At 57.6% G+C, this 55,705-nt stretch carries 58 protein-coding genes and 1 tRNA gene (2 of these 59 running past the window's edge); 31 read left to right on the forward strand and 28 right to left on the reverse strand.

Features of this window, described 5'->3' with window-relative positions:
* The 4 genes from LCM21_RS11730 to LCM21_RS11745 form a co-directional block, all read left to right on the forward strand.
* Nucleotides 1-436, forward strand: partial view of an ABC transporter permease gene (locus LCM21_RS11730; RefSeq protein ID WP_068335986.1) — the end only. The gene continues 521 nt to the left of window position 1, outside the view; the window shows 436 of its 957 coding nt (coding positions 522-957); its start codon lies beyond the left edge, outside the window; its stop codon occupies nt 434-436.
* The gene (locus LCM21_RS11735; RefSeq protein ID WP_068335989.1) at nt 433-1,248 is read left to right on the forward strand and encodes an ABC transporter permease; all 816 of its coding nucleotides are present in this window, start codon (nt 433-435) and stop codon (nt 1,246-1,248) included. Before LCM21_RS11730 ends, LCM21_RS11735 begins: the two co-directional genes overlap by 4 nt.
* The gene (locus LCM21_RS11740; protein ID WP_224890770.1) at nt 1,245-2,882 is read left to right on the forward strand and encodes an ABC transporter ATP-binding protein; all 1,638 of its coding nucleotides are present in this window, start codon (nt 1,245-1,247) and stop codon (nt 2,880-2,882) included. The genes LCM21_RS11735 and LCM21_RS11740 overlap by 4 nt, the downstream gene beginning before the upstream one ends.
* Nucleotides 2,883-3,037: 155 nt before the next feature.
* Complete coding sequence (locus LCM21_RS11745; protein ID WP_224890771.1) at nt 3,038-3,874, forward strand: alkaline phosphatase family protein; 837 nt, start codon at nt 3,038-3,040, stop codon at nt 3,872-3,874.
* Between the two features lie 4 nt (nt 3,875-3,878).
* Here LCM21_RS11745 and LCM21_RS11750 read toward each other — a convergent pair whose 3' ends face one another.
* From LCM21_RS11750 to LCM21_RS11785, 8 genes are all read right to left on the reverse strand, one after another.
* Complete coding sequence (locus LCM21_RS11750; protein WP_224890772.1) at nt 3,879-4,802, reverse strand: alpha/beta hydrolase; 924 nt, start codon at nt 4,800-4,802, stop codon at nt 3,879-3,881.
* A gap of 12 nt (nt 4,803-4,814) precedes the next feature.
* On the reverse strand, nt 4,815-6,704 hold the full coding sequence (locus tag LCM21_RS11755; protein ID WP_224890773.1) for an acyl-CoA synthetase: 1,890 nt from the start codon (nt 6,702-6,704) through the stop codon (nt 4,815-4,817).
* A gap of 157 nt (nt 6,705-6,861) precedes the next feature.
* A complete protein-coding gene (locus LCM21_RS11760; protein ID WP_224890774.1) occupies nt 6,862-8,682 on the reverse strand; it encodes an ABC transporter transmembrane domain-containing protein in 1,821 nt (606 codons plus the stop codon).
* Nucleotides 8,683-8,810: 128 nt separating this feature from the next.
* A tRNA-Gly gene (locus LCM21_RS11765) sits at nt 8,811-8,885 on the reverse strand.
* Nucleotides 8,886-9,000: 115 nt separating this feature from the next.
* Nucleotides 9,001-10,137: an N-acetylglucosamine-6-phosphate deacetylase gene (gene nagA, locus LCM21_RS11770; RefSeq protein WP_224890775.1), complete on the reverse strand. Its 1,137-nt coding sequence runs from the start codon at nt 10,135-10,137 to the stop codon at nt 9,001-9,003.
* Nucleotides 10,134-11,162 carry an SIS domain-containing protein gene (locus LCM21_RS11775; protein WP_224890776.1) on the reverse strand — a complete coding sequence of 343 codons (1,029 nt, stop codon included), beginning with the start codon at nt 11,160-11,162 and terminating at the stop codon, nt 10,134-10,136. Before LCM21_RS11775 ends, nagA begins: the two co-directional genes overlap by 4 nt.
* 19 nt (nt 11,163-11,181) lie before the next feature.
* Entirely contained in the window at nt 11,182-11,931 is a 750-nt protein-coding gene (locus LCM21_RS11780; protein WP_224890777.1) for a GntR family transcriptional regulator, read from the reverse strand.
* Entirely contained in the window at nt 11,918-12,793 is an 876-nt protein-coding gene (locus LCM21_RS11785) for a glucosamine kinase nucleotide-binding domain-containing protein (RefSeq protein ID WP_224890778.1), read from the reverse strand. The genes LCM21_RS11780 and LCM21_RS11785 overlap by 14 nt, the downstream gene beginning before the upstream one ends.
* Nucleotides 12,794-12,960: 167 nt before the next feature.
* Between LCM21_RS11785 and LCM21_RS11790 the strand changes: the two genes are divergently transcribed.
* The 7 genes from LCM21_RS11790 (at nt 12,961) to LCM21_RS11820 (ending at nt 21,084) form a co-directional block, all read left to right on the forward strand.
* Complete coding sequence (locus LCM21_RS11790) at nt 12,961-13,845, forward strand: N-acetylmuramic acid 6-phosphate etherase (RefSeq protein WP_224890779.1); 885 nt, start codon at nt 12,961-12,963, stop codon at nt 13,843-13,845.
* Nucleotides 13,846-13,873: 28 nt separating this feature from the next.
* Nucleotides 13,874-15,127 carry an ABC transporter substrate-binding protein gene (locus LCM21_RS11795; RefSeq protein ID WP_224890780.1) on the forward strand — a complete coding sequence of 418 codons (1,254 nt, stop codon included), beginning with the start codon at nt 13,874-13,876 and terminating at the stop codon, nt 15,125-15,127.
* A 70-nt stretch (nt 15,128-15,197) separates the two neighbouring features.
* Nucleotides 15,198-16,112, forward strand: a complete 915-nt coding sequence (locus LCM21_RS11800; RefSeq protein WP_224890781.1) for a carbohydrate ABC transporter permease — start codon at nt 15,198-15,200, stop codon at nt 16,110-16,112.
* Between the two features lie 10 nt (nt 16,113-16,122).
* On the forward strand, nt 16,123-16,962 hold the full coding sequence (locus tag LCM21_RS11805) for a carbohydrate ABC transporter permease (protein WP_224890782.1): 840 nt from the start codon (nt 16,123-16,125) through the stop codon (nt 16,960-16,962).
* On the forward strand, nt 16,959-17,993 hold the full coding sequence (locus LCM21_RS11810; protein WP_224890783.1) for a Gfo/Idh/MocA family protein: 1,035 nt from the start codon (nt 16,959-16,961) through the stop codon (nt 17,991-17,993). Before LCM21_RS11805 ends, LCM21_RS11810 begins: the two co-directional genes overlap by 4 nt.
* On the forward strand, nt 17,990-18,985 hold the full coding sequence (locus LCM21_RS11815; protein WP_224890784.1) for an ABC transporter ATP-binding protein: 996 nt from the start codon (nt 17,990-17,992) through the stop codon (nt 18,983-18,985). Before LCM21_RS11810 ends, LCM21_RS11815 begins: the two co-directional genes overlap by 4 nt.
* A gap of 209 nt (nt 18,986-19,194) precedes the next feature.
* Entirely contained in the window at nt 19,195-21,084 is a 1,890-nt protein-coding gene (locus tag LCM21_RS11820; protein ID WP_224890785.1) for a PhoX family protein, read from the forward strand.
* Nucleotides 21,085-21,134: 50 nt separating this feature from the next.
* Here the strand turns inward: LCM21_RS11820 and LCM21_RS11825 are convergent, their stop codons facing one another.
* Both LCM21_RS11825 and LCM21_RS11830 read right to left on the reverse strand, forming a co-directional pair.
* Entirely contained in the window at nt 21,135-21,698 is a 564-nt protein-coding gene (locus tag LCM21_RS11825; RefSeq protein ID WP_224890786.1) for a tetratricopeptide repeat protein, read from the reverse strand.
* A 30-nt stretch (nt 21,699-21,728) separates the two neighbouring features.
* Nucleotides 21,729-22,217 (reverse strand): Lrp/AsnC family transcriptional regulator, encoded by a 489-nt coding sequence (locus LCM21_RS11830; protein WP_224890787.1) that lies wholly within the window; start codon nt 22,215-22,217, stop codon nt 21,729-21,731.
* Between the two features lie 102 nt (nt 22,218-22,319).
* Between LCM21_RS11830 and putA the strand changes: the two genes are divergently transcribed.
* Together putA and LCM21_RS11840 are read left to right on the forward strand one after the other, a co-directional pair.
* Complete coding sequence (gene putA, locus LCM21_RS11835; protein WP_224890788.1) at nt 22,320-25,721, forward strand: bifunctional proline dehydrogenase/L-glutamate gamma-semialdehyde dehydrogenase PutA; 3,402 nt, start codon at nt 22,320-22,322, stop codon at nt 25,719-25,721.
* A gap of 42 nt (nt 25,722-25,763) precedes the next feature.
* Nucleotides 25,764-26,507: a rhomboid family intramembrane serine protease gene (locus LCM21_RS11840; protein WP_224890789.1), complete on the forward strand. Its 744-nt coding sequence runs from the start codon at nt 25,764-25,766 to the stop codon at nt 26,505-26,507.
* Between the two features lie 3 nt (nt 26,508-26,510).
* Here the strand turns inward: LCM21_RS11840 and LCM21_RS11845 are convergent, their stop codons facing one another.
* Nucleotides 26,511-27,338: an IclR family transcriptional regulator gene (locus LCM21_RS11845; protein WP_224890790.1), complete on the reverse strand. Its 828-nt coding sequence runs from the start codon at nt 27,336-27,338 to the stop codon at nt 26,511-26,513.
* 188 nt (nt 27,339-27,526) lie between these two features.
* Here LCM21_RS11845 and bhcA point away from each other — a divergent pair, with 188 nt between their 5' ends.
* From bhcA to bhcD, 4 genes are read left to right on the forward strand one after another with little or no spacing between them, the layout of a single operon-like run.
* Nucleotides 27,527-28,717 (forward strand): L-aspartate--glyoxylate aminotransferase BhcA, encoded by a 1,191-nt coding sequence (gene bhcA, locus LCM21_RS11850; RefSeq protein ID WP_224890791.1) that lies wholly within the window; start codon nt 27,527-27,529, stop codon nt 28,715-28,717.
* An 11-nt stretch (nt 28,718-28,728) separates the two neighbouring features.
* Nucleotides 28,729-29,703, forward strand: coding sequence for a beta-hydroxyaspartate dehydratase BhcB (bhcB, locus tag LCM21_RS11855; protein ID WP_224890792.1), 975 nt, complete (start codon nt 28,729-28,731; stop codon nt 29,701-29,703).
* 10 nt (nt 29,704-29,713) lie between these two features.
* Nucleotides 29,714-30,877: a 3-hydroxy-D-aspartate aldolase BhcC gene (gene bhcC / locus LCM21_RS11860; RefSeq protein ID WP_224890793.1), complete on the forward strand. Its 1,164-nt coding sequence runs from the start codon at nt 29,714-29,716 to the stop codon at nt 30,875-30,877.
* Nucleotides 30,878-30,891: 14 nt separating this feature from the next.
* Nucleotides 30,892-31,881, forward strand: coding sequence for an iminosuccinate reductase BhcD (gene bhcD, locus LCM21_RS11865; protein WP_224890794.1), 990 nt, complete (start codon nt 30,892-30,894; stop codon nt 31,879-31,881).
* A 66-nt stretch (nt 31,882-31,947) separates the two neighbouring features.
* Here bhcD and LCM21_RS11870 read toward each other — a convergent pair whose 3' ends face one another.
* Complete coding sequence (locus tag LCM21_RS11870) at nt 31,948-32,733, reverse strand: inositol monophosphatase family protein (RefSeq protein ID WP_224890795.1); 786 nt, start codon at nt 32,731-32,733, stop codon at nt 31,948-31,950.
* Nucleotides 32,734-32,829: 96 nt separating this feature from the next.
* Nucleotides 32,830-33,735, reverse strand: coding sequence for a LysR family transcriptional regulator (locus tag LCM21_RS11875; RefSeq protein ID WP_068336058.1), 906 nt, complete (start codon nt 33,733-33,735; stop codon nt 32,830-32,832).
* A gap of 94 nt (nt 33,736-33,829) precedes the next feature.
* Here LCM21_RS11875 and metF point away from each other — a divergent pair, with 94 nt between their 5' ends.
* Nucleotides 33,830-34,696, forward strand: a complete 867-nt coding sequence (metF, locus tag LCM21_RS11880) for a methylenetetrahydrofolate reductase [NAD(P)H] (RefSeq protein WP_224890796.1) — start codon at nt 33,830-33,832, stop codon at nt 34,694-34,696.
* 216 nt (nt 34,697-34,912) lie between these two features.
* Nucleotides 34,913-35,566 carry a DnaJ domain-containing protein gene (locus tag LCM21_RS11885; RefSeq protein ID WP_224890797.1) on the forward strand — a complete coding sequence of 218 codons (654 nt, stop codon included), beginning with the start codon at nt 34,913-34,915 and terminating at the stop codon, nt 35,564-35,566.
* A 52-nt stretch (nt 35,567-35,618) separates the two neighbouring features.
* On the opposite strand, the gene LCM21_RS11890 is transcribed toward LCM21_RS11885, so the two are convergent.
* Nucleotides 35,619-36,137 carry a YHS domain-containing (seleno)protein gene (locus tag LCM21_RS11890; RefSeq protein WP_224890798.1) on the reverse strand — a complete coding sequence of 173 codons (519 nt, stop codon included), beginning with the start codon at nt 36,135-36,137 and terminating at the stop codon, nt 35,619-35,621.
* A 231-nt stretch (nt 36,138-36,368) separates the two neighbouring features.
* On the opposite strand from LCM21_RS11890, the gene yghU reads away from it, so the two are divergent.
* A complete protein-coding gene (yghU, locus tag LCM21_RS11895) occupies nt 36,369-37,247 on the forward strand; it encodes a glutathione-dependent disulfide-bond oxidoreductase (RefSeq protein WP_224890799.1) in 879 nt (292 codons plus the stop codon).
* Between the two features lie 38 nt (nt 37,248-37,285).
* Here the strand turns inward: yghU and LCM21_RS11900 are convergent, their stop codons facing one another.
* Entirely contained in the window at nt 37,286-38,074 is a 789-nt protein-coding gene (locus LCM21_RS11900; RefSeq protein WP_224890800.1) for an SseB family protein, read from the reverse strand.
* The gene (locus LCM21_RS11905; protein WP_224890801.1) at nt 38,067-38,654 is read right to left on the reverse strand and encodes a uracil-DNA glycosylase family protein; all 588 of its coding nucleotides are present in this window, start codon (nt 38,652-38,654) and stop codon (nt 38,067-38,069) included. Before LCM21_RS11905 ends, LCM21_RS11900 begins: the two co-directional genes overlap by 8 nt.
* A 233-nt stretch (nt 38,655-38,887) precedes the next feature.
* On the opposite strand from LCM21_RS11905, the gene LCM21_RS11910 reads away from it, so the two are divergent.
* From LCM21_RS11910 to LCM21_RS11925, 4 genes are read left to right on the forward strand one after another with little or no spacing between them, the layout of a single operon-like run.
* Nucleotides 38,888-39,547, forward strand: a complete 660-nt coding sequence (locus LCM21_RS11910) for an ABC transporter ATP-binding protein (RefSeq protein WP_068336081.1) — start codon at nt 38,888-38,890, stop codon at nt 39,545-39,547.
* Entirely contained in the window at nt 39,525-41,099 is a 1,575-nt protein-coding gene (locus tag LCM21_RS11915) for a KpsE/RkpR family capsule polysaccharide export protein (protein WP_224890802.1), read from the forward strand. The genes LCM21_RS11910 and LCM21_RS11915 overlap by 23 nt, the downstream gene beginning before the upstream one ends.
* A gap of 5 nt (nt 41,100-41,104) precedes the next feature.
* Nucleotides 41,105-41,938, forward strand: coding sequence for a 3-deoxy-8-phosphooctulonate synthase (gene kdsA, locus LCM21_RS11920; protein WP_224890803.1), 834 nt, complete (start codon nt 41,105-41,107; stop codon nt 41,936-41,938).
* 13 nt (nt 41,939-41,951) lie between these two features.
* Nucleotides 41,952-43,448: a phosphomannomutase/phosphoglucomutase gene (locus LCM21_RS11925; RefSeq protein WP_224890804.1), complete on the forward strand. Its 1,497-nt coding sequence runs from the start codon at nt 41,952-41,954 to the stop codon at nt 43,446-43,448.
* 36 nt (nt 43,449-43,484) lie between these two features.
* Here the strand turns inward: LCM21_RS11925 and LCM21_RS11930 are convergent, their stop codons facing one another.
* Entirely contained in the window at nt 43,485-45,449 is a 1,965-nt protein-coding gene (locus tag LCM21_RS11930; protein ID WP_224890805.1) for an AsmA family protein, read from the reverse strand.
* A 96-nt stretch (nt 45,450-45,545) separates the two neighbouring features.
* On the opposite strand from LCM21_RS11930, the gene rimO reads away from it, so the two are divergent.
* Nucleotides 45,546-46,934, forward strand: coding sequence for a 30S ribosomal protein S12 methylthiotransferase RimO (gene rimO / locus LCM21_RS11935; protein ID WP_224890806.1), 1,389 nt, complete (start codon nt 45,546-45,548; stop codon nt 46,932-46,934).
* A 99-nt stretch (nt 46,935-47,033) separates the two neighbouring features.
* Complete coding sequence (locus LCM21_RS11940; RefSeq protein WP_224890807.1) at nt 47,034-47,432, forward strand: hypothetical protein; 399 nt, start codon at nt 47,034-47,036, stop codon at nt 47,430-47,432.
* Nucleotides 47,433-47,437: 5 nt separating this feature from the next.
* On the opposite strand, the gene LCM21_RS11945 is transcribed toward LCM21_RS11940, so the two are convergent.
* Both LCM21_RS11945 and LCM21_RS11950 read right to left on the reverse strand, forming a co-directional pair.
* A complete protein-coding gene (locus LCM21_RS11945) occupies nt 47,438-47,794 on the reverse strand; it encodes a diacylglycerol kinase (RefSeq protein ID WP_224890808.1) in 357 nt (118 codons plus the stop codon).
* Between the two features lie 129 nt (nt 47,795-47,923).
* Nucleotides 47,924-48,112: a hypothetical protein gene (locus tag LCM21_RS11950; RefSeq protein WP_068336397.1), complete on the reverse strand. Its 189-nt coding sequence runs from the start codon at nt 48,110-48,112 to the stop codon at nt 47,924-47,926.
* Between the two features lie 229 nt (nt 48,113-48,341).
* Here LCM21_RS11950 and LCM21_RS11955 point away from each other — a divergent pair, with 229 nt between their 5' ends.
* Complete coding sequence (locus tag LCM21_RS11955) at nt 48,342-48,584, forward strand: CDGSH iron-sulfur domain-containing protein (protein WP_224890809.1); 243 nt, start codon at nt 48,342-48,344, stop codon at nt 48,582-48,584.
* Here the strand turns inward: LCM21_RS11955 and LCM21_RS11960 are convergent, their stop codons facing one another.
* The 5 genes from LCM21_RS11960 to LCM21_RS11980 form a co-directional block, all read right to left on the reverse strand.
* On the reverse strand, nt 48,585-48,845 hold the full coding sequence (locus LCM21_RS11960; protein ID WP_224890810.1) for a DUF6455 family protein: 261 nt from the start codon (nt 48,843-48,845) through the stop codon (nt 48,585-48,587).
* Nucleotides 48,845-49,114 (reverse strand): DUF6455 family protein, encoded by a 270-nt coding sequence (locus LCM21_RS11965; protein WP_224890811.1) that lies wholly within the window; start codon nt 49,112-49,114, stop codon nt 48,845-48,847. The genes LCM21_RS11960 and LCM21_RS11965 overlap by 1 nt, the downstream gene beginning before the upstream one ends.
* 15 nt (nt 49,115-49,129) lie before the next feature.
* Nucleotides 49,130-49,381: a DUF6455 family protein gene (locus LCM21_RS11970; protein WP_224890812.1), complete on the reverse strand. Its 252-nt coding sequence runs from the start codon at nt 49,379-49,381 to the stop codon at nt 49,130-49,132.
* Nucleotides 49,382-49,451: 70 nt separating this feature from the next.
* Nucleotides 49,452-49,820, reverse strand: coding sequence for a YigZ family protein (locus LCM21_RS11975; RefSeq protein ID WP_224890813.1), 369 nt, complete (start codon nt 49,818-49,820; stop codon nt 49,452-49,454).
* Nucleotides 49,817-50,524, reverse strand: coding sequence for a M48 family metallopeptidase (locus LCM21_RS11980; protein ID WP_224890814.1), 708 nt, complete (start codon nt 50,522-50,524; stop codon nt 49,817-49,819). The genes LCM21_RS11975 and LCM21_RS11980 overlap by 4 nt, the downstream gene beginning before the upstream one ends.
* 121 nt (nt 50,525-50,645) lie before the next feature.
* Between LCM21_RS11980 and LCM21_RS11985 the strand changes: the two genes are divergently transcribed.
* Entirely contained in the window at nt 50,646-50,894 is a 249-nt protein-coding gene (locus LCM21_RS11985; protein WP_224890901.1) for a hypothetical protein, read from the forward strand.
* Here the strand turns inward: LCM21_RS11985 and LCM21_RS11990 are convergent.
* Nucleotides 50,882-51,157 carry a DUF167 domain-containing protein gene (locus LCM21_RS11990; RefSeq protein ID WP_224890815.1) on the reverse strand — a complete coding sequence of 92 codons (276 nt, stop codon included), beginning with the start codon at nt 51,155-51,157 and terminating at the stop codon, nt 50,882-50,884. The two genes, LCM21_RS11985 and LCM21_RS11990, sit on opposite strands and share 13 nt — an antisense overlap.
* A 137-nt stretch (nt 51,158-51,294) precedes the next feature.
* Between LCM21_RS11990 and LCM21_RS11995 the strand changes: the two genes are divergently transcribed.
* Entirely contained in the window at nt 51,295-51,873 is a 579-nt protein-coding gene (locus LCM21_RS11995; RefSeq protein ID WP_224890816.1) for a nitroreductase family protein, read from the forward strand.
* On the forward strand, nt 51,873-52,568 hold the full coding sequence (locus tag LCM21_RS12000) for an EI24 domain-containing protein (protein ID WP_224890902.1): 696 nt from the start codon (nt 51,873-51,875) through the stop codon (nt 52,566-52,568). The genes LCM21_RS11995 and LCM21_RS12000 overlap by 1 nt, the downstream gene beginning before the upstream one ends.
* 3 nt (nt 52,569-52,571) lie before the next feature.
* Here the strand turns inward: LCM21_RS12000 and LCM21_RS12005 are convergent, their stop codons facing one another.
* Together LCM21_RS12005 and mce are read right to left on the reverse strand one after the other, a co-directional pair.
* Nucleotides 52,572-52,847, reverse strand: a complete 276-nt coding sequence (locus tag LCM21_RS12005) for a DUF1467 family protein (RefSeq protein ID WP_068336130.1) — start codon at nt 52,845-52,847, stop codon at nt 52,572-52,574.
* Between the two features lie 17 nt (nt 52,848-52,864).
* Nucleotides 52,865-53,269 carry a methylmalonyl-CoA epimerase gene (mce, locus tag LCM21_RS12010; protein ID WP_170325901.1) on the reverse strand — a complete coding sequence of 135 codons (405 nt, stop codon included), beginning with the start codon at nt 53,267-53,269 and terminating at the stop codon, nt 52,865-52,867.
* A 134-nt stretch (nt 53,270-53,403) separates the two neighbouring features.
* On the opposite strand from mce, the gene LCM21_RS12015 reads away from it, so the two are divergent.
* The gene (locus LCM21_RS12015; protein WP_224890817.1) at nt 53,404-54,120 is read left to right on the forward strand and encodes a response regulator; all 717 of its coding nucleotides are present in this window, start codon (nt 53,404-53,406) and stop codon (nt 54,118-54,120) included.
* 229 nt (nt 54,121-54,349) lie between these two features.
* Here the strand turns inward: LCM21_RS12015 and aspS are convergent, their stop codons facing one another.
* Nucleotides 54,350-55,705, reverse strand: the 3' portion of a protein-coding gene (gene aspS, locus LCM21_RS12020) for an aspartate--tRNA ligase (RefSeq protein ID WP_224890818.1). The gene runs 420 nt beyond the window's last position; 1,356 of the gene's 1,776 nt are visible here — the last part of the coding sequence; its start codon lies off the right edge, out of view — the gene reads right to left on this strand; its stop codon occupies nt 54,350-54,352.

Below are 55,705 nucleotides of genomic sequence, written 5' to 3' on the forward strand. Positions count from 1 at the left end.
CATGACACTGGGGCAAAAGCTGAACTCGATTGCGTTGCCGGTCATTGTTCTGACACTCGTTGTACTGGCGCACATGATGCGCATGACACGGGCCGCGATCCTGAACGTGATGCAGTCGGCCTATGTGGAAACGGCTGAACTCAAGGGTCTGAGCAATTTTCAAGTCATCTATCGCCACGCCTTCCCCAATGCCGTTGCGCCTATCGTCAACGTGGTGATGTTGAACCTGGCCTATCTGGTCGTCGGCGTTGTCGTGGTTGAGGTGGTGTTCGTCTATCCCGGTATGGGGCAGTACCTTGTGGACCACGTGACCAAGCGCGACGTTCCTGTGGTGCTGGCCTGCGGCGTTATCTTTGCCGCGATCTATATCGGGCTGAACATGGTTGCAGACATCGTTGCCATTCTGGCCAACCCAAGGCTGAGGCATCCGAAATGAAGAACATCCCAATCTCGGCATTAATCGGGCTGGCCTTCACGGCGCTGTACTTCTTTATCGCGATCTTTGCCCCTCTGCTGGCGCCATACGGCATGGCTGAAGTTGTTGGGGACGTGTGGGAACCCTCCAGCGCGCAATTCTGGCTGGGCACGGACAATATCGGACGCGATCTTCTCAGCCGCATGATCTACGGCGGGCGGACGACGATCTTTATCGCGACGGCGGCCACGATCCTCAGCTTTGTAACCGGCTCGATCCTTGGGTTTCTGGCCGCTGTCCTGGGCGGCTGGGCGGATCAGGTCATGTCACGTGCAGTGGACCTGATCATGTCGATCCCTACGCTGATCTTTGCGCTGGTGGTTCTGGCGATGGTGCCTGTAACCGTACCGGTCCTGATCGTCGTCATGGGTTTGCTGGACTCGACGCGCGTCTATCGTCTTGCCCGAGCGGTCGCGGTCGATATCGCTGTCATGGACTATGTTGAAGCCGCAAGGCTACGCGGTGAAGGGCAAAGCTGGATCATCTTCCGTGAAATTCTGCCGAACGCATTGTCCCCGCTGGTTGCTGAACTGGGCCTGCGGTTCATCTTCATGGTTCTGTTTGTCTCGACCCTGTCCTTCCTGGGCCTTGGTGTCCAGCCGCCGCTGGCAGATTGGGGCGGCATCGTGAAAGAGAACAAGGACGGCATCGTCTATGGTATCGGTGCGGCGTTGTACCCCGCAGTCGCGATTGCCACACTGGCGATCTCAGTCAACCTTGTGGCCGATTGGGTTTTAAACCGGACAACATCATTGAAAGGAGGCCGGGGATGAGTGATACACTTCTCAAGGTCCGCGACCTCAAGATCGGCGCGACTGTTTATCCGCCGGGTGAAAAGCCCCATGACATCGAAATCGTGCACGGGGTCAGCTTTGACCTAGAACGCGGCAAGGTGCTGGGGCTGATCGGTGAATCCGGGGCCGGGAAATCCACCATTGGTCTGGCTTCAATGGCCTATGGTCGCGGCGGTGTTGAGATCACCGGCGGCGAGGTCTGGGTTAACGGACGCGACATTCTGAAAACATCTACGGGCGACATCCGCAAGCTGCGCGGGGGTGAGGTGACCTATGTGTCGCAATCCGCCGCGGCCTCCTTCAACCCCGCCAAAAAGATCATGGATCAGGTGGTCGAGGCTGCGGTTGAACAGAAAAAGTTCAGCCGAAAAGAGGCTGAAGCCCGCGCACGTGAGCTGTTTGCAAAGCTGGGTCTGCCCGATCCGGACAATATCGGCGATCGCTACCCGCATCAGGTTTCCGGTGGTCAGTTGCAACGCTGTATGACCGCTTTGGCGCTGTGCCCTGAACCCGATCTGGTGGTTTTCGATGAACCCACCACGGCGTTGGACGTGACCACACAGATCGACGTTCTGATGGCGATCAAAGAGGCCATTGCGGACACCGGTGTCGCTGCGCTCTATATTACGCATGATTTGGCTGTCGTGGCGCAGGTGAGCGATGACATCATGGTTCTGCGCATGGGCAATACGGTCGAATACAGCCACACCGACCAGATCATCAACAACCCGCAAGAGGAGTATACCCAGGCGCTGGTTTCCGTTCGTTCAATCGAACATGAGGAAAAGAAACCGACGCCGGAACCCGTACTCAGCGTCGAAGGTATCACCGCCCGCTACAAAGGGTTGAACTTCGATGTACTGCACAACGTCAATGTTGATCTGCATCCGGGGCAGACACTGGCCGTTGTGGGCGAATCCGGGTCCGGCAAGTCGACACTGGCGCGGGTGATTACCGGCCTGTTGCCGCCGCGCGATGGCGAGATCACCTTTGCCGGGCGCAAGCTCTCAGCTGATTTGAAAGGCCGGACCCGCGAAGACCTGCGCGAGTTGCAAATGATCTACCAGATGGCGGACGTGGCGATGAATCCGCGTCAAACCGTGGGTACGATCATCGGCCGCCCGTTGGAGTTTTACTTCAACATGCGCGGCGCGGAAAAGCGCAAGCGGATCATCGAATTGCTGGATGAGATCGAACTGGGCGAGAGTTTTTTGGATCGCTACCCTGCCGAACTGTCGGGCGGCCAGAAACAGCGAGTGTGCATCGCAAGGTCACTGGCAGCAAAGCCCAAGATGATCATCTGTGATGAAGTGACCTCGGCCCTTGATCCGCTGGTCGCGGACGGCATCCTGAAACTACTGCTGGACCTGCAAAAGATCGAGGATGTCGCATACCTTTTCATCACCCACGATCTGGCGACGGTTCGCGCGATCAGCGACAGTATCGCGGTGATGTATCAAGGACGCGTGGTGCGGTACGGGTCCAAGTCCGAGGTGCTCAGCCCGCCATTCGACGACTATACCGACCTGCTTCTCAGCTCGGTTCCCGAGATGCATCTGGGCTGGCTGGAAGAAGTTGTCGCCCATCGCAAGATGGAAAGCGCAGGGAACTGACGCACTTTTTGCGACATTGCGACTAAGCATGAAATTCCCGACGTTACACCTTTGGATCGGCGTCGGGAATTTGCCGTTTTGGACGCAAATGGATGACCGCAATACATGCGGTTGCGTAAGATTACCCGCAAGGCAACTGACCAAAGGGCCGAAGCATGGACCGTAAAGTTCTTTTGATCATTCTGGACGGCGTGCCATGGCGCAACTTCCGCCGCTTGTTCGGCAATCTCGAAGGCTGGGTGGACAGCGGCGACGCGCGCGTGTGGAAACACTGCTCGGTGCTGCCGTCAATTTCGGCCAGTTGCTATGCCTCGATCCATACGGGCGTTCCCCCGCAGGAACATGGCTGCACCGGGAACGGCAACGTTTTTCGACTAAGCCACAAGGACGTGTTCAGCCAGGTGCGTGAGGCCGGAGGTGTGACCGGGGCCGTCACCCACAGCTTTTGGTCGCAATTCTTCAACCGTCACCCTTTCGACTACGTCCGCGACATTGAATATGACGAGCCCGAAAGCAAGACGATAAACCACGGCCGGTTTCACACGATGACGGGTTATGGTAAGGCCAATCAGATGACACCATCGGATGTTGATCTTTTTGGCACATTAACCAATCTCTGCATGCGTTTCGGATTGGACTACGGCGTACTCCACACCTGCACGCTGGACAGCATGGGCCACCGGTTCTTCCACGATTGCGAAGAAATGGACCACGCCTGTTTCGTCGTCGACGAGATGCTGGCCCCCTTTATCCCCCGTTGGCGCCAAATGGGCTATGAGGTTATTGTGACCGCCGACCACGGTCAGGATGAGCGCGGCCACCATGGCGGGCGCAGTACGTTGCAACAGGAAACCGCGCTGTACTATTTCGGAGACGCTGACGGCCCCGAGGCAGGTGCAACGATCGACCAGCTGCAGCTTGCACCCACGATCTTGCATCGTATGGGCGCGCCGATTGCCGATACGATGAAGGCCACGCCTTTCCTGAACTGAGGGATCAGTCGTAAGGCCAGACCTGCTGGCCCAATGCCTCGATCGCGACCGAGATGCGTTCAAAACTGTCTGCGGCGCGTTTCACTGAACTTCGTGCGCGCAGGTACCCGTGCACAAGGCCGGGTTCGTTGACCCAATAGGCCCTTCCGCCTGCGTTAGTGATATTTTCACAATAGGTCGCGCCATCATCGCGCAGCGGATCGCAATCAGCAGTAAACACGACGGTAGGCGGCAGACCTGAAAAATCACGATCCTGCAACGGCGCGAATGTAGGGTCATTTTTTGGGACGTCGCCGGCGCAACGCACCTTTTCATAGAAATGAATCTCTTCCAGCGTCAAAAGCGGCGCGTGCGCATGTTCCAGATATGAACCAGCGGTCGCATCGCCGCCCAGCCCCGGATAGATCAGAACCTGACCCAGCACGGAGCCAAGCCGCCCTCGCGCATAATGCGCAACGGTAGCAGCCAGGTTGCCGCCAGCGCTATCCCCGGCAAGAATCAAAGGATCGTTGAATTCCTGTTCCACCCATTTCGTTGCCGTCCAACTGTCTTGAAACTGCGCTGGATGAACGTGTTCAGGGCACAGGCGGTAATCGACAGCAACCACCCGATATCCGGTCTGAATGCAAATCTCGGCGCAAACGTCGTCGTGGCTTTCAAGCCCACCAACCACGAAACCGCCACCGTGAAAATAGACGACGGTTCGTGTTGGATCTCCGGCTGTGTAGACCCGAACCGGGACGCCATCAGCGGATTTGTCCAACACATCCACTCCGTCGGGTCGGGGCTGGCGAAAATCCTGACACATGGTGTTGTACAACCGCCGCTGATCTTCAATGGAAAGATCAACCGCATCGTCAGGATAGCTTTCAGCCGTGCGCCTTATGAACGCCCATGTTTCCTCATCAATCAGACGTTCATAATCCATTATCCCTCCCGGTCAGGCGACCCAATCCCATGGCCGGGTATACGATCCCAGCACTTTGCTGACATCGTCCTCTGCCGAGCCGTTCGCGTCAAGCTGCGCGACCAGGCCGCGCTTTTTATCATCAATCACGGCAACGACGCGCGCGGTCAGCCCAGCCTCTTCCAACGCGCCATTGTATACGCGGGTTATGGCCTGTTTACGCAGCTCAGGCTTGAACACCTTTCCAACTGCAGTCTTTGGAAGTTCATCCAGAATGGTCATATGCTTGGGTTGCGCCGCGCGTTCGTGGACTTGCACCTTGCAATACTCTATCAACTCTTTTTCGGTGACGCTGGCTCCGTCGACCAATTCGACAAAGGCGCAAGGCACTTCCCCCGAATGCGCATCAGGCTGGCCGATGGCCCCTGCAAAGGCAACCGCGTCATGGCCCAGCAGGGCCTCTTCAATTTCGGCCGGGTCGATGTTGTGGCCACCACGAATAATCAGGTCCTTTGCGCGACCCGTGATCCAAAGATAGCCGTCTTCGTCAAACCGCCCCAAATCGCCCGTTCGCAGATATTTGTCGAAATGGTAGAGGCTTTGGTTCTTGTCCGCCTCGGTATAGGTGTTGCCGACATAGACACCTGGATTCGACACACAGATTTCACCAATTTCGTCCAGTCCGCATTCCTTCGGCCCGTCTGGTCCGTCTTGCAGGATTTTCACATCCGTGTAGGGGAAGGGAAATCCGATTGAGCCGATCTTCTTTTCTCCGTCAACCGGGTTGCACGAGACCAGACAGGTCGCTTCGGTCAGGCCATAGCCTTCGACGATGGTCACACCGGTTGCTTCTTCGAAACGGCGAAACAGTTCGACAGGCAGCGGGGCCGAACCCGAGAAAGCGGTTTTGACGCTTGAGATGTCAGCGTCCACCGGGCGTTGCATCTTGGCGGAAATCGCTGTTGGAACCGTGATGATGAAGCTGACCTTCCAACGCTCGATCAGTTTCCAGAAATTATCGAAGACGCCATCGCCGCGATACCCGGCTGGGGTCGGGAAGACTACATGCGCACCAGACGAGACTGCAGCCATCATGATCACGTGGACTGCAAAGACGTGGAACATGGGCAACGGGCACATGATGACGTCTTTTTCCGAGAACAAGAGCGTGTGGCCAAGCCAGCCATTATAGATCAGGCCGGAATACGTATGCTGCGCCACCTTGGGCATGCCCGTCGTGCCACCTGTGTGGAAATAACAGGCGACCCGATCCTCTTTGCTGTCTTCAAACGTCAGTGTCGTGGGTTGCTTGGCCAGCTCTTTGTTAAAGTTTTTGTAATCCGCATGGGCCAGTTTTACCTTGTCCCCCATTTTTGGGCGCAACAGCGGCACAAGCCATGATTTCGGCGGCGTGAGATAGCGATTGAGGTCAATCTCCAGAATGGTTTTGACCTTGGGCGCGTGGCGCACCGCTTCTTCGACCTTTTGCGCAACATCGGCCTTCGGGAAGGACTTGAGCGTCACCACCACCTTGGCCCCGGTTTCACGCAGGATCGCGGCGATCTGCTCGGGTTCCAACAACGGGTTGATCGGGTTCACGATACCGGCAACGGCACCGCCCATCAATGCAACCAGCGTCTCGTTGCAATTGGGCAGGACGTAGGCAACAACATCTTTTTCACCGATACCAAGTGAGCGGAACAGGTTCGCCGCCTGGTTGACCTTGCCCAATAACGCGGACCACGTCAGCGTTTCAGCCTTGTCCGTCGGACCAGATAACAGCTGGAAGCTGATCGCATTGCTGTTTGGAAAATTTCCGGCTGTTCGCGACAGCATCTGGTGAAGGGTGACCGGAACATCTCGGTCCTCCCATGGCATTTCCTGCTCCATTCTCACCTTGTCTTCCAAACCCACAAAAGCCATCTGGTTCCTCCCTTATCTCTCCCATGTCCGGCACAGGTTCTGTCTCCACCGCCAAGATGGAAGCAAAACCGCGCAGGTTCAATAAATGCCTTAACTGTGAAGACCCTGAAGGGATAGAATTACGCTGCGGAGCGAATTGTGTTACCCCAGCGTCACGTCATTCGGCAGCCATGCCATCGGTGAATTGCAGACGCGCCAACCTTGCATACAGCCCGCCCTGTGACACCAGATCATCATGTGAGCCCTGGGCCACGATGCGCCCGGCCTCTAACACAACGATCCGATCTGCCTTTTTGACGGTCGCCAGCCGATGCGCCACGATCAGAGTGGTGCGCCCGGCGCGCATCTTGTCCACGGCACCTTGCACCGCACGTTCGCTTTCTGCATCGAGGGCCGAGGTCGCCTCGTCCAACAGCAAAACCGGCGCGTCCCGCAGGATTGCACGGGCAATCGCGATACGTTGCTTTTGACCACCTGACAGCATGACGCCCCGCTCACCTACGTAACTGTCATAGCCATCTGGCAGGGCCACGATGAAATCATGTGCGGCGGCCGCGTGGGCGGCGGCCTCAACCTCGGCATCGGTCGCGTCGAGACGCCCAAAGCGGATGTTTTCACGTGCCGAGGCGGCAAAGATCACCGGGTCCTGCGGCACAAGCGCCATATGACGACGGAAATCCGCCCTGTCGATATCGCGAAGGTCGACACCGTCCAGAGTGACCTTTCCCGAAGCCGGATCATAGAACCGCTGGATCATCTGGATGACGGTTGTTTTACCCGCCCCTGATGGCCCGACAAAGGCAACGGTTTCGCCGGGCTTAATGTGCAAGGTTAAGTGATCAAGCGCCACGACCTCGGGGCGTGAGGGATAGCGAAAAGTCACGTCATCAAAGTGGATTTCACCCTTAACCGGCGAAGGCAGAGCAATGGGCTTTGCAGGATCGCTGACCGTGTCCTGCGCATTCAGCAGCTCGACCAGCCGTTCGGTCGCGCCTGCGGCACGCTGAAGCTCGCTCCAGATTTCTGACAAAGCCGCCACGGAGCCGGCCATGATGATCGAATAGATCACGAATTGAATCAGAACGCCTTCGGTCATCACGCCGTCGCGAACGTCATTGGCCCCCATCCAAAGCACGCCAACAATTCCCGAAAACACCAGAAAGATCACAATCACCGTCAGCACAGCACGTGTTTGAATGCGGCGCAGCGAGACAGTGTATGACGTTTCAGTCATGTCCGAAAACTGCATGCGGCTGGCCTGTTCGTGGGTAAAGGCCTGCACTGTTTGCACGGCGCTCAGCGCCTCGCCCGCGTTGCCGGAGGACGCAGCAATCCAATCCTGGTTTTCCCGGCTGATCACCCGCAGCCGCCGACCCAACAGCAGGATAGGCACCACCACCAACGGGATCAGCAGCAAAACCATGCCGGTCAGCTTAGCCGAGGTCAGCAGCATCAGAGCCAAACCACCAACGAACAGCAGGACGTTGCGCAATGCGATGGAAACAGACGAGCCAAGTACAGACTGAATCAGCGTCGTATCCGTGGTAATCCGGCTCAGGACCTCTCCGGTCATGATACGTTCGTAGAATTCGGGGCTCATGCCGATAACGCGGCTGAACACGGCCTTTCGGATATCGGCCACGACACGCTCGCCCAATCGCGTCACCAGCGCATAGCGCAGACCAGTGCCAACGGCCAGAAAGGCGGCGATGCCAAGGGCGGCCAGAAAGTACCAATCCAGCAGCTCGCCGTCTTCAATGCGGAAATTGTCGACCACACGCCGCACGGCCAGTGGCAGCGTCAGGGTCATACCTGCCGTCAGAACCAACGCCACGATCGCACTGGCCATCAAAAGGCGATACGGACGCATAAACGGCCACAGCGACGCCAGAACGCCAATTTTCTTCGATCCGGCGCGTTCTTCGCTTGCTCCGGGTGCAGATTGCTTTGCCGGACTGGCTGAGGCGGTTTTTGCCATGCGTGGCCTTTAAATCATGTTCGCGTTTGTGTGATCGCTTCTTGGCGGCAGCAAACGGCGGGGTCAAGCCGCGCGTCATTAATAGGCATCCCGTAAGGGCCATTTGACGCAGGATTTTAAGGCTGACTTGGAGCGGGCGGCGGGAATCGAACCCGCTTCATCAGCTTGGAAGGCTGAGGTAATAGCCAGTATACGACGCCCGCTCAGCGAAGGTCGGTTTAAGCGAAGCGCCAAGTGTCGTCAAGCGCAGTTCGCGGCTTGAAAGCAATTTCTGCGCCCTGCCCAATTCGCGCATGAGACAAGGCCATTGCCGACCGGTTAGCCGTTCTCAGACAGCCATGTGCAGGCGGAAAAATCCGACGCTATCCGGATCATCGAACCGAATCGCAACGGTCGCATAATGGGCTGCCCGATCAGGGATGCCGGATATGTCGTCGCAGCAGCCAGCGCATCCTGCAACGAAACACCGACCTGAGTCACCAAGACTCGAATGGCCGTGGTCAGATCCAAATCGGCCCCAGCCAGCGTTCCGTCCTCAAGCGTCAGGCGCCCGTTGGCCCGCGTGATTCGACGGCCCTCCAGATCAAACGAGGCGTGATCCGTGCCCGCAACGGCCATGGCGTCACTTACCAGAAAGATCTGACCGGGTGCGGTTTTGGCGGCCCAGGCTGCACGCATCACCGCGGGGTGGACATGGATGCCATCAGCGATCATTCCCGCCGACACCCCCCCATTGGCAAGGCACGCCCCGACCAGACCGGGTTCGCGGTTTCCCATCTGGCTCATCGCGTTGAACAAATGGGTGACACAGCGCGCCCCCGCCTTGGCATAGCGCTGGCATGTCGCGAAATCCGCGTTGGTATGGCCCAGCGACACCAGAACACCCGCGTCAGACAAGGCTTGAACCTGCTGCTCCGAGACGGATTCGGGTGCCAGCGTCACTTTCAGGCAGGGCAAGTTTTCGGCTGCCTGAACCAACGCTGCCAAATCCGCATCCTCCATGGGCCGAATCAAGGCACCATCATGCGCCCCCTTGCGCGCCACCGACAGGTGCGGCCCTTCAAGGTGTAGCCCAGCCACCCCCGGAACGCCGGTCCGCACCGCCTGTATTGCCGCCGCGATGGCAGCTTCGGTTTTCTCGGGCGTGTCGGTAATCAGAGTTGGTAGCAGTGCCGTAACACCCAACCGTCGATGTGCCTCGGCGATCCGCCGTATGGTTTCGACCGAGGGGTCATCGTTGAACATCACTCCATCGCCGCCATTTACCTGCAGATCAACGAAACCCGGGCAAAGGATATCGCCGTTCAGGTCGATGACCTGCCCTTCCGGACTTCCCGTCTGGTCAGGTACGATCGCTGACAGCGTACCGTCGCGAAAGGTGATCGCATGGTTCAAGTGCACAGATTCGCCATCGAACACAGCACCGTTGCGATATGTCACTGAATTAGGGGTCATACCGTCTCTGTCACTTTTCTGAGATGCCGCGGTGCGTCGGGGTCAATTCCGCGGGCCAACGCAACAGCTTCGACCATGCTGTAAAACGAGGTGATGTTGGCAATGGGGTCGGTAAGCCAGTGACCGGTACGTATCACAGGCAGGCTTTCGGCCTTGGTCACCTTGTCGGTGGCAGCAAACACAGCGGCCCCCTTGCCCGCCAACGCATCGGCGGCCTCGGCCGTTGCCTGCTCTGCGGCGTCGGCTGCTGCGAAAACGATCGTTGGGAATCCTTCCTCCACGATTGAAACGGGACCGTGCAACACTTCGGCGGCCGAATAGCTTTCGGCGTGAATCTGACAGGTTTCCTTGATCTTCAGCGCAGCTTCATTGGACATGGCAAAAGAAGGACCCCGGCCCAAGGTAAACAACGACCGGCCCGTGATCGACGTCGCCGCAGCAGACCAGTCGCACTGCGCGGCCTGCGCCAGATGGGCCGGCAAAGAGCGGATCGCCGCTATCAATTCACCATCGCCCTTGACCTCGGCCAACACCCATAGACCCGCAACCAGTGAGGTGACGAATGTTTTGGTTGCGGCCACGCTCAGCTCTGGACCTGCATGAAGGGGCAAGACCGCATCCGCCACTTCGGCCAAACGCGAGGTCGTGTTGTTGGTTATCGCAACGGTCAGCCCCCCTGAGGACTTCAACGATCGGGTCATTCCCACAATGTCTGGGCTTTGACCCGACTGCGACACCGACAGGCAAACCGCACCATCTGCGCGCAGATCAACACCATAGATCGAATTGACCGATGGCCCGACCGAGGCCACGGGCAGGTTCAACAGCAACTCGCTGGCATATTTCAGATAGGTACAAGCATGATCCGACGACCCCCGCGCCACGGTGATCAAAAACCGGGGGTCGGCTCCTTTCATCAAATCCACTGCGGTATGAATATTGGCGGCCCCCTGGCTTAGCAACCGATCAACCGCGTCGGGGATTTCCAAAATCTCCTGCCGCATTTTCGAGCTGTTTTGTGACATGCTTTTCCGGCCTTTCCGGTTACAACCGCAATTCGGCGACAAAGTCATAGGTGTCGCCCCGATAAAGGGATCGGGTCAGTTCCGCGACCCGCCCGTTTTTCAGGAATGAAATTCGTTCGATGTTCAGCCCCGCGGCCCCCTCGGGAACGTCCAGCAATTCTGCCTCGGGCGCAGCAAGGTTGACGGCAGAGATTTTTTGCACCGCACGCACGGGCCGCCGACCCAAATCGTCCAGAACCTCATAGAGCGAGGTAGTGACCTCGATAGGATTGGGCAGAATGTCTAGCGGCAGCGCGGCGCGCTCCAGCGCCAGCGGACGCCCGTCAGCCTCGCGCAGACGGTAGATGCGCGAAATCTGCTCACCTTCTGCAAGGCTCAATGCCTCGATTTCCTCGGGGGTCGGTGCAAAGACGCCGCGCTCCAGCCATTTGGACGTGGTGCGCATTCCGCGGCTGGCCATGTCCTCGGTGAAGGAAGTTAAATGTGTCAGCGATTGCTCGACCCGCGGAATGCGATCACGAATGAAGGACCCCGACCCCTGACGCTGTTCGATCAACCCTTCCTGCACCAGCTCTTGAATGGCCTTGCGAACTGTGACCCGGGAAAGGTCTGTGATTTCAACCAGTTCCCGTTCCGATGGCAGCGAAGAGTTGGGCGGCAAAACACCACTGTCGATCCCTTCTTGCAGACGATGCCGCAACTGAACATAGCGCGGGCCTTTGTCCGGGCTCAGCCACAAGTCAGACCGCAAAAAGTCAGAGATGCTCATGCCGAACCTCGTTTGCTAAAGCCAAGGCTCCGGTCAGCGGCTCACCCAGCGGCGGGCGAATGGCAGACCTCATGTCATCTGGCAGGTAGTCGGCGTAGTGCCCGGCTATCCCTCCTGTCAGACAGATCGCCTGACATGTCTGCCACCCTAAGCGCCTTGCTGTTCTTTCCAGATAGTCCGCCCCGGCTTGCATGATTTCAACAGCAGCGGTATCGCCGGTTTGCGCTGCGCATGTGACCGCAGGAGCAATCGCCCCGAACTGGGCGGGTGTGGCCGTTCCGGCAAATCGCACAATGCCCGCCGTGCCGCGCAATTCACCCAGCAGCTTTCGCGTTAAACCCGTCTCAAGCCGCGTTCCATCAACGGCGCATAACGTTTCAGCCAATGCTCGACGCCCGACCCATTGGGCCGAGGCTTCATCCCCCAGAACCGCCCCCCACCCCCCGGCGAAACGCATTGCGCCGTGTATTTGGATGGCAAGGAAGGATCCGGTTCCGCAATGTGCGATCAAGCCATCTTGCGCGCCCAATGCCCCGCGCACTGCGGCGGGCCGGTCATCTTCGACCCGCGCGCAGGTTAACCCCAACGCATCCCGCAGCCGCTGCGCAATCTGTTTGTCAGTAACACCAGCCAGACCGACATAGGCCGGAAAACCAAGCATCTTGGCCCCCAGAACACCAATTCGATCCGACACCTGATCTAAACCCGACCGAATCTGCGCAAGCGCGCCGTCAAAATCGGTTGAGACATTGGCCGCTCCGGTCTCGACAGAATGGACCACGCCATCAATCATACAGGCAACACGACATCGCGTTCCCCCACCATCAATAGCCAAAACGGCATTATTCCGAGACTCAGTCATGACAATACCATTATAATACCTTTGAGCTTCGCGAAAGCCCTAATTCGCGAAAATTGGCCCGTAATGACGAAAAAATACCCGAAAAGCGCGCCAAAATTGGAGGAAAATAAAATCTGGACAAGTGGTATTAAATAGGTATTGTATATGCAGAACCGGGGAGGATTCTCTTGACGCTGCCGTCTACAGAACAACTGCATCCTGATGCTGAGCACTTGGCCCAAGGTGACTTGGCCATAGCGGCACGCGCCCTGGCCGAAGGTCAGATCGCTGCAGCCGCGGTCGTTCGCGACGCTTTGGGCTGCATCGCTCAAGGCGCCGCAGCGATGGCGGAAACCATACGAAGCGAAGGTGTGCTGCACTATGTGGCCGCGGGATCATCCGGCCTGATGGCCGCAGCCGATGCGCAGGAATTGGGTGGCACATTCTCGATCCCGCCTGCCCGTCTGCGCATTCACATGGCTGGCGGCCTGCCCACCGGGGTCGAGATGCCCGGCGACTCGGAAGACGCAACCGAAGGCTTGAAACAGGCGCTGAGCGCAATCGAGGCCAAGGACACGGTGATCGCGGTTTCCGCCAGCGGGTCAACGCCCTACACGTTGGCCGCCGTGAATATCGCCCGCGCGCAGGGGGCAACCGTAATTGGGATCGCCAACAACGCGGACAGCCCTTTGCTGTTGGAAGCGGACATTCCAATTCTTCTGGCAACACCGCCCGAACTGATTTCGGGCTCTACGCGCATGGGTGCTGGCACAGCACAAAAGATTGCACTGAACATGCTGTCCTCGCTGATGGCGGTCGAGCTTGGCCACGTGCATCGTGGCATGATGGTCAATCTGCGCGCCGACAATCACAAGCTGAGGGCACGCGCCACCGGTATCGTTGCCCGGATCGCAGAAGTGGATGATGCCACCGCGCAACAGGCGTTGGAAACTGCGCACGGGGACGTAAAACCTGCCATTCTTATTGCCGCCAAAGCCCTGTCACTGGACGAGGCACATGCACGCCTTCGGGCGGCCAACGGACTTTTAAATGCCGCACTGGCACGGGACTGAAATCAAATAAAACGGGAGAGAGAGAGAAATGAAACACAGAAACCTGAAGATAGCCTTACTGGGTACAACCCTGATGGCGACAACCGCTTATGCAGAAGACGTGACGCTGACGATCGAAAGCTGGCGCAATGATGACCTGACCCTGTGGCAGGAACAGATCATTCCGGCGTTCGAAACACAGCACCCCGGAATCAAGGTGGAATTCACGCCATCCGCCCCGGCAGAATACAACGCTGTTCTCAATTCCAAGCTTGATGCGGGCTCGGCCGGCGACCTGATCACCTGCCGCCCGTTCGACGCCTCGCTGGCGCTGTATGAGGCGGGCCACCTGTCTGATCTGTCCTCGGTCGAAGCAATGAGCAATTTCTCGGACGTTGCGAAATCGGCATGGCAGACCGATGACGGCTCGGTCACTTTCTGCGTTCCGATGGCCTCGGTGATCCACGGTTTCATCTACAATAAAGAGGCCTTTGCCGAGCTGGGCATCGAGGTACCCACCACCGAAGACGAATTCTTTGCCGCGCTGGAAAAGATCAAGGAAGACGGCACCTACATCCCACTGGCCATGGGTACCAACGATCAGTGGGAAGCCGCCACGATGGGCTACAACAACATCGGCCCAAACTACTGGAAGGGTGAGGAAGGCAGACAAGCCCTGATCGCCGGTGAGCAAAAGCTGACAGATGAGCCGTGGACAGCGCCTTTCGCAACCCTTGCCCGCTGGGCAGAGTATATGGGTGATGGGTTTGAGGCGCAGACCTACCCTGACAGCCAGAACATTTTCACCCTTGGCCGCGCCGCCATTTATCCAGCCGGATCGTGGGAGATTTCGGGCTTTAACGCGCAGGCAGATTTCGAAATGGGTGCCTTCAAACCGCCAGTTCGCAGTGCAGGAGACACATGCTACATCTCGGATCACACCGATATCGGGATTGGAATGAACGCCGCCACGGAACACCCCGAGGCCGCTGAAACTTTCCTGACCTGGGTTGCCAGCCCCGAATTTGCCGAGATTTTCGGCAATGCACTGCCGGGTTTTTTCCCGCTGTCCAGCACTCCGGTCGAATTGCAGGACCCGCTGGCCAAGGAAATCGCGGGTTGGCGGAACGAGTGTGAGTCTACGATCCGCTCGACCTATCAAATTCTGTCGCGCGGAACACCGAACCTTGAGAATGAGACCTGGGGCGCGTCGGTTGCAGCCATCAAAGGTGCCAAGTCGCCCGAGGAACTGGGTGCTGAGCTGCAGGAAGGCCTGTCCAGCTGGTACGCGCCGCACCAGTAACGCATGACCCAACCTACCCGGGCGATATGGATCGCCCGGGTACTCCTGACACCCCTTTGAAAGCGATCCCATGAACCGCCCACGCTTCCGCTGGCATATCGTCGTGTTTCTTGCACCTGCCGTGCTTGTCTACACCGCAGTGATGATTTTCCCGCTGTTCAACACGCTTCGGCTGGCGTTGTACACCGAGGTCGATCAGAGCCGGGTGTTCGTCGGATTGCAAAACTTTCAGACGTTGTTTTTTGACCCGATCTGGTCCGAGCAGTTCTGGAACGCGCTGGGAAACAACTTCTGGTTTTTCCTGATCCACATGCTTGTACAGAACCCCATCGGCATCGCGTTGGCTGCACTGCTCAGCCACCCGCGTCTGCGGTTTGCGGCGCTGTATCGGTCAGCGATTTTCATCCCCACGATCCTGAGCTTTGTGATCGTAGGGTTTGCATGGAAACTGATCCTGTCCCCGATCTGGGGTATCGCGCCGTCAATGCTGGACGCTATAGGGTTAAAATCTCTATTCGCGCCGTGGCTGGGGAAAGAGGAGTACGCGCTGACCACGCTGGCGCTGATTTCGGTATGGCAGTTCGTCGGGATACCGATGATGCTGATCTATGCCGCGCTGCTGACCATCCCCGAGGAAATCCTTGAGGCCGGTGAGATCGACGGAATCACCGGGGCTTCGGCCTTTTGGAAGATCAAGCTGCCTTTGATCCTTCCATCAATCGGAATCATCTCGATCCTGACTTTCGTGGGGAATTTCAACGCGTTCGACCTGATCTATGCAGCGCAGGGCGCGCTGGCCGGGCCTGATTTCTCGACCGATATTCTGGGTACTTTCATGTACCGCACGTTCTTTGGCTTCCAGTTGCAACTGGGTGATCCGCATATGGGATCAGCTATCGCAGGGGCCATGTTCGCGATCATCCTTGTCGGCGTCTGCATATACCTTTTCGGCATCCAGACCCGGATGCGCCGCTATCAACTGTGAGGGTCCAGTGATGAACAAAGCACGCCACAACCCCCTGAACACCGCCGCGATGCACGGAGCGTTGATCCTGTACACGCTGGTCGCGCTGTTCCCGGTCTTCGTCATCCTTATCAACAGCTTCAAATCCCGCCGTGCTATCTTTCGCGAACCTTTGGCTTTGCCCAGCGCCGACAGCTTCTCACTGGTCGGGTACGAGACGGTGATGAAACAGGGGGATTTCTTCCTGTATTTCCAGAACTCAATGATAGTTACTGTTGCGTCGTTGTTCTTTGTTCTTCTGTTCGGGGCCATGGCGGCCCACGCCTTGTCGGAGTACCGGTTCAAGGGCAACCTTGTGATGGGCCTTTATCTTGCATTGGGGATCATGATTCCGATTCGCATCGGCACTGTCGCGATCCTTGAGATGATGGTGGCAACCGGGTTGGTGAACACGCTCTGGGCATTGATCCTTGTATATACCGCACAAGGGTTGCCGTTGGCTGTGTTCATCCTGTCCGAATTCATGCGGCAGGTCAGTGACGATCTGAAGAATGCAGGCCGCATCGACGGGCTGTCGGAATACACGATCTTTTTCCGGCTGGTTCTGCCTTTGGTCCGACCGGCGATGGCGACGGTTGCCGTGTTCAACATGATCCCGATCTGGAATGACCTGTGGTTCCCGCTGATCCTTGCCCCGGCCGAGGAAACCAAGACGCTCACGTTGGGCAGCCAGGTCTTTATCGGGCAGTTCGTGACCGACTGGAACGCGGTTCTGTCGGCCCTGTCGATGGCAATCCTGCCGGTGCTTGTCCTCTACGTCATCTTCTCGCGTCAACTGATCCGAGGCATCACGTCAGGAGCTGTCAAATGACCAAAGTTCTGATCGCTGGCCTTGGCAATATGGGGCTGAGCCACGCCTTGGCCCATCACAATCACCCGGACGCAGAAATCGTCGGGCTGGTGAACCGATCCGGTCGCGTGGATTACCCCGACCTCGCAGGGTATCGCGCCTTTTCGGACTTCGGCGTCGCGCTGTCCGAGACTAACCCCGATCTGGTCGTGATCGCCACCTATTCTGACAGCCACGCGGATTTCGCCTGCGCCGCGATGGAAGCTGGCGCGCATGTATTCGTGGAAAAGCCCTTGGCGACCAACGTGGCAGACGCGCGGCGTGTCGTGGAAACCGCCACACGGCTGAATCGAAAGCTGGTGGTCGGCTATATCCTACGCCATCACCCGTCGTGGATGCGCCTGATTACTGAGGCGCGGGATCTGGGTGGACCATATGTTTTCCGCCTGAACCTGAATCAACAATCCTCAGGCGCGGAGTGGGAAACGCACAAGGCTCTCATGCAGACGACCTCACCCATCGTGGATTGCGGCGTTCACTATGTCGACGTGATGTGCCAGATCACGGACGCACAGCCTGTCCGCGTGCATGGGATGGGGCTTCGCCTGTCTGACGAAATCGCCCCGGACATGTACAATTATGGCCAGTTTCAGGTGATCTTCGAGGATGGATCAGTGGGCTGGTACGAGGCGGGCTGGGGTCCGATGATGTCGGAAACCGCATTCTTCGTGAAAGACATCGTCTCGCCCCACGGGTCGGTTTCGATCACGGACGGGAACAAAGGCGCGTCGGCTGATATCGACGGACACACCAAGGTCGGCGGCTTGCTGGTTCATACCCCGCAGGGCGACCGGACCATCGAAATGCCGGATGAGCCTGGCCATCAGGAACTCTGCGATGCTGAACAGGCGTATATGCTGCGCGCCATCGCCGAAGATATCGATCTGACACGCCATATGAATGACGCCGTCCAATCCCTCGCCATTTGTTTGGCCGCGGATGAAAGCATCCGCACCGGCCAGCCCGTTTCCCTTGAGGAGCCCGCAAAATGACTGCCTTGACTCTTACCAACGTGAACAAGTCCTTTGGAAACGTGCATGTTTTGAAAGACATCACTCTTGAGGTCGAAGAAGGTGAATTTGTCGTCTTTGTTGGCCCCTCGGGCTGCGGCAAGTCCACCCTGTTGCGCGTGATCGCGGGGCTTGAGGATGCGTCCTCGGGCGAGATCAACATTGACGGACAGCAGGTCAATCTGGTGCCGCCGTCCAAACGTGGGATCGCCATGGTGTTCCAGAGCTATGCGCTCTACCCCCATCTCAGCGTGCGCGGGAATATGACGCTGGCCCTGAAGCAGGAAAGACAGCCCAGGGCGGTGATCGAAGAGCGCGTGGCCAATGCCAGCCGCATGCTGAACCTTGAACCCTATCTGGATCGCTACCCGTCGGAACTGTCCGGCGGTCAACGGCAGCGCGTGGCTATTGGGCGCGCCATCGTGCGCGAACCCAAGCTGTTCCTGTTTGACGAACCGCTGTCGAATCTGGACGCCGCCCTGCGGATGAACACGCGGATCGAGATCGCGAACCTGCACCGGGCCCTGGATGCCTCGATGATCTATGTGACCCACGATCAGACCGAAGCGATGACGCTGGCCGACAAGATCGTCGTGCTGCGCGATGGGCGGGTTGAACAGATCGGCAGCCCGATGGAGCTTTACAACAACCCGGCCAATCAGTTCGTCGCGGGGTTTCTAGGCTCACCTTCCATGAACTTCCTGCCCGAGGGGCTTTTGCAGGGCGGCGGTCAAACCACCATCGGCATCCGCCCTGAAGACCTGTTTTTGTCTGATGACGGGCCGCTGGTTGCGCAGGTCAGCCATGTCGAAAAACTGGGCGGGGATACAAATGTCATCGCCAAGGTTAACGAGCATGCTGTGACTGCACGCTTGTTTGGACAGCATTCAATTTCCGAAGGTCAGGAACTGCGCTTTGCCTATGCTGCGGACAAAGCCTATCGGTTTGATACGGAAGGGCGACGTTTGCTCTGAGTTTCGGCTGGCCATTCGTTTTTCGCAAGGCGATTTCTGAAAGTTTCGCTGCAACACCCGACCTGCGCCGAACGGGCGATTCATCGTGCCGTTTCGCCGCACTCTGGCTTTCTGCAGCATGAAGCATATCTTTTACACTGCTGTTATCAGGTCGTCACACTCCCGACCTAAGTCCGTCTCATTCTTTTTCAGACAGCCAGGAGCCATCCGTGAAAAACGTTGATCTCACAACTATGTCCGCCGACGACTGGGACGAGCTGCACTTCCCCCGCCCCGAGGAAAACGATTTTGACCTCGTTGTTGAACGCGCCATCTCGCGTCGTGGTTTTTTGGGCGGCGTGCTGGCCTTTGGATCGGGCGCAGCAGCCATGGGTGCCGGCCTTTTGGGGTCGACCGCAGCCCACGCCATCAGCGCCTCGCGCTTTGCTTTCACTCCGATCCCAGCACAGACAGACGGTGCCGTTCATGTGCCCGAAGGGTATGAGTGGAAAATGCTGATGCGCTGGGGCGACCCGCTATTCTCGGCGGCCGATGGCTATGACGTCACCGAAGGTGGCCCGGTCGAGAACTCCGACATGGTTTTTGGTGAAAACACGGATGGGATGGAGACATTCTCGTTCAAGGGTCATGAGCTGATTGCGATCAACCATGAATATCCAAACCTCAACATCAACTTGCCCGCCGCGCAAGAAGGTGTCCCGGCCAGTGCCGACGATGTTCTGAAACTCCAGAACATTCAGGGCGTGACTGTCATGGAAATCGCTGAAGGTGCAGACGGATGGTCGGTCGTCCAAGACAGCCCCTTCAACCGCCGTATTCACCACAACACCCCGATGAAGATCGTGGGCCCCGCAGCTGGGCACGATCTGCTAAAGACCAAAGCCGATCCAACCGGCACCGCATCGCTGGGCACCATGAACAACTGCGGTTCGGGCAAGACGCCGTGGGGTACCTATCTGACCTGCGAAGAGAATTTTAACGGCTACTTCGGCTCGACCGATGAAAACGCCAGCTACGACCCGAAAGTCGCCGAGGGCTTCGCGCGGTATGGCATCAAAGCAGAAAGCTGGAATTTCTACGAGCTGTTCGATCCGCGTTTTGACACGTCGAAAAACCCCAATGAGCCGCACCGCGCTGGCTGGATCGTGGAAATCGACCCGACAAAACCGGACAGCACGCCGGTCAAGCACACCGGCCTGGGCCGTTTCAAACACGAAAATGCCGAGGTGACACTGGCCGCTGACGGTCGCGTGGTCGTCTACATGGGCGATGATGAGCGCGGCGAATACTTGTACAAATTTGTCTCGAACGACACCTATCGACCGGGTGCTGAGACCGAGGGTCTGCTGAACGACGGAACGCTTTATGTCGCCAAGTTCAACGACGACGCGACCGGCGAATGGCTGCCCCTGACCCCGGAAACCACCGGTATGGACGCGGCCGAGATTCTGATTTTCACCCGCATGGCTGCATCGGCTGCGGGCGGCACCACCATGGACCGTCCCGAATGGGTGGCCTCAAGCCCGGTCGCGGTGGAAGCTTACTGCTGCCTGACAAACAATAAGAACCGCGGTGTGAAGCCCAATGCCGGTGGCGACGACACCGCAGTCAACGGGCCCAACCCGCGAGAGGCTAACAAGTATGGTCAGATCGTGCGCTGGCGTCCGTCGAATGACGATCATGCCTCTGAGAGCTTTGACTGGGATCTGTATGTCATGGCGGGCAATCCGGCGGTGCATTCAGATGAGCGCGCCGGGTCGGCGAATGTCAACGAAGGCAACCTGTTCAACTCGCCTGACGGCATGGCCATCGACTCAACCGGCCTGGTCTGGATTCAGACGGACGGCAATGATGACAACGAAGAAGACTTCGCTGGCAACGGCAACAACCAGATGTTGGTCGGCGACCCGGTCACAGGTGAAATCGCTCGTTTCATGACCGGACCGAATGGCTGTGAGGTCACAGGTCTGGCCTGGTCAACCGATCTGAGGACCATGTTTGTTGGCATTCAGCACCCAGGCAGCAACTGGCCGGATGGCGGTACGCCGCGGTCGGCGGTGATTGCGATCAAGCGTTCTGACAACGGCCTGGTTGGTTAAATCTTTCTGAAGCGCCCCCAAGCCAAGCGGCTTAGGGGGCGTTTTTTTCATCAAATATCCTGACCCGGCGGCTCCAATGGTCCGCCGGTCGCCAGCAAGTGACGTTCGGATAGCCACGGGTTCAGTTCCAGCGCCTCGTTCAAAGCCTCGCGCGCTTCTTCGATCCGTCGCAAACCCAACAGTGTCAGCGCGCGGCCACTTATGGCAGCAACGTGGTTCGGGGACAGCTCGATGGCCTTGTCCAGATCGGGCAATGCGGCTTTAAAGTCGTGCCGCAGGTAATTTGCAAATGCGCGCTGATTGTACCCTTCGGCGTAAGACGGGCAGTAAGCGATCAGCTTGTTGAAATCTTCAATCGCACCCGACAAGTCCGATGCTCTGAGGCGCGACATACCCCGGTCCAGCACCGTTTGTGCACTTTGATCCGGCGCGTCGGCCCAGAATTCCCACAATTGGCTCGACAGGGCGCGGGCAGCCTGTTCAGTGTCGGCCTGTTGGATTTGCGCCAGCACGCCGCTGATGCCATCGGTATGATCCGGGGCGGCGGGGCAGTCCTGAGCATTTGCGGCTGAAGACACGATGAGAAGGATTGAGGCGACGGCGATCTGTTTCATACACCAAAAGTGACGCCGTCAGTTCATTCGTCAACCCATCCCGTCAAGCGCCCCTGAAACGCCTGTTTCTTTCACGGCCTCCATCGCAACAAAAGTTGACGTGTTGGCGACATGCGGAAGGGACGAAATCTTTTCGGCCAGAACCGCGCGGTATTCCGACATCGAGCCTGTTCGGATTTTCAGCAGATAGTCGAAATTCGACGCAATCATATGGGCTTGCTCGATCTCTGCCACTTTGCGCACCGCTGCATTGAACTCGGCCAGTGCCTTTTCGCGCGTATCGGTCAGGCGGACCTCGACAAAGGCAACATGGTCCAGCCCAAGGCGGATCGGATCCAGCAAAGCGCGGTAGCCGGCGATGATCCCTTCGGATTCAAGCCTTTTTACCCGCGCTTGAGTTGGCGATTTCGACAATCCGATGCGCCGTGCAAGATCAGCGACCGAGATGCGCCCATCCTCGGCCAGAATCTTCAGGATCAAACGGTCAAACCGATCCAGATCGGGACGGTTCATTTGCATTGCCACACCTCAAAATTTCAGGTCAATCGCCTGTCAGAATCGAGATTTAAACCGACTGTCCTGAAAAATCGACTGTATACTCTACAAAAGCCCGGAGGATACATGACACACAGCCTGCGCACGCATATCGACGGTCAGACCTATGCCGATCAGTCCGTTATTCTCGACCATTTGATCAAGCAGGCCGACCTGTCCAAGGCCGACCGCGCCGCTATTTGCGCAACTGCAGCGCAGTTGGTGCGCGACATCCGCTCAAGCACCTCGCCCGGAATGATGGAGGTATTCCTTGCGGAATACGGCCTGTCCACCGACGAGGGCGTTGCGCTGATGTGCCTGGCCGAGGCGCTGTTGCGCGTACCTGACGCCGACACGATCGACGCGTTGATCGAGGATAAGATCGCGCCGTCGGACTGGGGCAAGCATCTGGGCCGGTCCTCGTCTTCGTTGGTCAATGCATCGACTTGGGCGCTGATGCTGACGGGCAAGGTGCTGGATGAGGGGAAAACCTCTCCGGTCAGCGCGCTGCGGGGGGCGATAAAACGGCTGGGAGAGCCGGTTATTCGCACCGCTGTGGGCCGCGCGATGAAGGAAATGGGGCGGCAATTCGTTCTCGGCGAATCCATCCAGTCCGCGATGGACCGCGCCCGCGGGATGGAGGCTAAGGGATACACCTATTCCTACGACATGCTGGGCGAAGCAGCACGCACCGAGGCCGACGCGGCCCGCTATCACCTGTCTTACTCGCGCGCGATTGCGGCGATTGCAGACGCCTGCACCCATGACGACATCCGCGCAAATCCGGGGATATCAGTGAAATTGTCAGCCCTGCATCCGCGATATGAATTGGCGCAGGAAAAACGGGTGATGGATGAGCTGGTCCCTCGACTGCGGGCGCTGTGCCTTCTTGCTAAGGCTGCCGGTATGGGATTGAACGTAGACGCCGAAGAAGCAGACCGTCTTTCACTGTCCCTACAGGTGATCGAGGCGGTGATGGCCGAACCTGCGCTGGCCGGGTGGCACGGTTTCGGGATCGTTGTTCAGGCCTATGGCCCGCGCGCCGGAGTCGTGCTTGATACACTGTACGAAATGGCCGCGCGGCATGATCGTCAACTGATGGTACGGTTAGTCAAGGGCGCGTATTGGGATACAGAGATCAAGCGCGCCCAAGTCGAAGGCGTCGATGGCTTCCCGGTGTTCACACAGAAGGCGGTCACCGATGTCTCGTATATCGCCAATGCGCGCAAGCTGTTGGGCATGACCGACCGGATTTACCCCCAGTTCGCGACCCATAATGCCCACACAGTCAGTGCCATCTTGCATATGGCCGACGGGCAGCCGTTCGAATTTCAGCGCCTGCACGGGATGGGCGAGACCTTGCACCGTATCGTGAAGGATCAAAGCAAGACCCGCTGCCGTATCTACGCACCGGTAGGGGCGCATCGAGACCTTCTGGCCTATCTGGTGCGGCGTCTTTTGGAGAACGGCGCGAACTCGTCTTTCGTGAACCAAATTGTGGACGAGAATGTGCCACCGGAAACCGTGGCTGCAGATCCGTTCGACGCAATCCACAAGCCGAAACCGCACCTGCCAACTGGCCCCGAATTGTTTCAGCCCGAGCGGCCAAATTCCATGGGGTTCGACCTGCATCACACACCCACGCTTGACAAGATCGACGCCGCCCGTGATGCGTTTCGCGCGCATCAGTGGCAAGCACAGCCAATTTTGTCCGAAATGGCGCATCCAGAAGCTGGCCAGCCTATTCTGAACCCGGCGCAACCCTTGGATCGACCCGGCGCAGTCGCCCCGGCCAGCTCGCGCGATGTTGAACTGGCTCTTGCCTCCGCCTGCCCCTGGCAATCCCCCGCGGCCGAGCGTGCACGGATCTTGAACAAGGCTGCCGACCTCTATGAAACCCATTTCGGAGAGTTATTCGCGCTTCTAGCCCGTGAGGCGGGTAAGTCCGTTCCCGATGCAGTTGCTGAACTGCGCGAGGCGGTGGACTTCCTACGCTATTACGCGGCAAATATCCCCGATGCTGATCCGGCAGGTACTTTTACCTGCATCAGCCCATGGAACTTCCCACTGGCGATTTTCACCGGCCAAATCTCGGCTGCTTTGGCGACCGGCAACGCGGTTTTGGCCAAGCCTGCCCCGCAGACGCCGCTGATCGCGCATCGGGCTGTGCAACTGATGCACGAGGCCGGAGTACCGCGCGACGCGCTGCAATTGCTTCCCGGTGGTCCGTCGGTCGGGGCCGCGCTGACATCTGATCCGCGCGTGTCGGGGGTGGCGTTTACCGGATCGACGGCCACCGCCCTGAAAATCCGAGCGGCGATGGCCGAACATATGCGGCCGGGCACGCCCTTGATCGCAGAAACAGGCGGGTTGAACGCAATGATCGTGGATAGCACCGCCCTGCCCGAGCAAGCTGTGCAAGCCATCATCGAAAGCGCGTTTCAGTCGGCGGGGCAGCGATGCTCGGCCTTGCGGTGCCTATACGTACAGGAAGATATCGCCAAAGACCTGCTGGCCATGCTGACCGGCGCGATGGAGGCGCTGACGGTCGGTGACCCTTGGCATTTGTCAACCGATTGCGGCCCGGTGATTGACGAGGATGCCCGTCAGGGCATTGCAGATCACATTGCGCAGGCACGGGCGAAGGGGCAGGTCCTCAAAGAATTGAATACGCCGCCCGAGGGGACTTTCATCGCGCCAACCTTGATTGAAATCCCCGGCATTGCCGCGTTGGAGCGTGAAGTCTTTGGCCCCGTCCTGCATGTTGCACGGTTCAAGGCATCTGAAATTGATCAGGTCATCGCAGATATCAACGCCACCGGCTATGGACTGACCTTCGGCTTGCACACGCGCATTGACGACCGTGTACAGCACATCACCGAGGCCGTTCATGCGGGCAACATCTACGTCAATCGCAACCAGATTGGTGCAATTGTCGGATCGCAGCCCTTCGGTGGTGAGGGTCTGTCAGGCACCGGCCCCAAGGCGGGCGGGCCAAATTACATGACACGGTTCTGCAAGCCAGATCGTCAAAGCAGTACCGCAGATTGGGAAAGCACGATGAGCACGCTACCCACCCCTGAGGGACGAGCCATTGCGGTACGCACCCAATCCTTGCCCGGCCCAACGGGCGAGTCCAACCGGCTGAGCGAATTCCCTCGCACTCCCCTTCTGTGTATGGGGCCGGGTGCGGATGCTGCACAGGCGCAGGCCAAAGCGGTCGAAGCTTTAGGCGGCGCCGCCATCCGGGCAACTGGCATGATCGACCTGCACAGGTTGGAAAACGTCACCGGAGTCTCGGGCGTTCTGTGGTGGGGGGACGAAGATACCGCGCGTGAAATCGAACGCCATCTGGCCCGTCGCACAGGGCCAATCCTGCCGCTGATCCCCGGTCAGCCCGACCGCGCGCGCGTTATCGGAGAGCGTCACGTTTGTGTCGACACCACCGCTGCGGGTGGAAACGCGGCCCTGCTTGGCGGTGCGGCGTAACAGGACCTTGACGCTGGGCCGGGAAAAGCCCAGCGTCGCCCCATGTTTCCGATCCGTGACCATAATCCTTCGGGGCGCACGCCCTATGTCGTCTACCTGCTGATGGCCGCCAATATCCTGATTTTCTTCAGCTATGTCGGGATCATGGAGAACGCACGACTGATCAATCAGCTGTATTTCGACTATGCTATCATTCCAGCCCGGATCACGGACGGCTTCGCTTTCGAAACTCTTGTGACCTCGATGTTCCTACATGGTGGATGGATGCATCTGGCGGGTAACATGCTGTTTCTGTGGATTTTCGGCGACAACCTTGAAGATGAGATGGGGCACCTGCCCTTTTTGCTGTTCTACTTGGCCGCCGGTATTGGCGCGGGTCTGATCCACATTGCCTCCGCGCCGGGTTCCGTCGTTCCGACCATTGGCGCATCCGGTGCGATCGCAGGGGTGATGGGAGGGTATCTGCTGCTTTTCCCCAAGGCCCGCGTGGACGTCTTGCTGATCCTGATCGTGTATTTTCGGATTTTCACGATCCCGGCGTTTATCATGTTGGGCCTTTGGCTTGGCATCCAGTTCATTGGTAGCCTGGCCAGCAACCCTGATGAGGGCGGGGTCGCCTATTGGGCGCATACGGGTGGTTTCTTAGTGGGTCTGCTGCTGTGCATCCCCCTTTGGCTGAAACGCGGCGGACCGGGGTTTTGGAGCCGTACCCACGGCCATCCCCCCCACCCCGAACACAAGTACACGCTGACACAATCCCGCATACCCAAAATCCCGCGCAAATAGGTCCTAACCCTTCGACCTTTCCGGCAATCGGCCACCACTTAGCTCTGTGATCTCCTGCGCTGCACGGCTGACCAAGGCACCCAGCCCCGCTGCGCGGTCTTGGCTGAACCGGACAGAAGGACCCGATACTGAAACACCCGCACATGGTTCGCCGCGGTCATTGAAGATTGCGGCACCGATACAGGACATCCCCTCGTACCGTTCCTGATGGTCATGCGACCAACCCCGCGCGCGCGTTTCCGCCAGATCCGCTCGCAACCCCTCGCCGGGTAATAGCGTGAATGACGTAAAACGCTCGGCGTCCGCCGACATCACCTTGCTTGACGCTGACTCGCTCATCGCGGAAAGGATCGCCTTGCCAGCGCCAGAAGCATACATCGGTGTCCGTGCGCCAGGCGGAAAAAACGCACGGATCGGGTTGGGTGTTTCGACCTGCCCGACGAAGACGACCTCGGCACCATCCGGCACGGCGAGGTTTGCCGTTTCACCGCTCTCCTCCATCAATCGCCGCAGAATAGGACGCCCAACTTCAATCACGCTGTTTCTGCGCAGGAACGAGGCACCAGAGCGATAAGCCTCAACCCCGATCATCCATTCCTGCCGGTCATCATCAAAGGCGGCAAAACTATGCTTTTGCAATGTCGCCAGAATGCGGTGCGTGGTGGCCGTTGGAACATCTACCTCTCGGGCCAGATCGCTTAGCACGGCCCGCTCCATCCGGGCCAAGGTTGTCAGAACGTTCAGCGCCCGATCCAGTGACTGCATGGTCCCGGCCGAGCTTTCCTTGAATAGCGATTTTGGTCTGCCACGCGGTCTTTTCCGGTTTTCCATCTTTGGCTTTTCCTTTTTTGCACCGCAGGAAAATTCATACCGTTAATCTTCACCGCGAAAGTGAAAAACAAAAAGTTTCTTATTATCATATCGCTAGCATTTAAGATCCAAAAATGAAAATATTTTTCAAGAAAATTGCAAAAAGGAACCAAGTTCGTCACACTCAGGCCAAAGCAAAGGATATAGTGATGTCCAATCAGAACCCGGTTTTTATTCCCGGCCCCACAAATATTCCGGATCGGCTGCGCTTGGCGATGCAGGTCCAGACGCAAGACCACCGCGCGCCCGATTTTGTGAACACTCTTGCACCTGTTCTTGAGGGTACCAAAAAGGTATTTGGAACGACCTCTGGCCAGATCATAACCTTTCCAGCCAGTGGAACCGGAGGATGGGAGGCTGCAGTGACCAATACGCTCAGCCCCGGTGACATGGTTCTGGTGGCGCGTTACGGAATGTTCAGCCATCGCTGGATTGACTTGTGCCAACGGCATGGGCTCGATGTGCGGATTATCGAGTGCGCCTGGGGCAGCGGAGCCCCTGCGGATCAGTTCGCCAAGGCCTTGGCTGCGGACACAGCTCATCAGATCAGGGCGGTTCTGGTGACACACAACGAGACGGCAACCGGTGTGCGTTCGGATATTTCGGCGGTGCGCAAGGCGATGGATGCCAGCGACCATCCGGCGATGCTGTTTGTGGATTGCGTCAGTTCGCTTGCCTCGATGCCGTTTGCATTCGATGACTGGGGCGTTGATATCGCGGTGTCGGGTTCGCAGAAAGGTTTCATGCTGGCAACCGGCATGGCGATCCTATGCGTCAGTCCCAAGGCGCTGGCGGCCATTGAGACCGCCAAGCTACCGCGTACTTTCTTTGACTTCAAAGACATGATGAACGCAAACGCATCCGGCGGGTTCCCCTATACCCCACCACTGCAACTAATTTTTGGAATGCGCGAAAGCCTGAATATGCTGTTCGAGGAAGGCTTGGACAACGTTTATGCACGTCATACCCGGCTGGCCGAAGGTGTGCGCAAAGCCACTGCCGCATGGGGGCTGGACCTGGTGGCGCAGTCGCCCGAGCTTTACTCGGATACGGTCAGCGCGATTTATGTGCCCGAGGGCTTCGACAGCAATGCCCTGACCGATCATGCCTTTAACGCCTATGGCGTCAGTTTTGGCGTCGGCTTGGGTGAGATGAACGGCAAGGCCTTCCGCATCGGTCACTTGGGCAGTCTGACGGATGTCATGGTTCTAAGTGGTCTGGCCACTATCGAGATGGCGATGGCTGATCTGAACTACCCGATCGACCTCGGCAGCGGTGTTGCGGCGGCGCAGGAGTATTTCCGCTCGGGCCGCACGACACCCGTGAAAACCGCGGCATGAGGAGAAGCCCGATGTTGGACGCACTGACCACAGCCGATAGCCTGACCATTGCCGATATGCGTGCGGCGCACGACCGTATCCGGCCCCATATCAACTGTACACCCGTGCTACGCTCGGACTATCTGGACGATCTGACCGGTGCACGGCTGTTTTTCAAATGCGAAAACTTTCAGGAGGCAGGTGCCTTCAAGGTGCGCGGTGCTTGCAACGCGGTCTTTGGCCTCGATGAGGCGGCCGCCAAACGCGGTGTGGCCACTCATTCCTCGGGCAATCATGCGCTGAGCCTGTCTTATGCCGCCAACCGGCGTGGTATTCCCTGCAACGTGGTCATGCCACGCACGGCGCCACAGGCCAAAAAGGACGCTGTGCGCCGCTATGGTGGGATTATCACCGAATGCGAGCCCTCGACTACCTCGCGCGAGGCGGTGTTTGCCGAGGTACAGGCGCGCACGGGGGGCGAGTTCGTACACCCTTACAACGACCCACGCGTGATCGCAGGTCAAGCGACCTGTTCGGCCGAGTTGCTGGAACAAACCGACGGTCTGGACGCGGTGGTTGCGCCTATTGGCGGCGGCGGCATGATCTCGGGCACTTGCCTGACGCTTTCAAACCTTGCGCCGGAGGTTCAGATTTATGCCGCAGAACCGGAACAGGCTGACGACGCCTATCGCAGCTTCAAGGCGGGTCATATCATCGCCGATGATGCGCCAAACACTATCGCGGACGGCCTAAAGGTGCCGCTAAAGGAAAACACGTGGCACTTCGTGTCGAACTTCGTCAGCGACATCCACACCGCCAGCGAAGACGAGATTGTCGCAGCGATGAAAACCACATGGAAACACCTGCGCATCGTGATGGAGCCCAGCAGCGCCGTGCCTCTGGCAACGATCCTGAAGCACCCCGAGGTGTTCAAAGGCAAGCGTGTCGGTGTGATCATCACCGGCGGCAACGTGGATCTGGACAAATTGCCCTGGACCCGGGGTTGAGGAGGAAAACATGAACAAGCCCGTAAACATCGAACAGCTTGAGGTCGGCTTTGACATACCCGCCGCCATCGGCATGGACGTCTCCGAGATCCAGACACCCGCATTGGTTCTGGATTTGGACGCACTGGAACGCAACATCAAGAAAATGGGCGACTATGCCAAGGCCCACGGCATGCGCCACCGGGTGCACGGCAAGATGCACAAATCCGTCGATGTGGCGCGGCTTCAGGTCGAACTTGGCGGCGCGTGCGGTATCTGCTGTCAGAAAGTGTCAGAGGCCGAAGTTTTTGCCCGTGGTGGTATCAAGGACATTCTGGTCTCGAACCAGGTGCGCGATGCAGTCAAAATTGACCGACTTGCGCAAATGCCCAAGCTGGGGGCCCGAACGATTTGCTGTGTCGACGATATAGACAATGTGACAGACCTGTCCGAAGCAGCACAGCGCCACGGCGCCCAGATCGAATGTCTTGTGGAAATCGACTGCGGCGCGGGTCGCTGCGGTGTGACCACCACGCCCGACGTCATCGCCATCGCCAAGGCCATCGACGCGGCCCCGGGCCTGAAATTCGCAGGTATCCAAGCCTATCAGGGTGCGATGCAGCACTTGGACGTGTACGAAGACCGCAAGGCCAAGATCGACATCGCCGTAGCGCAAGTGAGGGACGCTGTAGACGGGTTGAAGGCCGAAGGGTTGGATTGCGATATCGTCGGCGGTGGTGGCACCGGGTCTTACTACTTCGAAAGCACCTCGGGCGTTTACAACGAGCTTCAGTGCGGCTCGTACGCGTTTATGGATGCCGATTACGGCCGCATTCTGGACAAGGACGGCAACCGGATCGACCGGGGTGAGTGGGAAAACGCCTTCTTTATACTCACCAGCGTCATGAGCCATGCCAAAGCGGACAAAGCCATCGTGGATGCCGGTCTCAAGGCGCAGTCGGTGGACAGTGGGCTTCCGGTGGTCTTTGGGCGAACGGATGTTGAATACGTCAAATGCTCGGACGAACACGGCGTAGTCGCCGACCCCCACGGCGTTCTGAAGATCAATGAAAAGCTGCATCTGGTGCCCGGCCACTGTGACCCGACCGCAAATGTCCATGACTGGTACGTGGGTGTGCGTGACGGCAAGGTCGAAGCCCTCTGGCCTGTTTCTGCACGCGGCAAAGTCTTCTAGGCGAGGGGAAGATAATGAAAGATATGTCAGGTAATGATCTGCTGATTGTCAGCGAAGACCTGTGTCAGCAGTTGGTTGGCCGCAAAGAGGCGTTCGACGCGGTACAAGACGTGTTCGCCGCGATGGCGCGCGGTGACGCGTACAACTTCCCTGTTATCCGCGAGGCGATCGGCTATGCCGATGCGCTCTACGGTTTCAAATCCGGGTTTGACCGCGCGGGTCAGGTGCTGGGCGTCAAATCCGGTGGATACTGGCCGGGAAACACCGAGAAAGGGTTGACCAACCACCAGTCCACCGTCTTTCTGTTCGACCCCGACACTGGGCGGCTGTCAGCGCTGGTTGGCGGCAACTACCTGACTGCTGTCCGCACAGCGGCGTCTGCAGCCGTGTCCATCGCCCATCTGGCCCGCAGAGACTCCAAAGTGCTGGGAATGGTCGGCGCGGGCCATCAATCCACGTTCCAGCTTCGGGCCGCCGCCGAGCATCGTGACTTTGAAAAGGTTGTCGCCTGGAACCCCCACCCCGAAATGCTGCCGCGTCTGGAAGGCGTCGCGCATGAGGTCGGACTGGAGTTTCAGGCCGTCACCCAAGAAGAGCTTGGCGCGCAGGCAGATGTCATCATTACGATCACCTCGGCTTTTGAACCCTTGTTGATGAAGGACTGGATCAAACCCGGTACCCATCTGGCATGTATGGGCACCGATACGAAGGGCAAGCAAGAGGTCGATGCTATGCTGGTGGCCCATGCCACCGTATTCACCGATGAGGTAGCGCAATCGATTACCATCGGAGAGACGCAGCACGCCGTCGCCGACGGTCAGCTGTCCAAAGACCAGATTACCCCGATCGGAGCCGTTATCAACGGCGACCACCCGGGGCGTGGGTCAGACGAAGAGATCACCCTCTTCGACGGCACCGGAGTCGGACTGCAAGACCTCGCCGTCGCATCAGTTGCCGCAAAACTCGCGGACAAAGCCGGGTTAGCAGGCCGGGCAACTCTGTAAAGCGAATCCCGAAACAAAAAAGCGCGCCTCAATCGGGCGCGCTTACTTTACCGGAACAAGCGATGGTCAGCCGCGGATTACTTTGGCGAATTGGTCAAAGATCGGCTCGTTCGAACAGATCACCTCACCATCATCAATCACGCTTCCTTCCGGATTTAAGGCCTGAACAAGGCCACCGGCTTCCTTCACGATGATGATCCCGGCGGCCAAATCCCATGCGTTCAGGCGACGCTCCCAAAAGCCTTCATAGCGGCCCGCAGCCACGTAGGCCATGTCCAGCGCCGCAGCGCCCCAGCGGCGTACACCGGCACAAACCGGCATCAAGCGGGCAAGGTCCTGCAGAGTTGCAGGCAGGTCCGAGCGGCCACCAAAAGGCAGACCGGTCGAGAAAATGCACTCGATCATGCGGTGACGGCCCGAGACGCGAATGCGGGTGTCATTCATCCACGCGCCCTCGCCTTTTTCGGCAAAGAACATCTCATCCTTAGCGGCGTCATAGATCACGCCAGCCACGATCTTGCCCTTGTGCTCCAAAGCGATAGAGATCGCCCAATGCGGCAGGCCGTGCAGGAAGTTCGTCGTGCCATCCAACGGATCAACGATCCAGCGGCGGGTTGGGTCCTCGCCATCGATGGCGCCGCCCTCTTCGGCGAGCCAGCCATAGGTTGGACGCGCACCAAGCAATTCCTCTTTTAGGATCGCCTCGGCGGCGATATCGGCCTTTGAAACAAAGTCGCCTGCGCCTTTCATCGACACCTGAAGGTTCTCGACTTCACGAAAATCCTTGACCAAAGAACGCCCCGCCTTGCGCGCGGCTTTGATCATGATGTTGAGGTTTGCACTGCCAACCATTGTCCAAAGGCTCCTGTCCGGTCAAACCGCGCGTATACTGGGGCAATGCGACCTTGCCAAGAGGAATGATGCGCATAGCTGACCGGCGTTTGGCACCTACTGCGCTTGTAGCTTGCGCGCCTCGCTACCGGCCAATTCGATCAGTTCTTGCACGTAAGGTTTTTCAAGGTCTTCAGTACGCACCGCTGCGTACAGCCTGCGGGTGATTCCGTTCTTGGTCAGCGGTCGCGTGACATAGTCGGAATTGTACTTGACCTCACGCACTACCCAATCAGGCAGCACCGAAACACCACGGTTTGACGCGACCAGCAACAGGATCACCGCAGTCAGTTCGACTTGACGGATCGCTGCAGGCTCAACCCGAGCGGGGATCAGCAACTGGCTGAACACATCTAGACGTGTACGCTCAACCGGATAGGTGATCAGAGTCTGGCCGCGGAAATCATCGGCATCAATGTACTTTTTCTGCGCCAGCTTATGTGACGAGGCGGCAACAAAAACCGCTTCGTAATCAAACAGTTCAATAAATTCGACGCCCGGCAGGCTTTCGGGGTCGGATGAGATTACAAGGTCAACCTCTTCTTTTTGCAATGCAGGCAGCGCATCAAACGCAAGGCCGGGACGGATATCAACGTCCACATCCCCCCAGGATTTCCGGAAAGCCTCTAGCACGGGGAACAACCACTCAAAACAGGCATGACATTCGATAGCGATGTGCATGCGACCGGTACGACCATCCCGAAGGGACGAAAATTCCTGTTGCGTCGCCTCGACTTGCGGCAAAATCTGCTCGGCCAAACGCAACAGCCGCAACCCTGCCGCTGACAGCTTCATTGGCTTGGACCGGCGCAGGAACAGCTCGACCCCGGCCTGATCCTCCAGCCCCTTGATCTGATGGCTTAATGCGGACTGAGTGATGTTCAACTGATCCGCCGCACGGGCCAGGCCACCGCATTCATGGATGGCCTTGATCGTACGCAGGTGCCGGAATTCAATGTGCATTGCAGTAAGACTCATGTTGTTCTTGAGTAATATGAGTTTGTCTCACAATGCTCAAACTGGCACAAGGGGTACAGATTGGACCTGTGAGGCAGACATGACGAAACCAGAGATTTCATTCGAGTTTTTCCCGCCGCAAACGCTCGAGGCCTCATTCCGCCTGTGGGATACCGTTCAGACCTTGGCTCCGCTTGAGCCGCGCTTTGTGTCCGTTACTTATGGCGCTGGTGGTACGACCCGCGAACTGACCCGCGATGCTGTGTCCACCTTGCACAAATCTTCCGGCCTGCCGGTGGCCGCGCACCTGACCTGTGTTGATGCCTCGCGCCAGGAAACGCTGGAGATCGCAGATACTTTTGCGGCCGCCGGCGTGCAGGATATCGTTGCGTTGCGTGGTGATCCGCCGAAAGGTCAGGATCGGTTCGTGCCACATCCCGACGGGTTTGCGCATTCGGTCGAACTGATCGAAGCTCTGGCCAACACCGGGAAATTCAACATTCGCGTCGGTGCTTATCCCGACCGGCACCCCGAGGCGCAGGATTTCACCGCTGATATCGACTGGCTCAAAGCCAAGTTTGATGCGGGTGCCGACGAAGCCCTGACCCAGTTCTTTTTCGAGGCAGAGACTTTTTTCCGCTTTCGCGACGCGTGCGAAAAGGCCGGAATTGACAAACCCATCGTGCCCGGCATCCTGCCCATCGAAAACTGGAAAGGGGCCCGCAACTTTGCCCGCCGCTGCGGGGCGCATATTCCGGCCTGGATTGAGAGTGCTTTTGAAAAGGCGCTTCGAGATGATCGCGAAGACCTGCTGGCCACTGCCTTGTGCACCGAACTATGCTCGGATTTGATCGAGGGCGGCGTGGACAAGCTGCACTTCTACACCCTGAATCGACCAGAACTTACGCGTGACGTCTGCTTTGCCCTGGGCATTACGCCTAGGGCCGCCTTGCAGAACGTCGCCTGAGGCAATCCCCTGTTGGTCACTTTGCCCGGAACCCATTGAGGTTCTGGGCTTTTTGCGACGTCTCAGATCATTCTCTCGCACCATGAATATGTAAACAATCCCCTAAAACAAACAGTTACTGTCCCCGTGGCGAGGATAAAAATTCGCTAAAGTTTGACAAATTCAAAGGCCTCCGCACACTGAGGGTGTTGTATTTGTTTAACGAGTTATTTGGGTATGGAGCCTGTTGAAAAAATTAATGCCCGCGCTGACGCGCTTGGGGCACTTGGACTGGACCAGACCGCCGGATCCGATGATATCCGGGACGCCTGGCGACACATAGCCTTTCACGCACATCCCGATCACAAGAATGGCGACTGCACGCATTTTGCCCGCGCCAAGGAAGCCTATGATTTCTTGCGCCGCGAAGGCCTGACAACCAAAGGCCCGACCACCGGCAAACCGCGTCGCCCAAAGCTGCGCAAGCGTGTGATTGAGCTGGAGAGCGCAGATATCGACGCCTGCCGCGTGTTGTTGAACACAGCTTTGGCGCACAGTTCAGATCAATCTGACGTGGCGTCGCCCAAGCAAAACGAAACGGACTCGGACCATGTTCCGGAAGCCGTGGGATTTTATGGCCGCCATTTGACATATTTCGTTCCCACGCCCGTCTGTGAAGGATCGAACCGGGTGGCGTTGCCGACCTCTTTCCTGGCCTCAGCACGGCGCACGGAAACCGAAGTACTGAGCTTTCAGGCCAAAGATGCGGGCCCGGGCGAGGTCGTAGTGCCGGAAGCGATTATCACGTCCAAATTTCCGGGCGCAAAAAGCGTCCGCATAAAATTCGACGCGGATCAACGGATGCGGGACGATTTCTGGTTGCCGAACTGAATCGAAAAACCCGGCCAAGAGACGGCCGGGTTTATCCTTCGCAAAGCCCCAATTAGTTCGAAACTGGGCCTTCGGACGTAAATTTTGGGATAACCCTGGTCGATGCTGCATCACCTTCGAGTCCCGGCCAATTGCCTTCGGCAATGTTGATATTTCCGGGGACATCTTCTTCCCAGAAACCAACAACAACATCTGTGATATTTAGATAAAGTTTATCGTCAACGATCCGCCACAGGTTCGGATTTGCCGGAACCTTGCCTCCTTTTGATACGCCATATGCGCAGTGGCCATCATACTGGGGAGCGTAGTAAGCTGGATTTTCAAGGAATTTATCCCGGTTTTCCTCGGTCGCGAACGCCCATGTCGCACCATTGTATTCCGCAGTGATATCGGCATGGCCGCGCACGGCCTCGGGCTGAGACTGACCGACAGGTGCCTGATCAAGGCTGCGATAGGCCACAACATCATAGCCCGAAACGGCAAAGCCGGTGCCGTCCACATATTGATCACCGGCAAATGCCGGAACGGCAAGGGTCAGAGCAGTCGCTAGGGTCAGGGCGAAGCGTTTCATGCAGTTAATCCTTTTATCCACTAGAGTTGGCATCTGTTGAAAGGATACGCCTTTTTATTCTTTTGGGCAGTCCCGCTCGCGCCGGTGTGACCGCTAAAGAGGAAACGTTAGGCCTGCGCACCCAAATGTTACAAAACTAACCGAGCGTCCGGGGTTGGACTCGGGGCGTTGCAATATTAGCTGTTTGGTTTGACTGACCTGTAAACCGAACTTTGCTGAGAAAGAGACCATATGACCGACCAATCCCAGTATGAACCCCCCAAAGTCTGGACATGGGACAGTGAAAGCGGCGGGCAATTTGCCAATATCAACCGTCCCATTGCTGGTGCCACCCACGATAAGGACCTGCCGGTCGGAAAACACCCACTGCAGCTCTACTCTCTGGCGACCCCCAATGGCGTCAAAGTGACCGTGATGCTTGAGGAGTTGCTGGCACTGGGGCACGAAGGCGCAGAATATGATGCCTGGCTGGTCAAAATCGGTGACGGTGATCAGTTCAGCTCGGGTTTTGTCGGGGCCAACCCGAACTCGAAAATTCCTGCACTATGGGACCGTTCAGGCGACACGCCTGTCCGTGTGTTTGAAAGCGCATCGATTCTCTTCCATCTGGCTGAGAAATTTGGCGCCTTCCTTCCAGAATCCGGACCTGAGCGCACAGAAGTCATGAATTGGATATTCTGGCAAATGGGCAGCGCGCCTTATCTTGGTGGCGGGTTTGGTCATTTCTACGCCTATGCCCCAGAGAAAATGGAATATCCGATCAACCGCTTCACGATGGAAACCAAGCGGCAGTTGGATGTGTTGGACCGGCAGTTGGCCGAAAACACTTACGTCGCAGGCGAGGACTATACGATTGCCGACATGGCAATCTGGTCCTGGTATGGCCAATTGGTTTTGGGTCGCCTCTACAGCGCGGCCGAATTCCTGGACGTTGGATCCTACAAAAACGTGATGCGTTGGGCCAAAGCGATCGACGAACGGCCCGCCGTAAAACGGGGCCGGATGGTCAACCGCACGTTTGGCGAACCTGAAACCCAACTGCACGAGCGTCACGACGCCAGCGATTTCGAAACCCGTACCCAGGATAAGCTGGAACCCGCCGCAGAATAGCGTGAACGCCCCGCGGTCCAGTGGGTCGCGGGGTTTTCTTACTTCAGCACAGGTGGTTTTTCCGGATCACGACCCGGAGCAACCTGTTCCACAACGCGCCGCTCAGGCTTTGGCAGGTCGAACCGCAGACCAACCCGCGCCAGTGCCGCTGCCGCCGGATCATCCGGTTTAAAGAACCCGACATCCATCGCACCCGCTTCGATCCCTGAAAATGTCAGGGCTTCCGAGGCGGCTTTGGCCAAAGCGGGCTCGGCCCCTTCGACCGCACCGACGAATCCAAGCAAATGCCCCGATCCCCCGTCTTCCGCCTTGGTTCCCACCAGAAACGCGGACTCGGCCAGACCAACGGCTGTGGCCAGCTTTGCATCCAGCGCCTTTAGCAGGTCTTCCGGCAGGCCAACGGGTGGAAGGAACTGGGCCAGACGCTGTTGAACCTCTTCCGGTGCATGTTCCAATGTAGACGCGAGCCACCCCAACGCCTCGGCCGGGATCAGCATCGACGACGGCGCGACCTCAAGGTTCAGGCCCAGACCGATCCCCTGCCCCGACAGCATCGACGACAAGACCCGCCCCGACAGGGCCACATACGGCACGGGTCGTTCGGCGAAACGGCCCAGCCTGTCCTCACGGTCGAAGGCCAGAACAAAGCGGCCATCAGCGACATCGAACAACTCGGGCGAGATGCTTTCGCCCTGCGCCTCTTCGGTCAGCATCAAAAACAGCTCGCTATCCGCAAGGCGCTCAAAAAAGCGCAAGCGCGCTGCATCGTCTTGCGGGTTGGCCTCCATGGCGGCATGCGCTGAATCAAGCGCCGTTGTATCAGTCATTCAAAACCTCTTGGACCCGCGCACGCAAAACCGGCAGAAGTTCTGCTTCGAACCACGGGTTTTTCTTCAGCCATGCCGTATTGCGCCAGGATGGATGAGGCAAGGGAAAGACACGCGGCGCATAGTCCCGCCAGCGCTGCACCGTATTCGTGACCGACCCTTGAACACCCATATGAAACTTTTGCGCGTGGCCACCAACCATCACGGTCAGTGGCACCTCTCCAAGCGTATGCATAACCCTTTCATGCCACGTCTTGCCACAGATGCGCGGCGGGGGCAGGTCAGCTTTTCGCTCATTATACCCCGGAAAGCAAAAGGCCATCGGAACAATCGACACGCGCGTGCGGTCATAAAAAATGGTTTCGTCAATCCCCAACCACTCACGCAGGCGGTCGCCCGAAGGATCGGTGAACGGACGCCCCGAGGCATGAACGCGCGCGCCCGGCGCTTGGCCGGCAATCAGCAAGCGCGCGCCAGAGCTGAACCAGACCACCGGTCGCGGCTCGTGCGCTGTATGCGTGGCGCGGAACTTTTCTGCACATATTTGGCAGGCCTCTATCTCTTCCTGTAACGAATTCATCAGATCGAAAGACTTCCTGCATCACATGGTTTGACGGTTGAAAGGAAAGATAGTCAACAGACAGCCAGGGTCCAACAGGTTCAAATGTCACAAAAACGAAAAGGCGGCTTTGCTGGACATTGATCATTTGTTTCAAAATTCGACATACTGTAGCCAAGACAGACCCATAAGGTGGCCGCGCTTGCCTCAGCCTGAGCGGTAAACCAAACAAACGTCAGGGCAGCAGGCCGAGAATGCTTGAGTTTGAGAATGTCAGTAAGTCCTTCTGGACCGGGACCCGCCGCAAGGTGATTCTGGACAGGGTTTCGTTCCGGATTGAGCTGGGGCGCTCAATTGGCATTCTCGCGCCAAATGGAACCGGGAAAACGACGCTGATCAACATGATGGCCGGACTTGAAAAACCGGATGAGGGCGTGATCAGAAAGAACTGCAGGGTTTCTTTTCCGATGGGGTTTTCGGGCGGTGTCGCAAAAAAACTCTCGGCCCTGGAAAACGCGCGCTATATCGCCAAGATCTACGGGATGGACCCCGATTATGTCGAAGCCTATTGCAACTGGCTGTGCAATCTGGGTGAGTATTTTACTCAACCGCTCGGCACATATTCAACCGGTATGCGGGCGCGCTTTACCTTTGCGCTGATGCTGGCGCTGGACTTCGACATGTATCTGATTGACGAAGGCATGCCGGCGTCGACCGATGTCGAATTCAACCAAAAAGCCGGTGACATTCTGAAAGAGCGGCTGCGGACGACAACATTGGTGATCGTGTCCCACAACCCCAAAGTTCTTGAAAAATTTGCGCAGGAAGCAGCCGTTCTTCTGAATGGCCATCTTTACATGTTCGACACCTTGGAAGAGGCGAAGCAGCTATATGACTACCAAACCCAAGGCTAAAAAATACCGCTGGCGCCGCAGCCGACAGGACCCGGCCTCGGCTGATGCCCGCGCTGACGCGATTTCGCGTATCAGAGCGGCGACGCAACCGGCCGAGGCGGCGAATGATTCAGCACCGGCGACGGATATCGAGACGATCAAAAGCGAAGGTTTGACTGGCCGGCAGTTGCGCGTAGCAAGGCGCCTTGCGCAGAAAAATGGGCTTCAGGCAACGTCGGACTACGACGCGGTGCGGCTTTTGCGTCTGAAGGGCATAAATCCTTTCGAACGGGCCAACCTTCTGGATCTGGCTGCCAGTAAGAAAAACCCCGAAGAACAGGCAAGGGACAAGATCAAGATTCAGCTGCCGCAGACGGTCACGGAACAACCGCAGATCCTACCTGGCCCCAACCTAAGCCCCGCGGAACGGCGCAATCTTGAGATTGGACAGATACAGAAGGACATCGCGCGCCGCCGCAGACGAAAGCTGTTTGCCCTGTTTGCGCGGTTGACCGCCTTTGTCCTGCTACCGACGTTGATTGTGGGCACCTATTTCTACAGATACGCAACACCTATGTACGCCAGCAAATCTGCCTTTTCGATCTTGCAGGCAGATGGTGGTGGGGCTGCTTTTGGCGGGTTTCTTGCGGGGACGCAATTCGCCACAGCGCAGGACTCGGTCGCAACACAGGAATTTCTTGAATCCAAAGATGCACTCGTACGACTAGAGCAGGACACAAACTTCTCGGAGATCTTCAAGCAGGAGTGGATAGATCCGATCCAACGCCTGCCACAGGACGCATCGCTAGAAGAAACCCACAAGCTGTTCAGACGGATGATAACCATCGGGTACGACCCAAGCGACGGGATCATCCGAATGGAAGTCGCGGCACCAAGTCCTGAAGTGTCGGTCAAGTTGTCCGAGCGCCTGCTGTCCTACGCAGAGGAGACCATAAACGGGTTGAGCGAGTTGAAACGCGAAGACCAGATGCGCGATGCAATCGCCACGTTCGAAAGCGCACAGCAAGAACGCAGAAAAGCGCAGGAAGCCCTGATTGAACTGCAACTACAGGGTGCCGTTCTGGACCCTGAAAACGTGATTGCAGGCCTTCGCATGCGGATCAACGCGATCGAAGTTGAGCTGCAGGAAAAGGAACTGCAATTGGCCGCGCTGATGGACAATTTGCGCCCGAACCAGGCCAAAGTGGATGGCGTTCGCGCCGACATTCAGCGCCTTGAGGCAGTTCTGGCCGAACTGAACGCTGAAATGGTTGACGTCTCGGCTGGCGAGAATTCATTGGCACGGCTGAGCGTTCGAATTCAGATGGCGCAGGCCGACCTCGCGGCGCGGGACTTGATGATGCAAACCGCAATGGAGCAGGTGGAAAACACCCGCACCGAGGCAAACCGCAAAGTTCGCTATCTGACAGTGTCCGTGAACCCGGTTGCCAGTGAAGAACCCACCTACCCACGCAAGTTCGAAAATACGATTTTGGCTTTCCTGTTATTTGCTGGTATCTACCTGATGATCTCGCTTACCGCGTCGGTCCTTCGTGAACAGGTATCCTCGTAAGACACATGAAACATGTAAAAATCTCCGACCTCACGGTCGGCAATGATCTGCCTCTGACGATCATTGCCGGCCCTTGCCAGCTTGAAACCGCCGATCACGCCCAAATGATCGCCGGTAAAATGAAAGAGGCCTGCGATGCCGCCGGTGCGCAGTATGTCTTCAAGGCCTCGTACGACAAAGCCAACCGGACGTCTTTGACCGGCAAACGAGGCATGGGGATAGACGCCGGGTTGAAGGTTCTGGACGACATCCGCAAAGGGATGGGCATTCCGGTCCTGACTGACGTTCATACCGAAGCTCAGTGCGCACAAGCTGCTGAGTCGGTAGATATTCTGCAAATCCCGGCATTTCTGTGCCGCCAAACGGATATGCTGTTGGCAGCGGGAAACACGGGCAAAGCCGTGAACGTCAAAAAAGGCCAATTCCTCGCCCCGTGGGAAATGCCGAATATTGTTGAGAAAATCGAAAGTACGGGCAACCAGAATATCCTGTTAACGGAACGCGGCACGTCGTTTGGATATAACACACTTGTCGCCGACATGCGGTCGCTGCCGCAGATGGCGCAAACCGGCTATCCGGTTGTGATGGATGCAACCCACTCGGTTCAACAACCCGGCGGCAAAGGTGGGTCATCAGGCGGCCAGCGTGAATTTGCTCCGGTCATGGCCCGCGCCGCAGTGTCGTTGGGTGTCGGTGCCGTGTTTATTGAAACGCACCAAGACCCAGATAACGCACCATCCGACGGACCCAACATGATCCCCTTGGACCAGATGCCACAGTTGGTTGAAACGTTGATGCGTTTTGATGCGCTGGCCAAGGCCAACCCGATTCAGATTTAAGCAGAGCGATAGCATGACCAAACCCATCCCAGAGGTGACCCCAAACACCTGGAGCTTTCTACGCGACCCGATGATCAAGCCCACCGGCTTCCGCGAGTATGACGCCCGCTGGAAATACCCTGACGAGATTAACTTGCCAGGTATGACAGCGCTGGGGCTGGGATTGGGCACGCAGATGTACAAACGCGGGATCGAGCCTGTTATCGCGGTTGGCAACGACTATCGCGACTATTCGCTGGCGATTAAGAATGCGCTGATCCTGGGCCTGATGCAGGCGGGGATTCAGGTCAAGGATATTGGCCCTGCCCTCAGCCCCATGGCCTATTTCGCGCAGTTCCATCTGGATGTTCCAGCGGTCGCCATGGTCACCGCCAGCCACAATCCAAATGGCTGGACCGGTGTGAAAATGGGCTTTGAACGCCCACTGACCCATGGCCCCGATGAAATGTCAGAGCTGCGCGATATCGTGCTGAACGGCGAAGGCGTGCCTCGGGGAGGCGGGTCATACGAATTCGTGGATGGCGTGAAAGAGGCATATCTAGACGATCTGGTAGGCGATTTCAGAATGTCCCGGCCGCTAAAGGTTGTCTGCGCGACCGGCAACGGAACCGCTTCGGCCTTTGCACCCGAACTTTTCGAAAGGATGGGGGTCGAGGTTGTGCCCAGCCATAGCCGCCTCGACTACAGCTTCCCCAACTACAACCCCAACCCCGAAGCGATGGAGATGCTGCACGACATGGCCGACACCCTGAAATCCAGTGGTGCCGATCTGGCGCTGGGTTTTGATGGTGATGGTGACCGTTGCGGCGTTGTGGATGACGAGGGTGAGGAGATCTTCGCCGACAAGGTCGGTGTGATCATGGCGCGCGATCTGGCCAAGATTTACCCCAACTCGACATTCGTAGCGGACGTGAAATCGACCGGATTGTTTGCCAGTGACCCGGAACTGAAAGCGCTTGGAGCAAAAGCCGACTACTGGAAAACCGGGCACAGCCATATGAAACGCCGGGTCAAGGAAATCAACGCTTTGGCAGGGTTCGAAAAATCGGGCCACTACTTCCTGGCCGAACCGATCGGCCGCGGCTATGACTGCGGCATGCGGGTGGCGGTTGAAATCTGCAAGCTGATGGACCGCAATCCTGACCAAAGCATGTCGGACCTGCGCAAGGCGTTGCCAAAGACATGGTCGACACCCACCATGTCGCCCTATGCCGCCGATACCGAGAAATACGACATCCTCAAACGGTTGGTCGATAAGCTGGTTGCCAAGGCCGATGCTGGCGAAAAACTGGCAGGCCGTGCGATCAAAGAGGTTGTCACCGTCAACGGCGCGCGGGTCATTCTGGACAATGGCAGTTGGGGTCTGGTGCGCGCGTCCTCGAACACCCCGAACCTTGTTGTGGTTTGCGAAAGCAGCGAGAGCGAGGATGAAATGCGCGCGATCTTCACGGATATTGACGCGGTTATCCGGACCGAACCCGGCGTTGGGGATTACGATCAGACGATCTGAGGGTTCGGGCCCGGGCCTAGGGCGCCTTCGGGCGCCCTAATCCGCACCAAGCAGTTTGAGCAGACCTTTCTTCGCCTCTTCCTCAAGCTTTTTCTTCAAGGCATCCTCGGCGCTTTCTCTGTCCGTCACCACGGTGTCCAACTCCTCGCTAACCTTTTCAAAAACCTTTTGCTTGGCATCGTCCTCAAGCTCTTTGAGCTGCCCTTCTGCGGCGGCCTCAATCACTTTGCTTAGGTCCGGTTTGATCGAGGGGCTGCTCCACGGTCCGACAATACGAACGGGCACTGACAGGCCTTGTCCGGAATTGGCCCGCAGCGCGGTAGGCGTGAACAGATAGTCAAGTGTGCGCGCACCTAGATTGACCTTTCCGGTCCCGTCTGCGCGGAAATTATCCAGTGACATCAACAGATCAGTGTTGGTCAACACACCCTGACCCATCGTGAAGCTGGCTGAGAGGCTGTTGAAAACCGTGGTCCCGCCTGCCCCCTCGCCACGCCCCATCAGACGATCCAGATCAATGCCCGAGATCACGCCCGGACCCACCTTCAGACTGCCCTTACCGCTGAGGGATCGCATGATCTGGTCTTCGGTTTGCCCAACGCCCAGGAACTCGAACTCACCCGACCCAGTACCTGAGAGCCGTTCAACTCCGACCAGCGTAGTCAGGGCTTGCTGAACATCCATGTCTTGCGCCGTCAGCTTGCCGCCAACCGAAAGGCCATTGCGATTGTTGGCCACCACCTGCCCGTTTACTTTCCCCGAAAACAAAGTAGCGGGGTTCATGCCAAGCACTGCGCGGGACCGATCAAGGCTCAGCGTCAGGTCGCTGGGGCCAAGTTTGATTTCGGGCAAAATAATGGATGAGGCCGTCAGGCGAATCTCTCCGTTTGCCAGCGACAGGCTTGAAGCATCGATCGGTGTCGTTGACCATCCATCGCGTGGCGTTGACCCCGCGCCCGCACCTGTGCCAGCCCCAGACGCCGCTGGCGCAGTATTGTATCGCGACAGGTCGATATCGCCACCATTGAGCCGCGCCGTGACTTTCGGTGGGTCCGATATCTCGATATCTGCCTCACCGGTAAAACGGTTGTTGTCCAACTGCGCCACCATGTTGCGCAGCGAAATGCGTCCGGCACTGGTATAGGTCATCTGCCCTGACACATCGGCCACCCGACCCAATCCCAATGGCACCCCGACGCCTGTCTGCCCAAATGCCGCCAGCATTTGTTCGGTGTTTATCGTTTTCACCTCTAACGCGCCATCCATTTCGCCCGCGAGGTTAACGCGCCCGTCGAACCCAACCTCACCCCCCGGCGCGCGCAGCGCCAGTTGCAGCGGCGTGACAGCACCCGAGGCAAAAGCCGGCAGGTCCGGGATTTTCAGATCCACACTTACTTTGCCCCCAGGCACAGCCATCTGAGCCGCCATGTCCATGGGTGACGCCGGTCCCGGCCAGCTTGCGGACAGATCAACATTGGCAAAGTCGAATTTGGTTAAACCATTCTCAGTATAAATCAGCCGCGCATTGGTCAGTTCCAGTTGATCCAGAGTCACAGCACGCTGCTGTGATGTTTCAGGCGGTGAACTACCAACGCTGCCTGTCACGGCCTTCGGCTCAACCGGCTGAAGCTCCCAATTGCCACGGCCATCGGAAAGCTCCAGCCGCAGCACCGGGTTGTCCGCGACCACGCGCCGAATCCTTAGATCGCCGTTCAACAGCGCTGCGGCGTCTACACCCATTGCGAGGCTTTCAGCGCTCAACATCGGCTCGGACCCAGCCCAAGGCGCATTTCCAAAGGTCACCGGACCAGCCTCAAGCCCCAATACCGGCCAGAACGACAGTTTTACGTCCCCCGACAGCTTTAACTCGCGGCCTGTTTCGGTCTTGACCTGTTCGGCCAGAATCGCCGCCAGTTTATCGCCTGGCATCAGCAACAAGGCGCCGATGACCAGCCCGAATGCCGCGACGAAAATAAAAAGAATGCGCAATAGCCACTTCATTTAACTGCTCTCCGCTTATTCGGCATGCGTTGAAAAGATCATTCAAACCCTGCGCCGCATTTGCAAGAGGAAGCGTTCCCCACTATATGCCGCGCCATGACCACGAACCCGCCAAACCTCCGCCCAGACCTCGCGCCCGCCGCCCGGATGCCCGAGTCGCCACGTTCGAACCAGCCTACGATTGGTATGGTGTCTCTGGGCTGTCCCAAAGCATTGGTCGATAGTGAGCGTATTCTGACCCGCCTGCGCGCAGAAGGATACGGCATTTCGCCAGATTATTCCGGGGCAGATGCCGTAATTGTGAACACCTGTGGGTTCCTCGACAGCGCCAAAGCCGAGTCTCTGGACGCCATTGGTGAGGCTTTGGTGGAAAACGGCAAGGTCATCGTAACTGGCTGCCTGGGCGCGGACCCTGATTATATCCGCAAGCACCACCCGCGCATCATGGCCGTGACGGGGCCGCATCAGTACGAGCAGGTGTTGGATGCCGTCCATTCGGCGGTTCCACCCAATCCCGACCCCTTTGTCGATCTTCTGCCAGCCAGCAGCGTGCAACTAACGCCGCGGCATTACAGCTATCTCAAGATTTCCGAGGGCTGCAATCACAAGTGTAAGTTCTGCATCATCCCAGACATGCGTGGCAAACTGGCCAGTCGTCCGGCGCACGCTGTCTTGCGTGAAGCCGAGAAACTGGTCGAAAACGGGGTGCGTGAGCTACTGGTGATCTCGCAGGATACCTCGGCCTATGGGTTGGACCGAAAATATGATGTGAACCCTTGGAAAGACCGCGAAGTGCGCAGCCATATCACCGATCTGGCGCGTGAACTGGGTCAACTCGATGCCTGGGTGCGTCTACACTATGTCTATCCCTACCCGCATGTGCGCGAGCTGATCCCCCTTATGGCCGACGCGGGTTGCAACGTTTTGCCGTATCTGGATATCCCGTTCCAACACGCCCATCCGGATGTTCTGAAGCGCATGGCACGCCCTGCCGCCGCTGCGAAAACGCTGGATGAGATTGCCGCATGGCGCGCAACCTGCCCCGATATCACGCTGCGCTCGACCTTTATTGTCGGTTATCCGGGTGAGACCGAGGCCGAGTTTCAGACCCTCCTCGACTGGATGGATGAGGCGCAACTGGATCGCGTCGGTTGCTTTCAATACGAAAACGTCGATGGCGCGCGTTCGAACGACTTGCCGGATCATGTTCCAGCCGAAGTCAAACAAGACCGCTGGGACCGCTTTATGGAAAAGGCGCAGTCGATTTCCGAGGCGAAGCTGGCCGCCAAAGTTGGTCAAATCATTGATGTGATCGTGGACGAGGTCGATGACGAGGCCGCCACCTGCCGCACCAAGTCGGATGCGCCCGAGATCGACGGCAACCTGTTCATTGATGAAGGGCATGAAAACCTGAAGCCCGGCGACATTGTCCGGGTTGAGGTGGACGAGGCCGGTGAATACGATCTGTGGGGTAAGCTGGCCTGACACCGTCACCTGCAATGGCCGAAATCTGACCCAATTTACTGGCTTTTTATAGCGGAAGGGTTGATCATAACTGGGCAGCCAGCCAGGAAGGAGGGCTCAATGTCCTGTCCGCGCCTCTTCGACCTCAGGAATGTAGTGGTGATCCTAGCCGCCCAGCTTTGCGCCTTACCCGCAATTGCCGAGTCTTACCGATCGGGCGGATTCATAATCATAGGCTCCACACCGCCAAGCCTTTTGGACCATAGCAAACACAAGGTGCATCGGTACTATGGTGCGCCAAGTGTCTATCATCCGAAACCCAAGCCGGAGTACAAAGCCAAGCCGGACCACTACCATCACAGGGCCAAACCCAAACTCCGCTATTTCAAACCGGTCAGACGTCACCATCAAACGGTACGCGGATTCCGCAACAAACACGCCTCACCGTATTTCATTCAAAGACGTTATGGCATTCAGCGCCGTGGCTTACGCTTTGGCGGCGACTGGCGAAGGCACTGAATAAACTACAACAGGCTCAGCAGCCCGATCACCCAAGCCACCCCGGCTGCCACAGCCGTCACAGCAACAGCCGCACTGGCTGCATCCTTCGCTTGGCCGGCTAACCTGTTGTGATCGGTTGACGTGTGATCGACAGCACGCTCAATCGCGGTGTTGAACAGCTCGGCGACCAGAACAAGCAGCCCAAGAACCAGTATCAAAGCACGCATCCCGTCGCCCAACGGCAGCCAAACAACCAGCAGTGCCGACAAGATGTTTGCCCAGACCCAAGTACGAAATGAATACTCTTCACGCCACGCGACAACCAGCCCCTGCCAGCTCCAGCGCGTGCGATTCTTGAGGCGGACAAAAAAGGTTCTCATTTGCCGTCGTTTTCCTGTTGTATTGAGTTCCGGCCCTCAACGCAGTGTATCGGGCACGAAAAAGCCGCCCGAGGGCGGCCTGATCTTTGGTCGTGTGCGAGCGGCCTGACAGAGCCGCCCGCGTCATCCTTATTGCGAGACCGGGTTACAGACGGTCTGGCCTGCTTCGGTCGTTGCAAGCTCGGTCCCGGCCGGGCAGCTTGGCGTGCCGAATTTGTCATACTCGGGGGTGATGAAAACCGGTGCCGGCTCCTCTTGTTGCGAGCAAGCCGCCAAAACAAGGGCAAATGCGCCAACGGCGACAAATTTGAGTTTCATGTCCGTCATTCCTCTATTAATTTTCTGATATTGCCCGAGTATTTGGGGCCGCAGGTAGGATACGGCCTGAATGGTATTTTTGCAACGCAATCAATCACAAAGTCGTGAATAAAAGCGGAACAACGCCGGTAACCCCCTCAGAAACTGCAAGTTTATGAGCACACGCTACCGTTTTCCGTATGTCGCCCTAAACTGTTGTCATGACATTTGAAAAAGACGGAGTAGCCACATGCCAGATCGCCCTACCATCGCGCAAAAAGGCCCCTACGCGGTCGATGTGACCGAAGGGAAAAGCTATTTCTGGTGTGCCTGCGGACTGTCCAAGCGCCAGCCTTTCTGCGATGGGTCACACAAAGATACCGATCTTGAGCCCGTCAAGTACACGGCGGAAAGCAGCAAAAAAGTCTTTTTCTGTGGCTGTAAATGCAGCGCGAACCCGCCCTTGTGCGATGGGTCACACTCTGGGTTGTAGTCAGGTTTTTAACGGGTTCAAAAGATCGGCGCTGGCACAAAATTCCGGAGCTTCAGGAGCCTCGGACTGCTGCTGTGACAGCCATAACGCACACTTATCGCTGCACTGTGCCGCCTGACAACGACCAACCATTTCTGCGTAACAGTCCGGCGTTAGCCGCCCTACTGCCATAGCTTCGGTCAGTGAGATATTCATGCATCGCGCCACCGAGCGGGTAAGCCAGAAATGTTGCTCAACGTCCTCTAAACTGTCTTTTGCCATCAGACTTCCTGCCTTGAACGGGTTTGCAACGCCGCAAACCGTTGCCGATTCCTGCAGGTCTGTGGCGCATTTTTCACGATTTCATGCCGATCCAACCAGTCAGGGCATCGATTGGCCCAGTCGCACCCCCGGCACTTATGAACCATCTCAGCCCAGTCCTGCTGTGTCAGATGCCCCTGTTCATGCGCCGCCACGATATCCGTGCCGGTTGCCTGCCCCATCCGCAGGACAAGACGTAGATGGGTCATGATCTCACCGAGATGGGGCATGGAACACTCCTGTCGTTAAGGGATCAGTTTGCCAAGCAGCTCTTGATTGCGGCAATACTCCGGCGTTTTGTCCACTTGGCCGGATTGCTTCAGATACCCCTCGCAATGTGCGGGGTTGGCGCATCCGGTGCATCGCAAGACGGCTTCGGAAAGCTCGTCGAGTGAAACGTCGCCATCTATCGCCGACTGTTGAAGGTCCACGCCAAGCTTGGTCGCCATTTGATCGACCAGACCCGCATGGTGTTTCAGAACTTCACGGTTGGGCATGAGCAGATTTCTCCCTGTCGCACGTCCAGAACAGGGTATCGCAACCTTGCGCGCGGGCATTTGACTCAGGTCAAAGCCCGGCCCCGACGTGATCCAGATAGGTGCGGGTGGCATCCTGAACCCGGCGAAAACGGTCCCCGCCCAGTTTTTTGCCACCATACCATCGGGTGACGACCACCACATGCCCGTCCAGTCCGGCCCGCTCCAGCATGCGCAGGATTACCATACCGGCACCACTTTCCCCATCATCCGCCTTGAGCGCACCCGTCGGCAAAATGGCTGCCCAAGTGTTATGCGTCGCCTTGGCATAGGCTTTGTCAGACTTGAGATCCTGCAACACCGCGTCAACATCCGTGCGCGTACGGACAGGTGCACCCGAAACAGCGTATTTCGATCCTCGATCCGTCAGGATCACGCCCAGTCGTGTCAAAGATGTCATTCCGTCAGACCCAGTTGCCTTGCCGTTTCGACAACGATCTGAACACGCTCGGCGTTTGGGGGATGGGTGCCCAAAAACTCGTCACCAGGGTCGGGAAGCCGATCAAAATACTTTGCGCCGACCAAAGGATCATAGCCGGCGTTGTGGGTTATAATCGTGCCCAACTGATCCGCCTCAAGCTCGAAGTCTTTCACATTCACCTGCACGCCAACCTCAGCGCCAAGTTTTTGTGACCGTTCAAGCTCTCTCCCGTCCTCGCCATGCAACTTGCCCAAATCATTGAAGATCGCGGCGCTTTCCTGAGCGATTTCGGTCTGTCGGGCAATATGTCCCAACACGTGATGCGCTGTCTCATGCGCCATTACAAAAGCCAGCTCGTCCGGATTCTTGGCGGATTGAATCATCGAGCGGGTGAAGATGATGACTGGCTGATCCTGTTTGTCGAGGGTCTGGAACGCATTGACTGGGGCGCGGGGATTTAGGTCAACCAGAATTGTGAAATCGCAGTTGCTGACCTTGGACTGGCGCAGGCATTCGGCGCGGGCCGTTTTGCCGACGGCGCGGCTGATATCCTGAAAAGCCGCAGCGTCCACCTGAAAATCGCCCGAATCCGGCGACCATTCTTCTGCTGGTTGCACGCGCAGGAAGTCTGCGCTGCATGCCATCAGCACCAGAGGAAACAGCAAAAAAGTCAGACGACGCATAGATGTTCCTTTGAAACGGCTACCCGTTTTTTTAACCATAGCTATGTCACGGCGGTTCCGCCACTGCCAGAATGTGCGGCAACGGGTTGCATTGCGGCGCGGCACCTTGCACTCTGCCGGCATGTTTTCGATTGAGCATGAATTCGACGCGACGGTTATCACCCTGGTAGACGAAGGCGCTGCGCCTTTGCAGGAGGACGTCGTCATCAACAGCTTCGCCGAATGTGTGACGCTTGAGCAGTTTGACCCACGGACAGAGCAGATACAGAAGATAACCCTGTCGCCCGAACAGGTTCGCGATCTGGCCGCTGCACTGGATTTGCCAGAAGGGGTGTATCAAATTCACGAACGGCCAAGTCAGGGCGCATAGACGAACAGCTTGTCACGCGCGCTATGCCCTTGTTTCAGGATCAGCTCGGACGGGGCAACGCCCATCGCCATCGCGAGTATCCGACGCACAGCGTCATTGGCCTTGCCGTTTTCGGGCGGCGCGGTCACAGCTATGCGGATCATGCCTGCGTCTGAAACGATACTGTCCCTTGCGGCTTTTGGCGTCACCTTCACACGAAGCGCGGTGCCCGGCGTCGCGTGACTGCTAAGATCAGGTACATTTCGCAATTTTGGTTTAGCCAAGTTATCCCCCCTGCCTCCGATCACTGTTGCACAGGAGGCAGAGGCGTGAAATTGATCCCGAGCGTCCAGCGTAGTGCACTTGAAACGAGCCAGATGTTCAACCAGATACAGACTGTTTATGTGAAGGAAGTTAACATATGTCCTTGAAGAATCCGGCCGCTCTGGAATTTCTGCACTCGCGTCGGTCGCGCCCTGCGAAGACACTGATTGCCCCGGCGCCCTCACGGGACGAGCTGTTACCCCTGCTGACCGCCGCAGCCCGCAGCCCCGATCACGGCAAGCTGGAACCGTGGCGCTTTATCGTGCTTGAGAAAGGCGCAATGCCGCGCTTGTCTGCGCTGACGCAAGACCGGGGCGTTGCCTTGGGCAAAACCCCTGAGGAGATCACCAAGGCCCAAAGCCAGTTCGATATGGGTCATCTGGCCGTAGCGGTGATCGAAGTGCAAAAGCCATCAGAGAAGATCCCCGCAATCGAGCAGACCTATTCCGCAGGTGCTGTTTGTCTGGCCCTTTTGAACGCGGCCCTCGCGGCGGGTTGGGGCGCGAACTGGCTGTCCGGCTGGCAGGTTCACGACCCTGAATTCTGCCATCAGGCGTTTGATTTGCAGGACAATGAACGTGTCGCTGGCCTGATCCATATTGCAACCGAAGGCACTACCCCACCGGAACGTCCACGGCCGGATGTTGCGGCCATCACAGAATGGGTCTCTGAGTGATGATACTGAGTGCGTTCTTCGCGGCATTGGGCCAGATCGGCGACCCCAAGTTTCGCGCCGTCCTGCTGCGGGGTGTTGGTCTGACGATCATACTGCTGATCCTCGCCTGCGCCGGGGCAATCTGGCTGATCAATCGGTTGTCTGGCGATGAGATAGCTCTGCCATGGATCGGCACTGTGTCTTGGCTGAATGACGTTCTGAACTACTCTGGCATCTTTGTCGTGTTGATCCTACCGGTGTTCCTGATGGTGCCGGTTGCCTCGGCGATTACATCCATGTTTTTGGAAGAGGTCGCGCAAGCCGTTGAGGACAAACACTATCCCACCCTGCCCACAGTACCCGGCATCCCGTTCAGCGAAGGGTTAAGGGATGCGATAGGGTTTATGGGGGTGCTGATCGTGGCCAACCTTCTGGCTCTGATCCTCTATGCGATTTTCACGCCGTTGGCACCGTTCATATTCTGGGCCATGAACGGATTCCTGCTGGGCCGTGAATACTTCACGCTGGCTGCCATGCGCCGTGTTGGGCGTGAAGGTGCGCGCAAGTTGCGGGCCAAGCACTCTGCAACTATCTGGTTGGCGGGAACGTTGATGGCTATTCCCTTGTCGGTGCCTTTAGTGAACCTGTTGATCCCAATACTGGGGGCTGCAACGTTCACCCATTTGTATCACAAGCTGTCAGGGTCCACCGCCTGACAGCTATTCGCGCGGCTCCAACTGGTTCAGCCAGTCAAAATCGCGCACCGAAATCACACCCGAGATGATGATACCCGCGATAATGGCCCAGAGCACCACCGAGATCCCGGTGGTGATCCACATTTTCTTCTTCATGTGATGAACTTCAGGCGCACCCGCATGTGTGCCCGGCACGATTTCGCCCAGGTCGCCCTGCGTTTTGATGCGGATCGGCAATACGACCAACAACGTCATGAACCAAATGACGGCGAACAGAACTAATGCAGCAGTTATCGTCATGACAGCCCCTTTTCAGATTAGACCTGCTCAAGCTCAACCAGACAGCCGTTGAAATCCTTGGGGTGCAGGAAAAGCACCGGCTTGCCATGCGCACCGATCTTCGGCTCACCCGACCCCAGAACACGGGCACCGGTTTCCTTCAGATGGTCGCGGGCAGCGATGATGTCGTCAACCTCATAACACACGTGATGAATGCCCCCGGCGGGGTTCTTTTCCAGAAAGCCATTTATCGGACTGTCATCGCCCAGCGGATAGAGCAGTTCAATCTTGGTGTTCGGAAGCTCGATGAACACAACCGTCACGCCGTGATCAGGTTCATCCTGCGGTGCGCCAACCTTGGCACCCAGCGCACTCCGATACTGCTCGGACGCGGCTTCAAGATCAGGTACGGCAATGGCAACGTGGTTCAGACGACCAATCATAATACTCTCCTCCGTTCTGCGTTGCAGCGGTTATGAGGGCTGCAGAGACAAAGAACAAGTGCGCCAAATTGCCGTTAACCCTGTGTTAGCCAGAAGTTCCTAGCTTGAGGCATCTGCTGATTAGGAGTTCTGCTATGGATGATTCGAGCCCCTTCGCCTCTCCCGCTCAGCCAACGGCCACACGGCCGCTGCTGGGTCAAACCATTCTGGTTGTTGAAGACAGCCGTTATGCCTGTGACGCCATCCGGCTGATGTGTTTACACAGCGGCGCGCGCATCCGACGTGCGGATTGTCTGAAATCGGCACGCCGCCACCTGCAGCTTTATCGGCCTTCGGTCATTCTGGTGGATATCGGTCTGCCGGACGGCTCTGGCGACGAACTGATCGCTGAACTGTCGCAAGCTACGCCGCGTATCGGCGCCATTTTGGGAATGTCGGGCGATGACCACGCGCAGGATACAGCGCTTCGGGCAGGAGCGGATGGATTTCTTGCCAAACCGCTAAAGTCGCTGTCATATTTTCAGCAACTTATCTTGAACAGTCTGCCCGAGGATCGCCGCCCCAACAGCCTGCACGCCGTTCGGGATGAAGTCATTTGCCCAGATCCAATGGCCTATCAGGATGACATGGCTCACATTGCCGAAGTGCTGACCGAGCCGAATGATCGCAGGACCATGGATTATGCCGCGCAATTCCTTCGGGGGGTTGCCGAACATGCCGAAGACGCCGTGTTGGCGGATGCCGCGCAAAAACTGGCCGAATCCCATGCCAGCAGCACACCCGTGACGGCCTTGACGGCTCAGGTTGCCGGCATCGTCCAGACAAGGTTGCAACAACGCGAGGCGATTTGAGATGCTAACGGCCTATTTCCTGACGGTCACAATCGTAAGTATTTGGATATACTTTCAGGTCCGCGCCACGGCACGCGGCATCAGGGTTGCGCGCAGGTCGCTACCCTGCGCGCAGCACATCCTATCCGAAAACGGTCAGGATCACGCTTTAGCGTTGATGCCATGCAATGCGCTTGAACGCCACACCCGAGGGAAGAAACCCGCCGCGGGGGATGCGGCGGGTACGTGATCATTCCTGTGGGATAATGCGAAGCCCCAGTTCCATCAACTGATCTGAGGTTGGGTCGGATGGCGCGTCCATCATCAAGTCTTCGGCCCGTTGATTCATCGGGAACATCATGACTTCTCGGATGTTGGCCTCATCAGCCAAAAGCATCACGATCCGATCAATTCCCGCAGCGCAGCCACCATGTGGCGGGGCGCCATAGTGGAACGCATTATAGAGCGCGCCAAAGCGGCTTTTCACCTCATCCTCACCGTAGCCTGCCAGTTCAAAGGCTTTCAACATGATTTCAGGCTTGTGGTTTCGGATCGCACCCGAGACGATCTCATACCCGTTGCAGGCAAGGTCATATTGGTAACCCCTAACCTTAAGCGGATCGCCATTCAGCGCGTCCATCCCGCCCTGCGGCATTGAGAAGGGGTTGTGTTCAAAGTCGATGGCACCGGTTTCTTCGTCCTGCTCGTAAATCGGGAAATCCACGATCCACGCAAAGGCGAAACGGTCTTTTTCCATCAGGCCAAGCTCTTCGCCGATCACATCACGCGCCTTACCGGCGACCTTTTCAAAGGTTTTCGGCTTTCCGCCGAGGAAGAACGCCGCGTCGCCTACGCCCAGACCCAATTGCTGGCGGATCGCCTCGGTCCGTTCCAATCCGATGTTTTTCGCCAACGGACCTGCGGCCTCCATCCCCTGACCTTGATCCCGCCAGAAGATGTAGCCCATGCCGGGCAGACCCTCTTTCTGGGCAAATGCGTTCATGCGGTCACAGAACTTGCGGCTGCCCCCTGTGGGCGCAGGAATGGCGCGGATTTCGGTGCCCTCCTGCTCAAGCAGCTTGGCGAAAATCGCAAAGCCAGACCCGCGGAAGTGGTCAGAAACCACTTGCATTTTTATGGGGTTCCGCAGGTCGGGCTTGTCGGTGCCATACCACAGTGCCGCGTCCTTGTAGGAAATCTGCGGCCAGTCCTGATCAACCTTCCGGCCACCGCCGAATTCTTCAAAAACGCCGGTCAGGACAGGCTGGATCGTGTCGAACACATCCTGCTGTTCGACAAACGACATCTCAAGGTCGAGCTGATAGAAATCGGTAGGTGAGCGATCCGCACGCGGGTCTTCATCGCGAAAGCAGGGCGCGATCTGGAAATACTTGTCGAATCCCGACACCATGATCAGCTGCTTGAATTGCTGCGGAGCTTGCGGCAGCGCATAGAATTTGCCCGGGTGCAGGCGCGACGGAACCAGAAAGTCGCGCGCACCTTCTGGCGACGACGCGGTAATGATTGGCGTCTGATATTCGCGGAATCCCTGATCCCACATGCGGCGACGCATTGAGGCGACAACGTCCGAGCGCAAAGTCATGTT

Source organism: Ruegeria profundi, from assembly GCF_020171505.1.
Taxonomy (GTDB): domain Bacteria; phylum Pseudomonadota; class Alphaproteobacteria; order Rhodobacterales; family Rhodobacteraceae; genus Ruegeria; species Ruegeria profundi.

Excerpts from the sequence above, each read along its gene's own strand:
- LCM21_RS11735 (WP_068335989.1), top strand. The coding sequence starts at position 433 with ATGAAGAACATCCCAATCTCGGCATTAATCGGGCTGGCCTTCACGGCG.
- LCM21_RS11740 (WP_224890770.1), top strand. The coding sequence starts at position 1,245 with ATGAGTGATACACTTCTCAAGGTCCGCGACCTCAAGATCGGCGCGACT.
- LCM21_RS11745 (WP_224890771.1), top strand. The coding sequence starts at position 3,038 with ATGGACCGTAAAGTTCTTTTGATCATTCTGGACGGCGTGCCATGGCGC.
- LCM21_RS11750 (WP_224890772.1), bottom strand. The coding sequence starts at position 4,802 with ATGGATTATGAACGTCTGATTGATGAGGAAACATGGGCGTTCATAAGG.
- LCM21_RS11755 (WP_224890773.1), bottom strand. The coding sequence starts at position 6,704 with ATGGCTTTTGTGGGTTTGGAAGACAAGGTGAGAATGGAGCAGGAAATG.
- LCM21_RS11760 (WP_224890774.1), bottom strand. The coding sequence starts at position 8,682 with ATGGCAAAAACCGCCTCAGCCAGTCCGGCAAAGCAATCTGCACCCGGA.
- nagA (WP_224890775.1), bottom strand. The coding sequence starts at position 10,137 with ATGACCCCTAATTCAGTGACATATCGCAACGGTGCTGTGTTCGATGGC.
- LCM21_RS11775 (WP_224890776.1), bottom strand. The coding sequence starts at position 11,162 with ATGTCACAAAACAGCTCGAAAATGCGGCAGGAGATTTTGGAAATCCCC.
- LCM21_RS11780 (WP_224890777.1), bottom strand. The coding sequence starts at position 11,931 with ATGAGCATCTCTGACTTTTTGCGGTCTGACTTGTGGCTGAGCCCGGAC.
- LCM21_RS11785 (WP_224890778.1), bottom strand. The coding sequence starts at position 12,793 with ATGACTGAGTCTCGGAATAATGCCGTTTTGGCTATTGATGGTGGGGGA.
- LCM21_RS11795 (WP_224890780.1), top strand. The coding sequence starts at position 13,874 with ATGAAACACAGAAACCTGAAGATAGCCTTACTGGGTACAACCCTGATG.
- LCM21_RS11800 (WP_224890781.1), top strand. The coding sequence starts at position 15,198 with ATGAACCGCCCACGCTTCCGCTGGCATATCGTCGTGTTTCTTGCACCT.
- LCM21_RS11805 (WP_224890782.1), top strand. The coding sequence starts at position 16,123 with ATGAACAAAGCACGCCACAACCCCCTGAACACCGCCGCGATGCACGGA.
- LCM21_RS11810 (WP_224890783.1), top strand. The coding sequence starts at position 16,959 with ATGACCAAAGTTCTGATCGCTGGCCTTGGCAATATGGGGCTGAGCCAC.
- LCM21_RS11815 (WP_224890784.1), top strand. The coding sequence starts at position 17,990 with ATGACTGCCTTGACTCTTACCAACGTGAACAAGTCCTTTGGAAACGTG.
- LCM21_RS11825 (WP_224890786.1), bottom strand. The coding sequence starts at position 21,698 with ATGAAACAGATCGCCGTCGCCTCAATCCTTCTCATCGTGTCTTCAGCC.
- LCM21_RS11830 (WP_224890787.1), bottom strand. The coding sequence starts at position 22,217 with ATGCAAATGAACCGTCCCGATCTGGATCGGTTTGACCGTTTGATCCTG.
- putA (WP_224890788.1), top strand. The coding sequence starts at position 22,320 with ATGACACACAGCCTGCGCACGCATATCGACGGTCAGACCTATGCCGAT.
- LCM21_RS11840 (WP_224890789.1), top strand. The coding sequence starts at position 25,764 with ATGTTTCCGATCCGTGACCATAATCCTTCGGGGCGCACGCCCTATGTC.
- LCM21_RS11845 (WP_224890790.1), bottom strand. The coding sequence starts at position 27,338 with ATGGAAAACCGGAAAAGACCGCGTGGCAGACCAAAATCGCTATTCAAG.
- bhcA (WP_224890791.1), top strand. The coding sequence starts at position 27,527 with ATGTCCAATCAGAACCCGGTTTTTATTCCCGGCCCCACAAATATTCCG.
- bhcB (WP_224890792.1), top strand. The coding sequence starts at position 28,729 with ATGTTGGACGCACTGACCACAGCCGATAGCCTGACCATTGCCGATATG.
- bhcC (WP_224890793.1), top strand. The coding sequence starts at position 29,714 with ATGAACAAGCCCGTAAACATCGAACAGCTTGAGGTCGGCTTTGACATA.
- bhcD (WP_224890794.1), top strand. The coding sequence starts at position 30,892 with ATGAAAGATATGTCAGGTAATGATCTGCTGATTGTCAGCGAAGACCTG.
- LCM21_RS11870 (WP_224890795.1), bottom strand. The coding sequence starts at position 32,733 with ATGGTTGGCAGTGCAAACCTCAACATCATGATCAAAGCCGCGCGCAAG.
- LCM21_RS11875 (WP_068336058.1), bottom strand. The coding sequence starts at position 33,735 with ATGCACATTGAATTCCGGCACCTGCGTACGATCAAGGCCATCCATGAA.
- metF (WP_224890796.1), top strand. The coding sequence starts at position 33,830 with ATGACGAAACCAGAGATTTCATTCGAGTTTTTCCCGCCGCAAACGCTC.
- LCM21_RS11885 (WP_224890797.1), top strand. The coding sequence starts at position 34,913 with ATGGAGCCTGTTGAAAAAATTAATGCCCGCGCTGACGCGCTTGGGGCA.
- LCM21_RS11890 (WP_224890798.1), bottom strand. The coding sequence starts at position 36,137 with ATGAAACGCTTCGCCCTGACCCTAGCGACTGCTCTGACCCTTGCCGTT.
- yghU (WP_224890799.1), top strand. The coding sequence starts at position 36,369 with ATGACCGACCAATCCCAGTATGAACCCCCCAAAGTCTGGACATGGGAC.
- LCM21_RS11900 (WP_224890800.1), bottom strand. The coding sequence starts at position 38,074 with ATGACTGATACAACGGCGCTTGATTCAGCGCATGCCGCCATGGAGGCC.
- LCM21_RS11905 (WP_224890801.1), bottom strand. The coding sequence starts at position 38,654 with ATGAATTCGTTACAGGAAGAGATAGAGGCCTGCCAAATATGTGCAGAA.
- LCM21_RS11910 (WP_068336081.1), top strand. The coding sequence starts at position 38,888 with ATGCTTGAGTTTGAGAATGTCAGTAAGTCCTTCTGGACCGGGACCCGC.
- LCM21_RS11915 (WP_224890802.1), top strand. The coding sequence starts at position 39,525 with ATGACTACCAAACCCAAGGCTAAAAAATACCGCTGGCGCCGCAGCCGA.
- kdsA (WP_224890803.1), top strand. The coding sequence starts at position 41,105 with ATGAAACATGTAAAAATCTCCGACCTCACGGTCGGCAATGATCTGCCT.
- LCM21_RS11925 (WP_224890804.1), top strand. The coding sequence starts at position 41,952 with ATGACCAAACCCATCCCAGAGGTGACCCCAAACACCTGGAGCTTTCTA.
- LCM21_RS11930 (WP_224890805.1), bottom strand. The coding sequence starts at position 45,449 with ATGAAGTGGCTATTGCGCATTCTTTTTATTTTCGTCGCGGCATTCGGG.
- rimO (WP_224890806.1), top strand. The coding sequence starts at position 45,546 with ATGACCACGAACCCGCCAAACCTCCGCCCAGACCTCGCGCCCGCCGCC.
- LCM21_RS11940 (WP_224890807.1), top strand. The coding sequence starts at position 47,034 with ATGTCCTGTCCGCGCCTCTTCGACCTCAGGAATGTAGTGGTGATCCTA.
- LCM21_RS11945 (WP_224890808.1), bottom strand. The coding sequence starts at position 47,794 with ATGAGAACCTTTTTTGTCCGCCTCAAGAATCGCACGCGCTGGAGCTGG.
- LCM21_RS11950 (WP_068336397.1), bottom strand. The coding sequence starts at position 48,112 with ATGAAACTCAAATTTGTCGCCGTTGGCGCATTTGCCCTTGTTTTGGCG.
- LCM21_RS11955 (WP_224890809.1), top strand. The coding sequence starts at position 48,342 with ATGCCAGATCGCCCTACCATCGCGCAAAAAGGCCCCTACGCGGTCGAT.
- LCM21_RS11960 (WP_224890810.1), bottom strand. The coding sequence starts at position 48,845 with ATGGCAAAAGACAGTTTAGAGGACGTTGAGCAACATTTCTGGCTTACC.
- LCM21_RS11965 (WP_224890811.1), bottom strand. The coding sequence starts at position 49,114 with ATGCCCCATCTCGGTGAGATCATGACCCATCTACGTCTTGTCCTGCGG.
- LCM21_RS11970 (WP_224890812.1), bottom strand. The coding sequence starts at position 49,381 with ATGCCCAACCGTGAAGTTCTGAAACACCATGCGGGTCTGGTCGATCAA.
- LCM21_RS11975 (WP_224890813.1), bottom strand. The coding sequence starts at position 49,820 with ATGACATCTTTGACACGACTGGGCGTGATCCTGACGGATCGAGGATCG.
- LCM21_RS11980 (WP_224890814.1), bottom strand. The coding sequence starts at position 50,524 with ATGCGTCGTCTGACTTTTTTGCTGTTTCCTCTGGTGCTGATGGCATGC.
- LCM21_RS11985 (WP_224890901.1), top strand. The coding sequence starts at position 50,646 with ATGTTTTCGATTGAGCATGAATTCGACGCGACGGTTATCACCCTGGTA.
- LCM21_RS11995 (WP_224890816.1), top strand. The coding sequence starts at position 51,295 with ATGTCCTTGAAGAATCCGGCCGCTCTGGAATTTCTGCACTCGCGTCGG.
- LCM21_RS12000 (WP_224890902.1), top strand. The coding sequence starts at position 51,873 with ATGATACTGAGTGCGTTCTTCGCGGCATTGGGCCAGATCGGCGACCCC.
- LCM21_RS12005 (WP_068336130.1), bottom strand. The coding sequence starts at position 52,847 with ATGACGATAACTGCTGCATTAGTTCTGTTCGCCGTCATTTGGTTCATG.
- mce (WP_170325901.1), bottom strand. The coding sequence starts at position 53,269 with ATGATTGGTCGTCTGAACCACGTTGCCATTGCCGTACCTGATCTTGAA.
- LCM21_RS12015 (WP_224890817.1), top strand. The coding sequence starts at position 53,404 with ATGGATGATTCGAGCCCCTTCGCCTCTCCCGCTCAGCCAACGGCCACA.